This window comes from Microbacterium sp. MYb54 (assembly GCF_002979515.1).
Taxonomy (GTDB): domain Bacteria; phylum Actinomycetota; class Actinomycetes; order Actinomycetales; family Microbacteriaceae; genus Microbacterium.
On the sequence record NZ_PCPA01000013.1, the window covers coordinates 55259 to 106063 of the forward strand.

A 50805-nucleotide genomic window follows, 5' to 3' on the forward strand; every position below is an offset into this window, starting at 1 on the left:
GTCACCAGTGTCGCCTTCTGGTCGCTGTACCAGCAGCAGTTCACGGTGCTCACCGTCTACTCCGACAAGCGTCTGGACCGGAACCTGTTCGGCTGGGAGATGCCGGTGTCGTGGGTGCAGTCGATCAACCCGGTGTTCATCATCATCCTGTCCGGCGTCTTCGCCGCGATCTGGACCCGACTGGGAAAGCGTCAGCCCTCGACGCCGACGAAGTTCGCCCTCGGCGCGATCATCATGGGAGCCGCATTCCTGCTCTTCCTCCCGTTCGCCGGCGGAGGGGAGAACTCCACGCCGCTGCTCGCGATCGTCGGCATCCTGTTCGTGTTCACCGTCGCGGAACTTCTCATCTCCCCCGTCGGCCTCTCGGTGGCGACGAAGCTCGCCCCGGCCGCGTTCCACACGCAGATGGTCGCGCTGTTCTTCTTGTCGATCGCGCTCGGGACGGCGATCTCGGGCTGGCTCGTGCAGTTATACAACCCCGACGACGAGGTGCCGTACTTCTCGATCCTCGGCGGCATCGCCATCGTGGTCGGCCTCGGACTGCTGCTGAGCGTGAAGCCCGTGCTGAAGCTCATGCGCGGGGTGCGCTGAGCGCGCCCCGCCGGCAGATCATGCGGTGAGGATCAGGCCGTGAAGAGGTAGCCGCGCGCGTTGTCGTAGCCGGCGATCTTCAGGCCGCTGCCGAGCAGGCCTTCCATCTGCGCGCGCAGACGGGTGCGCCACCCGTGGGCCGCTGCCGGGTCGGAGACGCGCAGCGTCTCGATGTCTGCCGGGATCTCCAGCGTCTCGACGACCGCGTCGTCGGCCGGAGGCTTCGCGATGTCGGCGAGGGCCCATTCGACATCGAGCCGATCGCTCTCATCACCCGCGTCACCGCCGCCGAAGATGCCGTACCGGTTGATCGAATAGCCGGTCGCTCGCGCGCCCAGCACGGTGAAGAAGAAGTGCGCGTTGCGCGCGACGAGCGGATCGAACGTCCAGGTGATTCGACCGACATCGCGGGAGAACGCCCACTGACGCTGGTGCTCCTTGAGCTCGCGCCCCCAGCCACGCCCGCGGTACTCGGGCAGCAGCGCCGTGATGTGCGAGTGCATCGCACGCCGGGCGGGCTCGCCGAAGAAGGCGATGGATGCACCGACCATGCGCTCCTCGTCGCCCTCGCCGTCGAAGAAGCCGACGACGTAGTTGCCCGACTGCTGCAGGGCGCGCAGGGTTCCGGCATCCACCACGCGCTGCGGACCCCTGATGGAGTCGAGCAGGCCCTGCGCGTCGAGGATGAGTTCAACGGTGTCGAGATCACGGATGGTTCGCACGCACCCAGTCTGCCCCTCCTCGGCCGGTTCAGGGAATCGGAACCGCCCGATCACCGTGTCGGGAACGCCTCACCACCGCCGGCGGCGAGCGCCTCGGCCACGATACGAATGTGCTCCTCGGCCATCTCCTGCGGGATCGGCGGCAGGATCCCGTCCCAGAACGACAGCACCGCACCTCGCCCTTGCATCATGCCGGCGGGGCGTCCCATCGCCCACAGGTGCAGGTGCGCCGAGCCGTCGTTCCACCGCCCGAAGTGGCACCGCGCGACGCCGGGCACGCTCTTGACCGCCTGCGAGACCCGCTGCATCAGGGGCCCGAGAGCCGCGAGCACCTCGACCGGCGCGTTCTCGAGCAGCCAATGCTCACGCGGGGCGATCGCGCCGATGAACGGCAGCCCTCCGATCTCCCACCCCGCGCGCACCTGCCAGTGCTCGTCGCGCCAGATCGTGAACTCGCTCGGGGCGCAGGGCCCGCATTCGCCCGGATCCAGCTCGCCGCCACGAGGCTTCTCCGGCACCAGCATCGGCTCGAGCGGTCGCATCGTGACCGTCTCGAATGCCCACGGCAGTCCCTCGGCGACGGCGGAGGCGTCGAGCGCCTCGCCGATCGGGAGCCTGCGATGGAACGCGGAGTCGGCAGGGTGCTGGTCGATCGTGGCGTCGTCGCTCATCTCCCCATGCAATCACGGACCGCATGCTAGTCAGCACCGATCGACCCCACACCTCTCGATGGCCGATAGCCTGAGCCGGTGGGTGCGAGTGATGACAGAGCCAGGAAGCGCCTCTCCCGGACCCCGCCGAAGTGGGCGATCGTCGCGGTTCTCGCCTTCGCCGGCCTGTGCTCGTCGTTCATGTTCACGCTGGTCGTGCCGCTGCAGGCCGAACTGCCGCAGCTGCTGAACGCCTCCCGCGAAGACACCACCTGGGTCGTCACGATCACGCTGCTCGTCGCCGCGGTCGCCACCCCCATCTCGGGCCGCCTCGGCGACATGTACGGCAAGCGCCGCGTCGTGATCGCGCTGCTGGCGATCCTGATCCTCGGCTCCGTGATCGCCGCGGTCTCGGGCTCGATCATCGGCGTGATCATCGGCCGCGCACTGCAGGGCGCCGTCACAGGGGTCGTTCCCCTCGGCATCGCCATTATGCGTGACGTGCTGCCGCCCGAGCGGCTGGGCACAGCGGTCGCCCTCATGAGCGCCACCATGGGCGTCGGCGGGGCGATCGGGATGCCCGTTGCCGCTCTGCTCGCCCAGAACGCCGACTGGCACATGCTCTTCTGGCTCGCCGCCGTGCTCGGCGTGGTCGGCCTCGCCCTCGTGCTGGCTGTGATCCCCGAGGATGTCCTGCGCTCCCCCGGACGGCTCGATGTCCTCGGCGCCATCGGACTCGCGATCGGGCTCACCGGTCTCCTCCTCTTCGTCTCGCGGGGCGCGCAGTGGGGTTGGACCGCGCCGATCACGCTCACCTGCATCATCGGCGGACTCGTTGTGCTGCTGGTGTGGGGCTGGTACCAGCTGCGCACGAAGGATCCGCTGCTCGATCTGCGCGTCGCCGCACGCCCCGCCGTGCTCTTCACGAACATCGCCGCGATCGGCATGGGCTTCGCGCTGTTCGCCTCGAACGTGACGTTCCCGCAGATGCTCGAGGCTCCGTCGATCGGCGGGGGCTTCGGTCTCGACATGGTCGCCGCATCGCTCGTGATCATGCCTGCCGGCCTCGTGATGATGGTGATCTCACCGCTCTCCGGCTGGCTGGAGCGCACCGTGGGTCCGCGCCCACTGTTCACGGTCGGCGCCACCGCGATCGTGCTCGCCTACGTCTTCGTCCTACTGTGGTCGAGCGAGGTGTGGCACGTCCTCGTCGCGAACCTGCTGATCGGCGTGGGCATCGGCTTCACGTTCGCCGCGATGCCGATGATCATCATGCGCTCGGTGCCCGCGAACGAGACCGGCGCGTCGAACGGACTGAACGCGCTGTTCCGCTCGGTCGGCACATCCAGCGCCTCGGCCGTGATGGGCGGCGTCCTCGCCGCGATGAGCATCGACATCGACGGCGTGGCCGTGCCCACCAGGACCGCTTTCGAGGTGTGCTTCTGGCTCGCGATCGCCGCCGGTGTCATCGCGGTGGTGCTGTCGCTGTTCATCCCGAAGCAGCGCTCGACCGAGCAGCATCCGTCACTGCCCGGCTGAACGCGCAGTTCCGCACGGTGTCAGCGGGAGATCGTGCGCGGGTCCGGATCGTCGGCGCGCGGCGCGCGCAGCCGGTCCGGGATCGGCCACTCCACGATGAACTGCGCGGTCGCCGGACGGCTCATGTCGCCGAAGTCGTCGATCTTCACGACGATTCGACCGGGCACGCCTTCCTCGTCCGGCGTCACCTCGAGGATGCGCACCCGCAGCGGCCGGTCATCCTCACTCTGCCCCTCGAGCATCCACGGGTCGGCGAGCCAGGCGATGCCGTGCTCCTCGAGTGCGACCTCGGCGTCGAGCCATTCGGTGGGGGCGGAGGCCGGCCGCCCGAGCACGTCGACGGCGACCCAGTCGTCGCCCGCAGGATGGATCCAGCCGAGCAGCTCACCGTCATCGCGACGGTGTGGGGTCCAGTCAGGTCGTGGCATCCGATGATCCTACTCAGTCAGAACGTGAGCACCAGTCGGCTCCCCCCGGACCCGCCAGCGGCGTTCCACGCTGCCTCGACCTGAGACGCAGGAACGTCCGTCGATGCGCTCACGATCGTCCCCTCCGCGATCACCCTGACGATCTCGGGAAGCTCCGCGACGAAAGCCGAGCGGCCGACCGAGCCTTGGCCGCTGCCGACGATCGTGAGACCGGACGAGCGGAGCGCTGCCGAGGGGATCTGCGCCTCCTGACCCGCAGAGGAGCCGATGGTGATCCAGTCGAGCCTGGAACCCTTCCTCGTCCTGGCTGTCACCACCGCACGCATGGCGTCGACGGCCGGCTCACCCCATACGTAGTCGAGGACGACATCGACGTCGGCGGCGGCACGTCCGATCGCATCGATGTCGCCCAGCGGCACGATCTCGTCGGCGCCGAGGCCCGGCAGCCCTGCAAGCCGAGCAACGTTGCGACCGCTGGCGATGACCTGCGCGGCCCCCAGGTGCCTCGCGACCTGCACGGCCGCCGTTCCCGCCGCACCCGTCGCGCCGAGGATCAGCACGCGAGCGTCACGCGGGAACGAGATGCGATGGCGCAGTGCGACCCACGACGACATGACGGGGTTCGCTGCAGCGGCGATCGCGGCGGGGTCGGCGCCCTCCGGGATGATCACGCTGGCTCGCGGATCGACGGCCACGCGCTCGGCCATCGATCCACGGGTGTCGCTGGCCACTGCGAAGTAGCGCGTGGTGCCGTCGGGGAAACGGCCGACGCCGTCCACTCCCGGGATGAGCGGAAGGGAGCCTTCACTCGTGTAGTGCGAGCCGTCGGCCTGCGATCTGACCCGCGGGTGCACACCCGCGGCGAGAACATCGACGACGACCTCGCCGCTGCGTGGTTCCGGCTCCGGAAACGACTGCCATACGGGTGCGGCGCCGAACGAGTTGACGACAGCTGCGTACATGATGATCTCCTTTGGTTCGTATTACGAATGAATCTAGTTCGTAATACGAACATCGTCAACTATGCTCGGATCATGCTCCGCGACATCTCCGACGACGACGACCTCATAGATGCCCTCGGGCAGACGGCGTTCATGACGATGGGCGCACTCACCGGACTCGCCGCCGACGCCGGCCTGTCGCTGACGCAGCTGCGCGTCCTCGCGATCCTGCGAGATCGACGACTGCGTATGAGTGACCTCGCCGAGTACCTGGGGCTGGAGAAGTCCACGATGACCGGGCTGGTCGCACGAGCCGAGCGCAAAGACCTGCTCGCACGCGTACCGAACGAACAGGATGCGCGCGCTGTCGATGTCGTACTCACCGATCAGGGACGGGGCATCGCCGATGCGCTCAGCGTCGCCCTCCGCGACACGCTGACGCCGCTCACCGAGCAGCTGCCCCCGGGTGATCGCGGCGCTCTGACCGCGCTGCTGCGACGAATGCTCCCCTGAGTCCCGCCGGTCGGCCGATCGGCCGGACACTCGGCCGGCCATTCGTCAGTGCGTGTACTCCATGAGCTCGACGCCGAGCACGCGGAAGGCATCGTGCGCACGCAGACGGTGCGTGATCGAGAGGTCGTCGAAACAGACGATGAGCGAGTAGGCGACACCGGCGCGTGGCCCTGCCAGCACACCGGCCTCGGCACGCACACCGCGGTCGCGACCGGTCTTGTTCACGAAGAGCAGGCCGTGCGCGTCGTGATCGTGGGCGAACGGGTCAAGGCCGGTGGATGCCGCGACCAGGCTCAGGTCCTGATTCAGGCTCAACCACTCCGACACCTGCGCGCTGACGGCGGCATCGACCACCTGCGAGTTCACCAGGGCGGAGAAGAGTCCGGCGAGCTCGCGCGCGGAACCCACGGCGACCTGCGGGGCGTCGTCGGGCCCGCGGCGGTCGCGGAAGCGGTCGAGGAGGGCCGTGCGGCGCAGTCCGAGCGACTCGATGCGCTCACGCACCCGGTCGTGGCCGACCTTCTGCAGCAGGGCGTTCACCGCGATCGGGTCGCCCGCGGTCGCGGCCAGCACGGCGAGGTCTTCCAACGGAAGCGCCGGGGCGTGCAGGTGCCGCCAGAGCCCCGAGGTCTCCACGGCCTCGACGCTCTCGCGCTCGATGATCTCTAACGGATCGAGGGTGCCGTTCTGGAAGCCGGCGGCGACCTCGATCAGCAGCGGCACCACGCCGAGGCCGGCGACCGGCATCGTGACGTGGTCGTCGCCGGCCAGCACATGCACGTGGTTGTCGAGGTCGACGACGTGCACCGAGACCTGCGCACCGGAATCGACCAGAGCCTCCAGCGAACGCAGCGTGGCCGTGAATGAACGGCGCCCTGCGGCAGCACGTCGTGGAAGTCGGCGACTGGTCCGGTTCGAGCGACGACCCGTGTCGGGGGCCTCCTGGGCACCGCTGAGAGACTCGGGGGCCGAGGAGTTACGGAAGCCTTCACCAGGCTCGAGAGCGCCCACGCTGATCCTTAGGGGGGTGGATGTGCGGGATACCGAGGGGAGACGCTCCCCAGCGGCAGGGCTATCGTAACCCCACCGCCGGGGGATGCTTCACAGAGTCAGACGATTGGTCACCAGATGGTCACTCGCGACGCCGCAGGCAGCCAGAGCGCGTCGGTCTCGCTCACACCGAACGCCTCGTAGAAGGCGTCGATGTTGCGCACGATCTGGTTGCAGCGGAACTCGTTCGGCGAGTGCGGGTCGATCGTCAGCAGACGCAGCGTCTCGGCGTCGCGGCTCTTCTGCTGCCACACCTGCGCCCACGACAGCAGCAGCCGCTGCACACCCGTGTATCCGTCGATGACCGGCGCCTCGGCACCGTCGAGCGAGAGCTCATAGGCCTTCAGCGCGATGCCGAGACCGCCGAGGTCTCCGATGTTCTCACCGATCGTGAGGGCGCCGTTGACGTGATGCTCGGCGTCGAGCCCCTCCGGGACCAGCGCGTCGTACTGCGCGATGAGCGCCTTAGTGCGCTCCTCGAACGCCGAACGGTCGGCATCGGTCCACCAGTCCTGCAGCCGACCGTCGCCGTCGTAGCGGCTGCCCTGGTCGTCGAAGCCGTGGCCGATCTCGTGACCGATGACCGCGCCGATGCCGCCGTAGTTCGCGGCTGCATCGCGTGCGGCATCGAAGAACGGGTACTGCAGGATCGCTGCGGGGAACACGATCTCGTTCATCGACGGGTTGTAATAGGCGTTGACCATCTGCGGGGGCATGTGCCACTCGGTGCGGTCGATGGGCTTGCCGACCTTGTCGACGTTGCGGTCGTGCTCGAAGATCGACGCGCGACGTACGTTGCCGAACAGATCGGCCCGATCGATCTCGAGGCTCGAGTAGTCGCGCCACACCTCGGGGTGCCCGATCTTCGGCGTGAAGGAGTCGAGCTTCGCGAGAGCGCGCTCGCGGGTCTCGGCGGTCATCCACTCGAGTTCGGTGATGCTCTGCCGGTACGCCTCGATGAGGTTTGCGACCAGCTCGTCCATCGCGGCCTTCGCCGTCGGCGGGTAGTGCCGCTCGACGTAGACCTTGCCGATCGCCTCGCCCAGCGCGCCCTCGGTGAGCGAGACGCCGCGCTTCCAGCGCTCACGCATCGTGGGGACGCCGGTGAGCTCTGTGCCGTAGAACGAGAAGTTCTCCTGCACGAGGTCGTCGGTCAGGTACGGTGCCGCGGCATGCACGACCTTGGCCCGCAGCCACGCCTTCCAGTCGTCCAGACGCTCGGGAGTCAGCAGCGATCCGAGCCCCTCGAAGAAGCTGGGCTGCGAGACGACGACCTCGTCGAAGGCCGCGGGGTTCGACGGTGAGACGGCTTCGCGCCAGGGAGCCAGGTCGACGCCGGTGAGAGCCTGCAGCTCGTCCCAGGTCTTGAGGTTGTAGGTGGTGACGGCGTCGCGGCTGCGCACGTTGTCCCAGTGGTGGCCCGCGAGATCGGTCTCGAGCGCGATCGCACGGTCGGCCTCCGCCGCAGCATCCGCGACGCCGGCGAGGCCCAGCAGCCGCTCGAGGTGTGCGCGGTACGCAGCCCGGGTCTCGGCGAACGTGTCGAGGCGGAAGTAGCTCTCGTCCGGCAGCGACAGACCGGCCTGCACGAGCACCGGAACGTAGCGCTCCGGGTCGCCGGGATCTCCGTCGACGTAGAGGCCGATCACGGATGCGCGACCGTCGCGGTCGTAGGTGCCCACGGTGCGCAGGAACGCCGGTACGCCGTCGATCGCGTCGATCTCGGCAAGGGTGTCGGCCAGCGGGGCCACACCGGCGGCGTCGATGCGCTCGGTGTCCATGAAACTCGCGAACAGGTCGCCGATCTTGCCGGCGAGCGTGCCCTCTGCGGCATCCTGCGACTCTTCGATGATCGCGCGGACGTCTTTCTCGGCCTGCTCGGCGAGCAGGTGGAACGAGCCCCACCGCGCCTTGTCGCCCGGGATCTCGGTGCGGGCGAGCCAGGCGCCGTTCACGTGGCGATACAGGTCGTCCTGGGGGCGGATGTCGGAGCTGAACTCGTCAAGGGCGAGGCCAACGGGAAGAACGTCAGTCATGCGCCCAGCCTATGACCCGCCTCCCCCATCGTGTCCACAACCGCCGTCACACCGGGGCGGGAACCGGGGCGGGAACCACTCCGAACGGGAGCATCACATTCATGCGGAAACCCTCGTCCGTGCGCTCGGCGAACACCTCGCCACCATGGGCGCGCGCGAGACCGCGGGCGATGGACAGACCGAGACCTGCCCCTGATGCCACAGTGTCCCGCTCGACGGTCGCCGTGCGGGCGGTGTCCTCGCGCCAACCGACGTCGAACATGCGGTCGAGATCTTCCACGGCGACACCGGCGCCGTGATCGAGGATGCCCAGCACGAGCCGGTGCCGGTCGAGCTCCGTGGCCGAGACGACGATCTCGGTGCCGCGCGGGGCGTGCCTGATCGCGTTGGTCAGCAGATTCACGATGATCCGTCCGAGGTGGTGCGGGTCCGCCCAGAGGACATGTCCGGCGACCCCCCGCTCGACGATGCGCACCTCATGGCTCGCCGCCGCGGCCGCGACGTCGGCGACGGCGTCCGACACCACATCGAGCAGCTCCACCTGCTGCGTCCGCAGCTGGACGGCCCCCGAGGTCAGCTTGGACAGCTCGAACAGGTCGTCGACCATGCGACTCATCGTCTCGACCTGCACTCGCACCTGGCCGGCGAAGCGCTCCGGAGCATCGGCCGCCCCCTCCTCGATCGACTCGGCGAGCGCACGCACCGCGGTGAGCGGAGTCCGCAGATCATGCGAGATCCAGGCGAAGAACCGTCGTCGCGCCGAGTCGAGGCGCTCCAGCTCAGCGTTCGCGGCATCCACCTTCGCCGATACATCGGCCAGCTGCACCGAGAGGTCGTTCAGCTCGCGGGAGCCGACGTGCTCTGCGACGATCACGTCGCCGCGTCCGACCTGCCCGAGCGAGGCGGAGAAGCGCTCGAACGACGACCGCATGGCCCTGGCCACGGCCCAGGCCGTCGCCAGACCGAGGACGAGCGATACCCCGATCACGACGAGGAGTACGGTCAGGTCGTGCGTGGAGATGTACATCTCGACCGCGATCGCGACGACCGAGGCCGCCATCGTGATGATCCCCGCACTGGCGACGAGCATCAACTGCACCCGGATCGAGCGTCGTCGGAGCACGCGCAGCAGACCGAGCACGAGCGCGGCCACGCAGACGGCGGCGACCAGACAGGTCAGCACGATCAGCAGGATGTCGCCACCGCCGAGCATGATCATGAGCGGTCCCCCTCTGTGGAGAAGCGGTACCCGACACCCCACTCGGTGCGCAGGTGGATCGGATCGCGCGGGTCTTCCTCGATCTTCTCCCGCAGCCGTCGCACATGGACCGTGACCGTCGATGCCTCACCGAAGCTCCATCCCCAGGCTTCGCGGAGGATCTCCTCGCGCCCGAGCGGGCGCCCCTCGTTGCGCACGAGGAAGAAGAGCAGGTCGTACTCGCGACCGGTGAGGACGATCTCGTCGCCACGGACCCACACTCGACGGCGGAGCGGATCGATCGTGAAGACCCCCGCCCGAACCTCGCCCACCGCGGCCTGGACGACCTGCGAGCGGCGTACCAGTGCCCCCACACGCATCAGCAGCTCACGCAGTGAGAAGGGCTTCGCGAGGTAGTCGTCGACGCCGAACTCGAAGCCGTCGATGCGGTCCTCCACCTGGCCGAGGGCGGTGAGCATCATGATCGGAACGTCGGAATACGAGCGCAGGTCACGGCACAGCTCGTCGCCGCTGATGCCAGGCAGCATCCGGTCGACGATCACCACATCGGGGATGCTGTCCCGCAGCGCCGTCCGCGCCGACACCCCGTCGCCGAAGCTCGACACCGCGTACCCGTTGGCCCGAAGATAGGCCCCCACTGCTTCCCTGACGGTGGGGTCGTCTTCGACCACGACGACTTCGGTTGCCTCCTGCATGGGGTCGACACTAGTCGCGCGATCCGCGCCACGGCCGGGTTCCTTACGTTCCTGAAAGGTCTTCCCCACCGCCGCCCGTGTCTTCGTAGCGTTCTTCGAAGTGCGATCCGCCGCGGCATACGTCGCTCCGGGAAAACGGACGCACACACAGTGAACAGGAGAACCTCATGCGCAAGATCGCTCTCGCCGCCACCGCGGCCCTCACCCTCGCCCTCGCCCTGTCGGCGTGCAGCTCGCCCGCCGCGACCGAGGACACCAAGCCCTCCTCGTCGGCGTCGCAGAGCGCTGACGACAGCGCCACGACGACCATGACCGAGAAGACCGGTGAGTTCACGGGCCTGAACGAGAAGAAGGTCTCCGGCACCGTCACCGTGACCGACGACGAGATCGCCCTGTCCGAGTTCTCCTCCGACGAGGGCCCCGACCTGCACGTCTACCTCACGAACGGCACGGATGAGGCAGCGGTGACGGCGGGCATGCTCGTCGACGCCGTCTCATTCGACACCGCAACCCAGACCTTCACCCTCGACGGCGTCGACACGTCGAAGTACACCCACGTCGTGATCCACTGCGACAAGGCGAAGGCCGTGTTCGGAGCAGCAGAACTCTCATGACCGGATCGCGACCCGCAGGCACCCTGGCCCTCTCGCTGCTCGGCGGCGGGGCCAGGGTGGCGGTCGGAGTGCTCTGGCTGATCGAGGGCATTCTGAAGTACCGGGCCGGATTCGGGGCGGCCGACATCGAGCTGGTGGCGCAGAGCACGGAGGGGAACCCTCGGGTGCCGTGGTTCTTCGAGCCGCTCGGGTCGTTCATGGGGATGGCACCAGAGCTGTTCGGTGTGGTGATGCCCGCTCTCGAGGTCGCTCTCGGGCTGCTGCTGGTCGCGGGACTCCTGACCAGGATCACCGCCTTCCTGTCGATCGGGACGCTGATGCTCTATTGGAGCGCGGATCAGCTGATCTCCCAGTACCCGGCGATGGTCGTGCTCTCAGCCGTCGTACTCCTCCTCCCCGCCTCCGGGCGGTTCGGGGTGGATGGATGGCTGCGCGCGCGCCGGGCGCGGAAGACAGACGACTTCGGGCCTGTGGGAGGCCTGAAGCGGCCGACGGGCTGAGCCCGTCGGAGGGGACACGGTTTCCGTCGGGTGGGGGCCCGGCTGGAACCGCGTCAGCCGCGGCGTCGTGCGCGCAAGCGCCGGCGTCGCGGCTGTTCGACTGGGGTGGGCTGGGGCCGCGCGGCTCGACGCTCGGCCCAGGCAGCCACCTCGTCGTCGACGTCACGGGGAGACGTGACGACGGGTGGGCCGCCCTGAAGCTGGCGCCGCGCCTCGCGCACCCGCTTGTTGAAGTCTTCGAGGACATCGCGCACATCGGACTCGCGGCCGAGCAGGTCGAGCTGATCGTTCAGCTCACGGTCCTCGGTGCGCAGCAGGATGGCAGGCGGTCCGAGACCGGTCAGGTTCTCGGTCTCGATCTTGCGGCGGATCCACCAGTCCGGATCGTGATGGGTGCCGAGTCCCTCGATGGGCTTGCCGGCACCTGGCAGGTCGTCGAAATCGCCCCGGCGGATCGCCACCTGGATGGCGGTCTCGATGAAGGCGGCACGATCGACAGCAGCGGCGATCCCTGGCGGCGTACCCGACTCCTCACCGCCGTCGGTGTTCTCGCCGCTCTCGCCGCTCTCGCTGTTCTGCTTGCTCGCGAGATACCGCGCAGCCGCTTCGCGGGGATCCGTCATGATGCACCTCCTTGGCATCCGAGTTCCCCTCCACCCTACGACGGCGTCGAGACGGGCCGGCGAGGTCGGCGCCAGGTCATAGGCTCGGAGGATGAGCGCGCGCCCCTCACTCAACCGAGAGATCCTGCGCCTCGCCGTCCCCGCGCTCGGTGCACTGATCGCCGAACCCGCGTTCCTGATCGTGGATGCCGCGCTCGTCGGTCATCTCGGCACGACGCCGCTCGCCGGGCTCGGCATCGCGGGCGCGGTGCTGCAGACGATCGTCGGGCTGATGGTCTTCCTCGCCTACTCGACCACCCCGGCGGTCGCCCGCCGCTTCGGCGCAGGGCAACCGGGCGAAGCCGTCTCGGTCGGCGTCAACGGAATGTGGCTCGCACTCGGGCTCGGTGCCGTGCTCGCCGTGATCGGAGCCGTCTCCTCGCCGTGGCTGGTGTCGTTGTTCGGCGCGAGCGATGCCGTCGCCGCCCAGGCGAACGAGTACCTCGTCATCTCGATGTGGGGGCTACCGGCGATGCTCATCGTGTTCGCCGCGACCGGGCTGCTGCGCGGCATGCAGGACACGATGACGCCGCTGTGGATCGCAGGACTCGGCTTCGGCGCCAATGCCCTGCTCAACTGGCTGTTCATCTACGGACTCGGATGGGGCATCGCCGGCTCCGCCGCCGGTACCGTGACCGCGCAGTGGGGCATGGTCGCCGCTTACGCTCTGGTCGTACGTCGCCTCGCCAACCGCCACAGCGCCTCGCTACGTGCGCAGCGCGCCGGGATCCGCAGCACCGCAACCTCGGGCGGGTGGCTGTTCCTGCGCACCGTGAGTCTGCGCGTCGCGCTGCTCGCGACGGTGGGGATCGCGACGGGCATCGGCACCGAGGAGCTGGCCGGATGGCAGATCGTGTTCACGATCTTCTCCGCGGCCGCCTTCGCCCTCGACGCGCTCGCGATCGCGGCCCAGGCCCTCATCGGCAAGGAACTCGGGGCCGGCGACGAGCAGCAGGTGCACCGCGTGCTGGCGCGTACCGTCGCGTGGGGGGCCTGGTTCGGCGTGGTCGTCGGGGGTCTGATCGCCGCGTCGTCCGGCGTACTCGGAATCGTCTTCACCGGCGACCCCGAGATCGCGGCGCTCGTGCAGCCGGCACTGCTCGTGCTCGCGATCGCCCAGCCGATCGCCGGCGTCGTCTTCGTGCTCGACGGGGTGCTCATGGGCGCGAACGACGCCCGCTACCTCGCGATCGCCGGCGGCCTCAACCTGGTGCCGTTCCTGCCTGCCCTGTGGATCATCGCCGCGACGGGGGTCGACGGCACTGCAGGGCTCGTCTGGCTCGCGGTCGCCTTCTTCGGCGTCTATCTGCTCGCACGACTCGGCACCCTGGGGTGGCGTGTGCGGTCCGGGCGTTGGCTCGCTGCCACGGTCTGACACCGCTGCCCTTCCTCTACAGGCACCTCCTCCACAGGCACCGTCGAGAACGAGTTCTCCACATCCCCTGGATTCCGCGGAATACTACGTCGCTGCCCCCTGGCGCCCTCGACGATGATCGGGGGACACTGAAGGGATGTTGGGGATGACGGAACCACTGGTCTGGACCTTGATCGGCGTTGTCGCCGCAGGCATGTTCGGCACGATCACGCTGATCTCGACGATGTTTCTGCGCACGATGCAGAACGGTTTCGATGGGGTGCGCACCGAGATGCGGAACGAGTTCGCCAGCGTGCGCACCGAGATGCGGAACGAGTTCGCGAATGTACGGACCGAGATCGGGGCGGTGCACGAGCGAATCGATCACCTGGATCGCGACGTCAACGCGATCTACCGTCACCTGTTCGGCATCGACCGCGGGTGACCGGCGCCGACCGGGTCAGGCGCTCTCGAGCTCCGCGATCACGATCTTCTTCATGTGCATCAGGGCCTGGATCTGATCGGGTCGCTGCTGCAGCAGGTCGAGGCCGGCGGGGATCACCTGCCAGCTGACGCCGAACCGGTCCTTGCACCAGCCGCACGCCTCGGACTCCGGCACGGCCGACAGCGCCTGCCAGTAGTGGTCGATCTCCGCTTGGTCGGCGCACTCGATCACGAAGGAGATCGCCTCGTTGAAGGTGAAGGGCGGTCCGCCGTCGATGCAGCCGAACCGTGTGCCGTTCAGAGTGAACTCGCCGTTGATCACCTTCCCCGACATCCCCTCGAAGTGCTCGCTGAGGTTCTCGTCCGGATAGAAGGTGACGCTGTCGATCGACGAGTTCGGGAACACCGAGACGTAGTAGTCCATCGCCTCCTGCGCGCTGTCGACGAACCAGAGATACGGACGGATGGGTGTGACGCCTGCCATGTCGGCCTCCTCGATCGGCACTCACGCTACGCTCGCGTTCACCGTCTGTCGAGAGGGTCTCGGCGCGGACTCAGGCCGCGTATCTCCGGCACCACTCGTACATGATCACGGCAGCCGCGGCGCTGGCGTTGATCGAGCGCGTCGAGCCGTATTGCGTGATCTCGATGTGGGCGGAAGCGGCGGCGAGCGCTTCGGCGGAGAGCCCCGGCCCCTCCTGGCCGAACAGCAGCACGCAGCGCTGCGGCAGGTCGGCCTTGTCGACGGGCACTGCGCCGTCGACGTTGTCGACCGCGATGATCGGAAGCTCTTCGGCCGCGGCCCATGCGGCGAACGTCTCGACGTCTTCGTGGTGCACGACGTGCTGGTAGCGGTCGGTGACCATGGCCCCGCGCTTGTTCCAGCGCCGGCGACCGATGATGTGCACGGTGTCGGCGAGGAAAGCGTTGGCGCTGCGCACGATCGACCCGATGTTCATGTCGTGCTGCCAATTCTCGATCGCCACGTGGAACGGATGCCGCTGCGTGTCGAGGTCGGCGACGATCGCCTCCATCCGCCAGTAGCGGTAGCGGTCGATCACGTTGCGGGTGTCGCCCGCCGCGAGGAGCTCCGGGTCGTACTGCTCCCCGGCCGGCCATTCCTCCTCGCCACCGGGCCAGGGACCGACCCCGTACCCGGGCTGGGCGATCGAACCCGTGTTCACCGGCTCCGCCGGAGCGTCGGGGTTCGTGCTCTGCGGCGCGGCGTCATCCATCCCGCCAAGCTATCGCCGCGACGCACCCGCTCCCGCCGCGACCCCTGCGGCTGCACTCGGGAATCGACCTGCCGAGATATTTAGGTAGACCGAAAAATACGCTACGGTTTCGGTGTGCCTAAAAATTCCTCGCTCCCGATGACGACTGCCGCCGCTCCGCCCGCCCGCGCCCCGCGCAGCCTGTGGCTGCTCGGTCCCGCCCTCGTCGCGGGCGTCGCCTACCTCGACCCCGGCAACGTCGCCAGCAACATGACGGCCGGGGCCCAGTACGGATACCTGCTGGTGTGGGTCGTGCTCGCCGGCAACGTGATGGCGTGGCTGATCCAGTACCTCTCCGCGAAGCTGGGCGTCGTCACGGGGCAGAGCCTCCCCGAGGTGCTGGGCGCACGGCTGAAGCGGCCCTGGGCCCGCCGCGCCTACTGGCTGCAGGCAGAGCTCGTCGCGATGGCCACCGACCTGGCCGAGGTCATCGGCGGCGCGGTAGCCCTGAACCTGCTGTTCGACGTGCCGCTGCTGCTGGGCGGCGTGATCACCGGCGCCGTCTCGATGATCCTGCTCACGGTGCAGAGCCGCCGCGGCGCACGCCCGTTCGAGTTCGTGATCATCGGGCTGATGGCGATCATCACGATCGGATTCGTCGCGGGCGTGTTCGACGTGCCGCCGGACCCGGCAGGGGTCCTCGGCGGAATGGTTCCTCGTTTCGAAGACACCGGCTCCGTCCTGCTGGCAGCATCCATCCTCGGCGCGACGATCATGCCGCATGCGATCTACGCGCACTCCTCTCTCGCCCGCGACCGCTTCGGCGCCACGACCGCTCACGCCGGCGACGAGGCCGTGCGCACCGAGACCTCGCGTATCCGTCGTCTGCTCACGGCCACCCGTTGGGACGTCTCGATCGCCATGGTGATCGCCGGGTCCGTGAACCTGTGCATCCTGCTTCTCGCCGCCGCGAACCTCGCCGGCGTCGAGGGCACCGACTCCCTGGAGGGCGCGCACGCCGCACTCGCCGCCGGGCTCGGACCGGTCGTGGCGACCTTCTTCGCCGTGGGTCTACTCGCCTCGGGCCTGGCTTCGACCTCGGTGGGCGCCTACGCGGGCGCGGAGATCATGCACGGCCTGCTGCACGTGCGCATCCCGCTGCTCGTGCGCCGACTGGTCACGCTGATCCCCGCACTCGTGATCCTGGGCATCGGCTTCGACCCGACGCTCGCCCTGGTCCTCAGTCAGGTGGTGCTCTCGTTCGGCATCCCGTTCGCGCTGATTCCCCTGGTCGTGCTCACCGCGCAGCGGCGCACGCTCGGCACCTGGGTCAACCGACGGTGGACGACAGCGGCGGGAATCCTCGCCTCCGTGCTGTTGATCGCGCTCAACGGCGCCCTGCTCTGGCTGGTGCTGACGGGAGCCTGAGCCCGGATAGGCTCGATGCATGTCTGCTGAGAACGCCCGCCGCAACATCCGCATCCTCACCTGGATCGGCTTCGCGACGGGCGTGATCGGCGGCCTGCTGATCGCGTTCCCGAACGTCATCGGCCTCGCGAGCCCCTGGGTGCAGCTCGCACTCGGCGTCGCCACCCTCGTCCTGGCGTTCCGAGCACGCAAGATCGGGATGACCGAGATCGAAGGGTTCGACGGCCGGCTCTCGCTGGCCGCCGCCCTCCTCGGGTTCCTCGTCCTGTTCTTCGCGGGTCAGGCCGCGTTCATCATCCTGACCACCCTGGGCTGACCCCGGCCTACGCGGTGACGAATCCCGTCACCAGGTAGAGCACGAACGACAACCCGGCGGCGATGCCCGCATAGGGCAGGATCGCGAGCATCAGGTTGATCGGCTTGATGCCGATCGAACGCGACGCGAGGATGATGCCGTCGCCGTACAGGCAGGTGGTGCTGCCGAGCGCGGCGCCGGAGAACACCGCGGCACCCGCGAGGATCGGATCGGCTCCGAGAGCGAGCGCCAGCGGGAGGACGACCGGGGTGATCACCGCGGCGAGGTCCCAGAACGAGCCGGTCGCGTACGCGTAGATGCCGCACACGGCGAACACGATCGCCGGGAGCAGTGCCGGGGTGAGCACGGGCTCGGTGACCTGGATCACGAACTCCGCGAGCTGGAGGGCGATGTTCATCTCCTGCACCATGAACGCCAGCACCGTGAGGATCATCACGAACAGCATGCTCTCGATACCCTCGAGCGCGGCGTCGAGCACCCCGCGGATGCTGAGCCGACGCTGCACGAGCACGATCACGATCGTCACGGCGAGCGACGCAGCGGTACCGGCCACGACGTTGGCGTTCGTGGCGATCGTGACGCCGACGAGCACGGCCATGGCGATCAGGAAGCCCCACGGCTGCGGTTTGCGGTCTGTCTCGGTCGAGGTCGCGAGGGCTGTGGCGACCCGCTGGGCGGTCGAACCGTCGGGGTCGTCGGCCTTCAGCTCGGCCAGGAGCGCCACACCCTCGGCCCGTCGCTCGTCGTCGGTCGTGCCGAGGGGGAACACGTCGCCGTCACGCTCCGTGCGGATCGCGTCACGCTTGATCACACCCAACTTCGGCAGCCAGCCGATGCTCATCAGGAGTGCGACCGCCAGCGCCGCCCACCCGAAGAAGATGAACGGGATCGCCTGCAGGTAGGCGCCGAAGCCGGTGCCGCCGACTGTGACGCCCTGCGCCTCGAACAGCCCGGAGAAGAAGAGAGCCCAGGTCGAGACGGGAATCAGCACGGCGATCGGCGCGGCCGTCATCTTCATGATCGCGCCGAGCTGCGTACGCGGCACGCGGTAGCGGTCGGTGACCTGCTTCATCGACGTGCCGGTGGTGAGCACGTTCAGGTAGTCGTCGACGAACAGCACGACCGACAGCAGGAAGGTCAGCACCATCGACTTGCGACGGGAGGTCACGAACCGTTCGGCCCAGTTCGCGAAGTCGGTGACGATACCCGACTTCTCGAACAACATCATCAGGATGCCGAACAGCGCGACGATCAGCAGGAGCCACTGCGCGGTCTCGTTGGACAGCGCCTTGCCGGTGTACTCGACCCAGACGTCGAAGCCGCCCCAGCCACCGAGGAGCAGTGCCCCGGCGACGGTGCCGCAGAACAGGGCGAAGAGGGTTCGCCTGGTGGCGACCGCGACGATCAGGATCACCACGATGGGGAGGAGCGCGAGAGCGCCGAATTCAGGCATGGAAGTCACCTCAGTGTGAAGGGAGCGAGTGTGGAGGAGGGGTGCGGGCGAGCCGGGGGTCAGGGCTCGGACCCGCCGACGACCGTCGCCTGTACGGGCAGGTCGGGGAGGTCGTCAGGAGAGACGTGCAGCGGGTTCTCCGCCCACACGGCGTAGTCGGCCCGGAACCCCGGAGCGATGCGACCGAGGTCGGCATCACCCTGGGCTCGGGCGGCGCCCACGGTGTAGCCGTGCAGCGCCTGGTAGGGGGTGAGCACCTGGTCGGGCTCGAACACGGGGGCGCCGGGATCGCCCGGGCGGCGGCGCAACATCGACCACGCGAGGCCGATGCGGGCGTCGTTCTGCGCGATGGGCCAGTCGGATCCGAGGGCGAGGGTCGCTCCGGCCTCCCAGTAGTCGCGCACACGCCAGGCACGGGCGGCGCGCACGGGCCCGAGTCGGTGCGACCAGTCGTCCGAGCCGTCGGCCTTGCGCCACTGCATGTGCAGGGGCTGCATCGAGGCGGTTATCCCGGCCGCGGCGATGCGCGCGACATCACGGTCGGTGGTCGTCTCGAGGTGCTCGATGCGGTGCGGCGCCCCTGAGGCGCTGCGCACTCCGGCCGCGAGATACGCGTCGACGACTTCCCCGACGGCCCGGTCACCGATCGCGTGCGTCGCGACCTGGAACCCGGCTTCGGCGTATCGCCGCACGGTGCGGCCGTACGCCGCGGCATCTTTCCAGAACGGCTCCAGGCCCTCACCGGCTGAGTCGGGCTCGTGCAGCCATGCGGTTCCGGTCTCGACCACGCCGTCGGCATAGAGCTTGACCACTCCACCGCGCCACCGGTCGCCGCGCCGGTCGCGCATCGCGAGGTTCGCGGCCGTACGCTCCTCGTCGAACCCGGGCTCGTGGTCGATGGCCGAGACGATGCGGATCGGGAGCCCTGGCCCCTGCTCCAGAGCGGCGAGCAGTTCGAGCGTGGCGAAGCCGCCGTCCATGATCGTGCCGCCGGTGAGGCCGGAGCCACGCAGTCCGCGCAGCAGCTCATGCCCGACGGCGAGGGTCTGATCGCGCGTCAACGCCGGGGCGCTCAGCCGTACGGGCTCGTAGGCGCCGAGCTCGCGCAGCTCCCCGGTCGGGCGGCCATCGGCATCGATGACCACGCACGACGAGTCTTCGAACTCGCGCGCGCCGGTGATGCCCGCGCGCGCAAGGCCGGCGCGGCTGGCGAGGGCGGTGTGGCCGTCGAACACGATCAGCAGCGCCGGGAGCCCGCGCACCGCATCGTCGATCGCGGCCGCCGTCATCGGCAGGTCGTGGAACACGTCGTAGTCGAGGTTCCAGCCGCGCACCCACGGATCGGCGTCTTCGGCGAGCGCGCGATCGGCTTCGGCACGAAGCGCTGCGAGAAGCGCTGTTCCCGTGGTGAGCCCGCCCAGGTCGATCCCGGCCGTCAGCTCGATCCCCTGGATCGGGTGCAGGTGCGCATCGATGAGCCCTGGCGTCACAGCGGCACCGCTGAGATCGTGCACGACCGTGCGGGGTCCGCGCAGCTCGCGGACCAGTGCGTCGTCGCCCACGGCGAGGAAGCGGCCGTCGCGCACTGCGAAGGCGGTGGCGTGCGGGCGGCGCGGGTCCATCGTCACCACGTGCGCGCCGGTGACAATGGTGTCGGCGTCGAAACCGGTCATGGGCTGTACCTTCGTCGGTATTGACTCATTCGGTATTGAAAGAGTTTCAATAAAATACCAGACGCCTGAGCAGAATCGAGCACGATGACGAAATCTCCGCGCAGCGTCGGCCGACCGTCGACGCAGGTGCTCACCGAAGAGCGCATCCTGAAGGCCGCCTTCACGCTCAGCGCGCAGCGCACCCCGCGCCAGTTCACGATGACCGCACTCGCGGAATCGCTGGGCGTTCGCACCTCGGCGCTCTATCACCACTTCGCGAACCGCGACGCGGTGATCCGGGCGATGCGCGGGCAGGTCAGCCGCGCGCTCGTCTCCCCCGTGCTGCACGAGATGTCCGTCGAGGACGCACTCCTCACGTGGGCGCACAGCTACCGCGACGCCGCGATCGCCGCGCCGGAGGCAATGGTCATGCTCGCGACCTCGCCGATCGACGCCGACGAGGGCTCGTTCGCCGACTACGAGCAGATTGCCCGCCTGCTCAGCGACGACGGCTGGCCGACCGACACGATCGTCGACGCCATCGTGGCTCTGGAGTCGTTCATCATCGGCTCCGCCCTCGACGCCCTCGCCCCCGCGGACAACATGGCCCCCGGAGAGCTCGCGCCGCAGTTCCCGACCTTCGCCGAGGCCGAGACCGCCCGTGCGCGCCTCAGCACGGACCCTGCCCGCCGCACGTTCGAGATCGGGGTACGGGCGCTCATCCACGGACTCACCTCGTGGGCGCGCGAGCGCACCACGTAGGCTGGACCGGTGGCATCCCCTGCAGCTGACGACTACCTGAAGACCGTCTACGCGCACACCGAGTGGCAGGACGCACCGATCACTCCCTCGGTGCTCGCCGCGAAGCTCGGCATCGCCCCGTCGTCTGTCACCGAGATGGTGAAGAAGCTCGCCGCCGCCGGCCTCGTCTCGCACGTGCCCTACGGTGCGGTGCGACTGACGGATGCCGGCACCGTCCGCGCTCTCGCCATGGTGCGCCGGCACCGCTTGGTCGAGACCTGGTTGGTGCAGGAGTTCGACTACGGCTGGGACGAGGTGCACGACGAGGCCGAAGTGCTCGAGCACACCATCAGCGACCGGCTGCTGGAGGGCATAGACGCACGCCTCGGACGCCCGCGCTTCGACCCGCACGGCGACGCGATCCCCGATGCCGAAGGTCACATCGAGCGCGTGCCGTTCGTACTGCTCGCCGATGCACCTGTCGGGCACGTCGGTCGGGTGCTACGGGTGAGCGACCAGGACCCGGAGGTGCTCCGCGCCGTCGAAGCCGCAGGGATCGCCGTGGGCGTCGAGGTCGAAGTGACCGCAGGCGGCTTCTCGATCGGCGGCACCGAGGCCGAGGTCGCGCACGCCGCCGACGCGATCTGGCTCACCGCCTGACCCGATATGAAGCGGCCGCCCCTGTCTCTTTTTCGGGTGCCGATCTCCTAGGGTTGAATCCAAACCGGGGGGTTGGTTCATGTCACAGGATTTCAGCATCACGCAGTTGGTGCTGTCGACGCAGCGCACGGAGCTCGAGGTCTCGGCACGTGAACTCGAGCTGAAGATGAGCACTGCCCACGCCGCTGACACCGGCGTGCAGGCACCGGTCGGCCGCACGTCACTGAGGGAGATGCTGGAGGGCGCCATCGGGGAAACTCATGCGCTGGTGCAGATCGCTCAGGACGACGTGCAGAAGATCGCCGGCCGACTGCTGACGCTGGAGACGCAGACCGCGGACCTCGACCTGCGCCTCGGCGCCGGTTGGGAAGATCTTCCGCTGTGACCACCTCGCCCAAGGGCTATCCGTTCGAGCGCATCGAGTACGACGAGGGGCAGATGAACAGCCTCCACGGGCACCTCGAAGATGCGGCCGACGAGGTCTCGTCGATGCAGCTCGTGCTGCGCAACGTGACCGACAACCTCGAAGGACGAGGGCAGGCGCTCGAACTGGCGAAGGTCATGGCGGGCGATGTCGCTGCCGCATTCGAGTCTCCGGCCGCCCGCATCCGTCGCATCAAGGGCATCCTCCTCGCCTACGGTCAGGGCGCTGAGGAGCACGGGGGCCGCGCGAATCAGCTGATGGAGTCGGTCACCGAGGCTCAGACCGCTGTCGCCACGGCCGACGCCAGCCTCGCGGATGCTCAGGGCGAACTGAGCACCTGGGAGCGTAGCGATGACTACGATGCGTGGAGCTCCGGCCAAGACGTGACCACGCCACCCCGGACCCTGCATGCTCGCGACGAGCGCTTTCGCGAAGCCGTGCAGACCGCGCAGACCGGCAACGCCGTCGCGGCATCCGACCTCGAAGACGCATGGGCGGCGTGGGAGCGTGCGTTCGAGTCATGGGACGACGCCTATGCCCGCGCCGTCGCGGCTCTCGCGAGCGTCGACGAGAACTACGTGTCCGCAGCGGACGCCGCCACCCTCGCCTCTCTGTCCGACGCCGACTCACCCGCCGAGGTAGCGGCGATCTGGAACTCCCTCACCGATGCGCAGAAGGAGCACTACCTCGAGGCGTATCCCGGGTTCATCGGGAACCTCGAGGGCGTGCCGTATGAGTACCGGATCGCGGCGAACGTGAAGACCATGTTCGATGCGCATGCCATTGACTGGGGGGGGAGCCGCGGGATACGGAGCTCGACGTTCTTCTTGAGGAGTTTCGCCGCGGTGGCGTGCCCGTCTCTCTCAATCTGTTCGACAAGAACCAGGCGACAGCCGCGATGCTGTATGTGGACGGGTTCAAGTATGCCGAGGGTTCCTTCACCGACCCGCTCTCCGGGGTGACGAACGTCAATGTTCTGCTCGGCGGAATGATGTCGGAGGTGAACCAGCTCAGCGATTGGGGAGAGACGTCCCTCGACCTCAACAAGCGCATCACTAACGATGGCGGGTTGGGTGCCACGATCGTATAGTTCGGCTACGACACCCCGAACCTGGCGACAGTCAGCAGCATGGATCAGGCTGTCACGGGCGCGGAGACACTGACGCCATTCCTTCGAGGACTCGATCAGGCGGCTCCGCACGATGCCGTCACCACGGTAGTCGGCCATTCCTACGGCAGCACCACCGCGTTTCTCGCGGTCGGCAGCGCCAACGACAATCTGGGCGTGGACAACCTGATCGCCATCGGCTCGGCGGGACTCACTGATCGCGCTCTCGGTGATGACCCCGACGCGCGCGTCGACTACGCCGGCACGAACATCTACGCATCGACATCGCCAGAGGACTTCTGGGCACGGAAAGGACGTTGGGCTCCGGAGAACCCGTTCGCCTGGGGAGCACACGCCATCGATCCGGGCAGCCTCGACGGCGCGGTATCGTTCGACACCAACGGCGGCTTTGCGCCGAATCTCGACGGCACCGCACCCACGGCGCAGCACCACGACGGTGAGCCACTGCTGCAGACCCCCGGGCACGGAACGCACGACGAAGGGGACTTCCCCATCGGGTCGACCGGCCATCCTGGCGGGTACCTTCAAGAAGGGTCCGAATCGTTCGCGAACATCGTGAACATCATCGGGACGGGTAGCCCGCTGACGACACCGGACGGATACGGAAGCGATGATTGGTGGCTGTGGTGATCCGACGTAGGCACACCCGCAGGCGAGCGCTGGGAGTTCTCGCACTGACTTTGACAGGAGTGATGATCATGACCGGTTGTGACAACGCGGACCCCGTCCCGGCAGGAGAAGCACTCTATGCAGACGCCGAGCAGACGTACATGGACTACCGGGAATTCGTGAACGGTGTGCAATCGGTGCTGTCCACCGACCCCTGGATCGTGGGCCAGGTCGGCGATTACGGCATGCAACCCGATCAATGCGACAACGGCAACGGGTACCAGTTCAATCTGGGGCGGCGACTCACGATGGAACTTGCGGATCGCGAACAGAACGCGGATGCCATCGAGCAATACCTCACCGACGCCGGCATGACGCCCAGCCGCCGTACCCTCGGTGAAGGATCCGACTCACTCGTCCAGATCGCCGTCGCCGATGAACGCGGCTTCGAACTGCTCCTGATCGAGTTCGGCAAGAACGGCAACGCCCTCATCTCCGCCGCCACCGCTTGCCGCCCCGGAAACGCCCACGATCTCTCTGACATGCTCTTCGGCGACATCTACTTCCTCGGCGACTACCTCCCCACCGACGTCGAGTCCCCGACCGATCCGCTGTTCTTCGGCATCACTCCCGGCGATCCGCAGTTCGTCCGCGACACCCCTGCACCGACCGAGACACCCGCGCCCTAGTTGTGACGTCCACGCAACTCGTTGAGCCTGCGAGATCGGTGATCACGTGAGAACGACCACGAGAAGCAGACGACGTGCGAGTGCAGTGCTCGCAGTGATGGGAGTGATCATCATGACCGGCTGCACAGTGAGCGGACCCGCCCCCCAGGGACAGGCACTGTTCAACGAGGCCGAGGAGAACTATCTCCGCTATCGCGGGTTCGTGAACGAGCTGCAGACGACACTGGCCGACGAGGACTGGAAGATCGGCCAGCTCGGCGTCTACGGCATGCAGCCGGTCGAATGCGACGGTGACGACCAGTACCGGTTCGATCTGAACCGCAGCATCGAACTAGACGGCGCCCAACGCGAGGCCTATGCCGACTCGGTCGAAGAGTTTCTCACGGACAACGATATGACGCCCCAGCGGCGCGTGCTCGGTGAGGATGGCCAAGAGGGACAACTCATCCAACTCACGGTGCGCGACGAAGGCGACTTCTCGCTTCTGCTCGTCGAGATCCGACAGGACGGGCGGGTCAGGATCGCCGCAGAAACCGCGTGCTGGCCCGGCGATCGCGATGAGCTCAGCGAACTGCTCTTCCACGGCGAGCGACTCGGCGAGGGGTACCTCCCCACCGATGTCGAGTCCCCGACCGATCCGCTGTTCTTCGGGATCACCCCCGGCGACCCGCAGTTCGTCCGCGACACCCCTGCACCGACCGAGACACCCGCTCCCTAGCTCCCTCCGCAACACGGTCAGGTGCGCGTCGCCTGCGGCCTCTAGGCTGTGCACATGGCACAACGTGACGACATCGAATGCTGGCTCACCGACATGGACGGCGTGCTCGTCCATGAGAACGACGCCATCCCCGGAGCATCCGAGCTGCTCGCCGGATGGGAGAGCGCGGGCATCCCGTACCTGGTGCTCACCAACAACTCGATCTTCACCGCGCGCGACCTCTCCGCTCGCCTGCGCATCAGCGGACTGCACGTTCCTGAGGAGCGCATCTGGACCTCGGCTCTCGCGACAGCCGACTTCCTGAAGCAGCAGCTTCCCGGCGGTTCGGCGTTCGTGATCGGCGAGGCCGGCATCCTCACCGCCCTGCACGATGCCGGCTTCATCATGACCGAGACGAACCCCGACTTCGTGGTCGTCGGCGAGACGCGCAACTACTCGTTCGAGGCGATCACGAAGGCGATCCGCCTCATCATCGGCGGCGCGCGCTTCATCGTCACGAACCCGGATGCCACGGGCCCGAGCACCGACGGACCGCTGCCGGCCACCGGCGCGATCGCCGCCCTCATCACGAAGGCCACCGGCAAGGAGCCCTACGTCGTCGGCAAGCCGAACCCGATGATGTTCCGTTCGGCGCTGAACAAGATCGGCGCGCACTCGAAGCGCACCGGCATGATCGGCGACCGCATGGACACCGACGTCGTCGCCGGCATCGAGGCGGGCCTGCACACCGTGCTGGTGCTCACCGGCATCAGCGACCAGGCCGAGATCGAGAAGTACCCGTTCCGCCCCGACGAGATCGTGCAGTCCGTTGCCGACCTGCTGCCGCGGATCACCGAGACGATCACGACGGTGAAGACCAAGAAGTAGCACATGGGCGCACTGGACGACGGCGAACGACTCAGGGCGGCGGATGCTGCGGCCTGGCGCGCCTGGCTCGAGGAGAACCACGAGCGGGCTGCCGGCGTCTGGCTGCTGAGCGTTCGGGGCTCCTCCGACGGCGTCGGCTACGAGGATGCCGTCCGTCAGGCGCTCTGCTTCGGCTGGATCGACGGACCTGTGCGCGTGTTCGGCGACGGGACGGACGACCGCGCGAACGGCCAGTGGTTCTCCCCTCGCCGCCCCGGCAGCGGCTGGGCGGCGACGAACAAGGCGCGCATCGCGGAACTGGAAGCCGCCGGACACCTCGCTCCCGCCGGCATCCGCGTGCTCGAGGTCGCGAAGGCGAACGGCTCCTGGACCGTGCTCGACGGCCCCGAGGCCGGGGTCGAGCCCGACGAGTTCGCGGCGGCGCTCGACGCCGTCCCCGCCGCGCGGGAGAACTGGGACGCCTTCCCGAAGTCGGTCAAGAAGTTCGGCCTCACACACATCGCGATGGCCAAGCGCCCGGAGACCCGGTCGGCCCGCATCGCGAAGATCGTGGCGGATGCCGCGGAGGGGAAACGCCCATGAACCAGAGCGACCTGCTGTTCCTCGTCGTCTTCCTGATCCTGCTCAGCACGCTGACCGTGTTCATCGTGCAGTTCGTGCGCTCACGTCGTGGGCGCGGCGGCTCGGACGACGGGCGCGCCGGCTGGTGGGAAGGTCCCTGGGAGGACGACGACCGCAAGCGCTGACGTCAGGACGCCAGCGTCGCTCCCGGGATCGCGGCGAGCAGCTCACGCGTGTACGGATGCTGCGGAGCGTCGAAGATGCGCTCGGGCGTGCCGCTCTCGACCACGACGCCGCGCTGCATGACGTGCACCTCGTCGGAGATCATCCGCACGACGGCGAGGTCGTGGCTGATGAACAGGTAGCTCAGGCCGAGGCGGCGCTGCAGGTCGGCGAGCAGGTCGAGGATCTGCGCCTGCACCAGCACGTCGAGCGCCGACACCGCTTCGTCGAGCACCACGAGCTCGGGCTCGAGCGCCAGGGCGCGGGCGATCGCCACGCGCTGACGCTGCCCGCCGGAGAGCTCGTGCGGCAGCCGCTCGGCCATCGCCGCGGGCAGCGCGACCTGCTCCAGCAGCTCGAGCACGCGGGCGTGACGCGAGGCGGTCGTGCCGATGCGGTGTACACGCAGCGGCTCGGCGATCGACTGCTCGACCGTGTAGCGCGGGTCGAGCGAGGCGTAGGGGTTCTGGAACACCGGCTGCACGCGACGGCGGAGGGCGAACAGCTCCTTGCGGCGGAGCGTGGTCAGGTCGAGCCCATCGAACAGGATCGACCCGGAGGTGGCGTCTTCGAGCCCGAGCACCATGTTCGCGGTCGTCGACTTGCCCGAACCCGACTCGCCGACGATCGACACGGTGGTGCCGCGGCGGATCTCGAAGCTCACCCCGTCGACCGCCGTGAACGTCTGCGGCTCCCCTGCCTTGGGCGCACGGAGGGCGAACTCCTTGCGAAGGTCCCTGATCTCGACGAAGGGCGTTCCGGCGGCGGCTTCGCGCTGCGGCAGGGCATCCCGACGCGAGGCGAGGCTCGGCGCCGCGGCAAGCAACTGCTTGGTGTACTCGTGCTGCGGGTCGCCGAGCACCTGGGCCGATGTGCCCTCCTCCACCACCCGGCCGCGGAACATCACGACGATCCGGTCGGCGCGCTCGGCGGCGAGGGCCAGGTCGTGCGTGATCAGGAAGACCGCGGTGCCGAGGTCGTCGGTGAGCGTGTCGAGCTGGTCGAGGATGCGCCGCTGCACGGTCACATCGAGGGCAGAGGTGGGCTCGTCGGCGATCAGCAGGCGCGGCTTGCAGGCGAGGCCCATCGCGATGAGCACGCGCTGGCGCATGCCGCCGGAGAACTCGTGCGGGTACTGGCTCGATCGCTGCGCGGCATCCGCGATGCCCACCATCTCGAGCAGCTCGACGACCCGCGCCTTGGTGGCGTCGCCATGCGTGTGGCCGTGCACCTCCAGCGCCTCGCCGATCTGCTCGCCCACACGCATCATCGGGTTGAGGTTCGACATCGGGTCCTGCGGAACGAGGCCGATGCCCGCACCGCGCAGCGAGATCATCGCGTTCTCTGGCAGGTCGGTCAGCTCACGCCCATCGAAGCGGATGCTGCCGGCGGTGATGACGCCGTTCTCCGGAAGCAGGCGGTTGACCGCGGCCGCGGTGGTCGACTTGCCCGACCCCGACTCCCCCACGATCGCGACGGTCTCACCGGCGGCGATGTCGATGTTGACGTCGCTGATCGCGGTGACCAGCTCGGAACCGGTCCGGAAGGCGACGGCGAGGCCGCTGATGCTCAGCACGGGCTCGGTGGTGCTCATGATGTTCTCGTTCCTTCGTTGTCGTCGGGATCGTTGTCGTCGGGATCGTTGTCGTCGGGATCGTTGTCACGGAGTCTGTGGACGCTGTCGTCCAGGAGTGCGGGGAGTGCCCTGCGCCACAGCGCTTCGGTCGATGCAGGCTCGGGGGCGAAGAGGCGGTTCGTCAGCAGCACTGCGGCTGTGCCGGAGGTGGTGGGGGTGCCCGGCGCGATGCCGAGGGCGCAGCCCGTGTAACCGGGGTGCCACAGCATCCGGGTCTGTCGACCGGCGACGGCGACCGTGTCACTGCGCCAGCCCAGCGCCTGGCCTGCGTCGGGCCCGTCGCGGAACAGCTCCGCCACGGCATCCGGATGCCACAGCTCGGGATGCTGTTCGGGGGCCGCGAGCGCGGCACCGAGGGTGAGCAGATCGTCGGCGGTACTGAAGAGCCCGGCGTGGCCTGCGACGCCGCCGAGCGCGTGGAAGCAGTTGCCGTCGTTGGCGGCGCCGGTGATCTCGTCTTCCCGCCAGGCGAAGTGACGGGTGGTGGTGAGGATCGGATAGGGCTCGCCGGTGGCGACCATCCGGCGCTCGGCGATGTCGCCGATGGCGGAGGACGCGACGGGTGCGCCGACCGGGCCGTAGCCGGTTCGGTCGAGGCCGAGGGGAGCGGTCACGAGTTCGCGCACCGCCTCGTCAAGGGGGAGCCCGGTGACGGCCCCGATGATGCGGCCGAGGAGCAGGAAACCCAGGTCGGAGTAGTGCCGTCCCTCGTCGAGGCCGTACCGCAGCGGGAGGGCATCCGCGGCAGCAACCGCATCCGCGCGCGTGCGGTCGAGGTAGAGCGGCTGCCACTCCCAGAGGCCTGCGCGGTGCTGCAGCAGGTGCCGCACGGTCGTTCCCGGAGCGCAGGCGGTGCCGGAGACGAAGCGGTCGACCGGGTCGTCGAAGCGCAGGTCGCCGCGGCTGACCAGTCGCAGGATCGCAGTCGTCGTCGCCGCGACCTTCGACACCGAGGCGATGTCGAACGCGGTCTCGACGCTCATCGGCGTTCCGGCGAGATCAGCCAGGCCACCGGCGGCGATGTCGCGCCCGGCATCGGTGACGACACCCGCGACGGCTCCTCGCGGAGCGGACGCACCCGCGAGGACGGCCGCGACGGCTTCGGCGGCACTCATGCGGACACCGCCGCGCGACGGGAGAGGTCGACGAGGACCTCGGGCTGTGCGTCGGCCGCGAGCCCGCTGATCCCCAACCCGTCGCCTGCGCCGAGGTCCAACGTGTCTCCGGAGAGCACGACACCACCGGTCACCGGTGAACTGCGCAGCCAGAACGCCGCATCCAGGTCGTGCACGGCATCGGGGGCGACGGCCGCCGCAAGGTGGGCTGCGGCGCTCACCCCGACGTGCGACTCCATCATGCAGCCGATCACGACCCCCAGGCCCGCTGCTCGTGCGGTCTCCGCTGCGGCGAGGGCCTCCGTGAGACCGCCGGTCTTGGCGAGCTTGATGTTCACGAGGGCTGCGGCGCCGCGGTCGGCGATCATCCGCACGTCGTGGGCCGTACGCACCGACTCGTCGGCCATGATCGGGGTGTCGACGGCAGAGGTGACCTCGGCGAGCGCGTCGAGGTCGTGAGCGGCGACAGGCTGCTCGACGAGTTCGAGTGCGAGTCCGGCGTCTTCAGCAGCCCGGATCACACGGATCGCGGTCTCGGCACCCCAGGCCTGGTTGGCATCGATCCGCAGCGTGATGTCGGGGCCGACCGCGGCACGAACTGCCTGGAGCCCCGCGACCGTGTCGTGCGCGACGGAGACCTTGATCTTGAGGCATCCGAAGCCCGCGGTGACGTGTTCGGCGGCAAGGGACGCGAGCACGGCAGGCTCCCCCGCCGACAGGGTCATGTCGGTGCGGAGACGCGAGGGCGCGGTCAGGGCCGAGATCATCTGGGCGAGTGCGACTCCCCGCTGCTGCGCTGCGAGGTCGGCGACGGCGCACTCGACCGCGCTGCGAGCGGCGGCATTTCCCCACACGGAGCGCGCGATGTCGGCGGGGATACCGGGGTCACAGGCGTGGCGCCCGAGCACGGCCTCGGCAAGCGGGCCCGCCACCGCAGCAGCCACGCTCTGCGGGCTCTCCCCCGTGACACGCCAGCTCGTGGCAGCCTCACCGTAGCCACGGCGCCCGTCGGTGTCGGTGACCTCGACGAGAACCACATCGAGGTGGTCGGTGCGGCGCACGGCCGTGACGAACGGTCGCACGAGGGGCGACGGCACCCGGAGCACGCGGATGCGCTCCACGGCAGTCATCTCCGCTCCCCGCAGGTCTCGACCCGACTCATGACCACTCCTTGCGCATGCGCTGCTCGGGCTCGCCGAATTCCGGCTGCGTGCGGGTGGCCCCGTCGAGGTGCCAGCCCTTCGCCTCGTAGAACCCGATCGACGGCGCATTCGCCGCGAACACCCAGAGCGTCGCAGCCTCGGCCCCGGCATCCTGCAGTTCTGCGGTCGCCTGCGCCAGCAGCGCCCCGCCGATCCCTCCGCCGTGGGCGCGAGGCGAGACGTACAGGGAGTGCACGGCGCCGTCGATCCGGCCATCGTCGCCAGGGGTCGCTGCATAGCGCGTGATCCCGACGATCCCGCCGTCGCGCTCCGCGACGAGCACGATGCCCAGCGGATCCGCGAGCACCCGCCGCCACAGCGCCTCGGCGCGCTCGTCGGTCATCGCGTGGATCGCCTCATCGGGGAGGACGCCCCGGTAGCTCTCCCGCCAGCAGGCGAGGAACACCTCGAGCACCCCGGACAGGTCGTCCGGGGTGGCGGGGCGCACCTGGAGGCTCACGATGCCGCGGCCTCCGTGAGCACGAGGGAGTCGATGGAGGCGACGGGCTCGGGCATCTGCAGTGGACCGACACCCGGGGTGATGGTGCCGAGGATACGCGGCTCGCGGGCCCCCGTACCGCCGGGGACGATCGCGGGAACGCCGTGCATCGTCGACCAGCCGATGAGGGCGAGGAGGATCGCCTCCTTGCTGTCGGCCGCGGCGCCCAGCTCGTCGGCCAGTACGACCTCGGTCGCGGGCAGTGCGGCGCGCAGACCGTCGAGGATCAGCGGGTTGCGGCATCCTCCGCCCGACACGGCGAGGAACCCGATGCCGGCGGCCTCCACGTCGCGCGCCACAGTGCGGACCGTGAGCTCGGTGAGGGTGCGCACGACATCGGCGACCGCGATCTCGCGACCCTGCGCGGCCAGGTGCTCGTGCACGTAGCCGAGGTGGAAGTGCTCCTTGCCGGTGCTCTTGGGCGGGGTGAGGGCGTAGTACGCGTCCTCGAGCAGGGCTGCCAGCAGCGCCTCGTCGACCTGTCCGGTGCGGGCGATCGCGGCGTCGTCGTCGTAGCCGAGCGGGTTGAGGCCGTGCTCCACGATGACGGCGTCGACCAGCGCGTTCGCGGGTCCGATGTCGTAGGCGAGCAGGCCGCCCTGCCGCACCACCGTCATGTTCGAGATGCCGCCGAGGTTCAGGGCCGCGGAGACCCCGGCGCGCGAACGCAGCAGCAGCTCGTCGAGGAACGACACCAGCGGGGCGCCATGGCCGCCGACCGTGATGTCGCGGATGCGGATGTCGGACACCACGGGGGCGCCGACCTTCTCGGCGATCCAGGCGGGCTGCCCGATCTGCAGGGTGCCCAGCGCGTGCGCGCCGTCGACCCAGTGGTACACGGTCTGTCCGTGCGAGCAGACCGCGTCGACGCCGCCGACCTCTGCCGCGATGTCGGCCGCGACCTCGGCGAATGCCTGTCCGATCAGGGTGTCGAGCTCCGCCACCTCGGCGAGCGTCGTCTGCGCGGGCGGCAGGGCAGCGATCAGCCGCGCCCGCAGCTCGGGGGCGTAGGGCACGCTCGTCGCCGCGAGCACCGTGCCGTGCAGATCCACGCCGTGCGCGGTGAACCCGCCGCTGGTCGTGAAGTCGACGACGGCGGCATCGATCCCGTCGTGCGAGGTGCCGGAGATCAGTCCGAGGACGCGCATCAGTTCTCCTCCAGTGCGGTGCGCAGCCGACCATCGGCGGCTCCCAGTCGTGCGGTGGCCGCGGCGAGGTCCTCGCCACGGCGGATCATGATCGACGCGAGCTTCACGTCGTAGGCGGCCGTCTCCAGGGCGGCCACCGCCACGTCGCGGTCGACATCCGCGATGGTCTGCACCATCCGGATCGCCCGCTCGCGCAGCTTGTGATTGGTGGCCTTCACATCCACCATCAGGTTGCCGTAGGCCTTGCCGTTTCGCACCATCGAGATGGTCGAGAACATGTTCAGCACGAGCTTCTGCGCGGTGCCCGACTTGAGCCTGGTCGAACCGGAGAGCACCTCGGGACCGACCTCGACCTCGATGCCGTGCTCCGCGGCCGCACTCAGCGCGGTCCCGACGTTGCACGAGAGGCCGATGCTGAGAGCTCCGAGCTCGCGCGCCCGGCGCACCGCCGCGATCACGTAGGGCGTGCGCCCACTGGAGGCGATGCCGATCACGGTGTCGAGTGGTCCGATGCCGGCCGCATCGATGGCTGCAGCGCCCGCCTCCGCGTCGTCCTCAGCCCCCTCGACCGGGTTCACGATCGCACCGGGACCACCGGCCATGATCGCGAAGACCAGCTCCGGCGGGGTGCTGAACGTGGGCGGGCACTCCGAAGCGTCGAGCACGCCGATGCGGCCCGGCGTTCCTGCGCCGACGTAGACCAGGCGTCCGCCCTGCGCCATGCGCGCAGCCGTGGCCTCGATCGCGGGGACGATCTGCCCGAGTGCGCGCTGCACGGCGGCCGGCACCGTGGCATCCGCCTCGTTCATGGTCTGTGCGAGTTCGGCGACGCTCATCAGGTCGAGCTCCGCATACCGAGGATCGCTGGCCTCCGTGGCGAGTCTGCCGAGGTCCTCCATGGTCATCGCTTTCCTCTGTTCCGGGGGTCGAGACTGTCGCGCAGGCCGTCGCCGAGCAAGTTCAGCCCGACCACGAGCAGCACCACGATCACGCCGGGCGCGATCATGGTCCACGGGGCGATCGTGACGAGGGTGCGCGCCTCGAAGATCATCGAACCGAGCGAGGGCGCGGGCGGTGGGGTGCCGAGTCCGAGGAAGCTCAGCGACGCCTCGGTGAGCACGGCCCACGACAGTGACAGCGTGACCTGCACGATGATGATCGACGTGATGTTCGGCAGCACGTGGCGGAACATCGTCGCCATACGGCTCTGACCGGTGCTCTTGGCCGCCTTGACGTATTCGACCTCACGCAGCGACAGCACGGGGCCGCGCGTGACGCGGATGAAGATCGGCACGTAGACGATCGCGATGGCCACGGCGATGGTGAACCAGTTGCGCTCGAACACCGACGCGAGCGAGAGGGCGAGCAGCAGCGGGGGGAAGGCGAACAGCACGTTCGTGACCGCCGTGATCGCACCGTCGGAGAAGCCGCGGTAGAAGCCGGCGATGAGTCCGCACACGGTGCCCACCACGGTGGCGAAGGCGACGGCGACGACGGAGATGAGCGCGGAGTTCGCGACACCCGCGGCGACCCGCGAGAACACGTCGCGTCCGAACTGATCGGTGCCGAACCAGTGCACGGCCGACGGCGGCTGCAGACGGGACGGCGGGTCCTGCGCGAGCGGATCGAACGGCAGCAGCCCGAAGGCCGAGACGAGGCTGAGCACCGCGAGCAGCACGACGATGATGAGGCCGGTGAGCCCGCTGCGGCTGCGCAGCAGGAGACGCACGCGCTCCATGGTGCGCCCGCCGCCGGGGGCGAGGGCCGGGGTCTGAGAGATGTCGGTCATGCGGCACGCACCCGAGGATCGATGACCCGGTACAGCAGGTCGGTGAGCAGGTTGACGATGACGAAGGCGAGCGCGATCACGAGCACGGTGCTCTGCACGAGTGCGTACTCCTTCTGCTGGATACCGAGCAGCACCTGACGCCCGATGCCCGGGAGCGAGAAGATCTGCTCGACCACCACGGCGCCGCCGAGGAGATAGCCGAACTGCAGTCCGGTCATGGTCACGATCGGGACGAGCGCGTTGCGCAGCACGTGGCGGATCTGCAGGCGACGCGGCGGAACGCCCTTGGCCCTCGCGGTGCGGATGAAGTCGTTGGAGCGGATCTCGAGCACCGCAGTGCGAGTCGTGCGCATGATGGGCGCGGCGATGCCGAAGCCGAGCACGATCGAGGGCAGCAGCATCTGCTGGAGGTTCAGCAGCGGATCCTCGAACAGCGTGGCGTAGGCCTGACCGTTCGGGTTGAAGCCGAACGACGAGGCGAGGATCGCGAGGAGCGCGGTGCCGAGGAGGAAGGCGGGGATCGAGAGCCCCGCGAGGCCGACCACCTGGCCGAAGCCGTCGCGGACCGAGTCGGGCTTCGACGCCGAGAGCATGCCGAGCGGGATGCCGATGGCGAGAGCGATCACGATCGAGAAGATCGCGAGCTCGAACGTCACAGGCAGGGCTGCGGCGGTGAGGTCGAGGACGCTCGTCTGTGCGCGCGAGGAGAACCCAAGGTTGCCCGTGAAGATGTTGCCCAGCCACGAGAAGAACTGCACGAAGAGCGGCTGGTCGAGGCCGTAGTACGACTCGAGGGCGGCACGCTGCGACGGCGTGAGGGCTGCCGCTTCGGTGCCGAGGCCTGAGCTGATCTGGTCGCCGGGGATGGCGCGCAGCATCAGGAAGACGAAGATGGCGACGCCGAGGAGCGTGCCGAGGGCTGCGAGGATGCGTCGCAGCACACTGTTGCGGAGGAGCTGTCTGAACATGCGCGTGAGTGGGTGCCTGTCGTCGGGGAAGGAGGGGGCGCGGCCGGGCCGCGCCCCCTCGATCCGCTACTTGATGGAGGTGGTCCGCAGGTACTGCAGCGAGCCGTTGACCATCGGCACGAAGCCGTCGACGGTCGACGCGGTCGCCGTGTAGGTGTAGCTCGTGAACAGCCAGATCCACGCGGCGTTGTCCTCGAGGTTGTCGGAGACCTGCGCGTAGATGTCCTTGCGCTTGTCGGGGTCGGCCGTCTGGCGGCCCTCGGCGAACAGCGCGTCGAGCTCGGGCGAGGAGTAGCCGGCGACCTTGTTCAGGTTTCCGGTGCTGGTGAAGTAGCGACCGTACATGCCGTCGGGGTCGGGACGACCGCCGTTGAGCGCGACGGCGGCGTCGAAGTCGGCCGCGATCCAGCGGTCCACGTACGCGCCGGACTCGAGCACCTCGAGGTCGAGCGTGATCTTCGCGTCGGCCAGTTGGGCCTTGAGGTTCTGCGCTTCGTTCACCGACGTGGCGTACTCGCCCTGGGAGACGATCGTCTTGATGGTGACGCCGTCTTCCTTGCCCGCCTTCTTCAGGTACTCGGCGGCCTTGTCGAGGTCGCGCTCGGGGCACGGACGCGATTCGGGGTCGGACTTGTACGCGGGAGAGGTGATGGGTCCGGTGACCTCGCCCTCGCCGAGGGCTGCGGTGTCGAGCACCTCCTGGCGGTCGATCGCGCACTGGACGGCGAGGCGCACGTTGACATCGGCGAGGTCGCCACGCGTGGCGTTCAGCTGCAGCGCGTGGTAGCTCAGCTGCGGGGTGGTCGCGACCTCGACGTTCGCGCCCTCCGCGGTCTGGGCGACCAGCGGGTCGTCGAACACGGCCAGCTGCACGTTGCCGGACTGCATCGCCGAGACGATCGAGGACTCGTCGGGGATCACCCGGAACTCGACCGTGTCGAGCAGCGCGGTGTCGCCCCAGTAGTCGACGTTCTTCGCGAGCGTGATCGACTGGCTGGCCTTGCGGTCGTCGAGGATGAAGGGACCGGTGCCGTTCGGGGTGGTGTTCAGTCCCTCTTCGGTGTCGTCCGAGGAGAGCATCGCCATGTTGATCACGGCGAGGTTGGCGGGAAGCGCGGCGTCGGGAGCGCTCAACGTGAGCGTGACGGTCTTCTCGTCGGTCGCCTCGACCGCGGTGACGGAGGCGAGCGAGGTGCGCGCGACGGCAGCGGTGGCCTCGGCCGCGATGGCATCGAGCGAGTACTTCACGTCTTCGGAGCCGAACGTGCTGCCGTCGGCGAACGTGACGCCCTCACGGAGGTTGAACGTGACGGTGAGGCCGTCTTCCGAGACGTCCCAGGACTCGGCGAGGCCGGGGACCACGTTGAGGTCCTCGTCGAACTCGGTCAGCGTGCCGTACAGGTTCTGGAGGACGTTGACGGCCTGGAACTGCGTGGCCTTCCACGGGAAGAGGGTGTCGGGGTCGCTCGTGACGCCGACGACGAGGTCGCCGCCCGCAGCGCCTTCCGAGGGCTTGGGGGCGGATGCGGGTGCGGAACAACCGGTGATGACGAGGGCGACGGCGAGGCCCGTCGCGGTGAGAGCGCCGAGTGACGCCCAGCGTGCTGTGCTCATTGCTGGATCCTCCTGAGTGTGACGCGTCGCCGTGGCGTCGGGTCAGGCGCTGTTGCCTGCCGCCCCGTGAACGTCGTCGGTCTTGGTTGGTACTAAAAGTACACGAACGTCACTACTTATGTAACAGAAGTTCCTCTACTGTTATGAACAGTGATCGGAGACCCCATGCCCCATGAAGCCGCCCGCGACGAAGCCGGCGCGCACCCCGTGCTCGTCCGCATGCGCGCGATCCGCCCCGAGCTGCGTCCGAGCGAGCAGCGCATCGCCGACCTGTTCCTTGCAGACCCGGCGGGAACGGCAGGACTCTCGATCGCGGAACTCGCCCAGCGCTGCGACACCTCGACCACCTCGGTCGTGCGCTTCTGCAAGCGGCTCGGCTACGAGCATGTGCGTGAACTCCGCAACCATGTGCTGCGCGACGTCGAGCGCGAGACGTTCGATACCGCAGCCCTTCCCGCGGTCTCCGGCGACATCGACCGCAACGACACGCTGGCCGACATCGTCGCGAAGGTCTCGCTCGCCGAGACGCTCTCCCTCGCCGACACCGCGAAGGTGCTCGACACCGAATCACTGCGGGCTTCGGTCGATGCGATCACCTCCTCCACCAGGGTCGACATCTTCGGCGTCGGCGCGAGCTCCATCGTCGGACTCGACCTGCAGCGCAAGCTGACCCGCATCGGGCGCACGGCGCTGGAGTGGTCAGACCCCCACTCCGCGTGGACATCGGCTGCGACACTCGGCCCCGGCAACGTCGCGATAGCGGTGTCGCACACCGGTGCGACCACCGACACGATCGAGTTCCTGCTGCTCGCCCGCAGGGCCGGAGCGACCACCATCGCGATCACGAACCACGCCGGCGCCCCGCTGGCCGACCAGGCCGACATCGTGCTCACGACGGCCGCCCGCGAGACCGGCTTCCGCTCCGGAGCTCTCGGCAGCCGGATCGCCCAGCTCATGGTGGTCGACTGCATCTTCATCGGCGTCGCCCAGTCGAACTACGACCGCTCGATGGAAGCGCTGCGCGACACCTTCGCCGCGGTGCACCGCGTGCGGGCGTGACGAAAGACGCACGGCGCGCGCGGGCGGGACTCTTCACCGCGTTCGCGGGCCTCGGCGTCACAGCGGCGTTCGTCCCCGCGATCCTGCCTTCGGCGGAACGGGCGATCGGATCCGATCTCAGCACGGCCGTGCCCGCCCTGTTCGCAGGGCTCCTCGTCGGCGTGCTGGTCTCCGGCCCGCTGCTGATGCGCCGCCCGCCTCAGACCGCGCTGATGATCGGCAGCGCACTCCAGGCAGCCGCCATCGTCACGGTGGCGCTGGCCGGCACCCCTGCCGTGTTCATCATCGCCGCCGCCGTCGCCGGTCTCGGGTTCGGGCTGGTCGAGGCCTCAGGCGCCGTTGCCGCGAAATCTCTGGCCACGAGTAGCGCGACGGGGCTGCTCAGCGCCCTGCTCGGCACGGTCGCCGTGTGCGCGGCGGTCACCCCGCTGCTGGTCGCCGCGGGTTCCGGGGTGCGACCGGTTCTCGGCCTCCTGGCCGCCGTGCCGCTTCTCACGATCGCGATGCTCGCCGGCCATCGCCCTGCTGTCACCCGCGCCGAGACTCCCGCGCGCCGCGACGCCCGCGGACTCCTCGTCCTCCTGCCGTTCGCCCTGGCGTTGCCGCTCTACGTCGGTGTCGAGACCGTGCTCTCCGGGTGGTCGGCCGTGATCCCGGAGCGGACCCTCGCGGTCGATCCGGGTCTCGCCGCATTGGGGACCTCGGCGTTCTGGACACTCATGGCGATCGGGCGATTCGGCGCGGCGGGACTGCGCCGTCTCTCCGTGTCGCCGATCGTGATCCTCGTCTCCGCCACGAGCGCCGCCGCCGTCCTGATGCTCGTCGCGGGGCTGCTGGTGGAGCCTGCACCCGCGGGGGCACTAGTCGCGCTGGCGGCTGTGGTCGTGCTGCTCGCCCCGAGCTATGGCCTCATCCTCGGGCTCGCCCTCGACCGACTCGATCCGGCACGCAGCGCCGCCGTGACAGGTGCGCTCGTCGCGTGCGGTGCGGTCGGCGGCACCTTCGTGCCCACGCTGATCCTGCTGATCAGCCGCGACCCCGCGTCGAGTACGACATTCTTCGTCTCGGCAGGGCTGTGCGCAGTCGTGCCGGTGCTGATGCTGGTCGCGTCGCGGACGCCCGCGCAGACACCCGCGGCGAGCTGACACTTCCTCCACACCTCGCGACACCAGCGACCTCTTCACAGATGCTGGAATACCGGCGCACACACCGGCGCAGGCGGCGTAACGTCGTCGACACACCCATCCGAGCAAGGAGAGAGCACACGTGTCCACGGAAGTTCTCGCGATCATCATCAGCGCGGTCGGTGTCGTGGTGACGCTCGGCACGAGCATGTTCGTCGGCGCCGCGTGGATGGTCCGACGCATCGACGCCGTCGACGAGAAGCTCAGCTCCCGCATCGACGCGGTCGCCGCAGACGTCACCGACCTGAAGATCTCCGTCGCCCGACTCGAAGGCCCACCGCGACGCCTGCTCACCGCGGGAAGGCGATGAGACGGTGACCACCGAGACCCTCACGATCGTCATCAGCGCGATCGGCATCGTACTCACCCTCGGCACCAGCCTTTTCGCCGCTGGCGCGTGGATGGTCCGCCGAATCGACGATCGCATCGACGCCGTCGACGAGAAGCTCAGCACCCGTATCGACGCCGTCGACGAGAAGCTCAGCTCCCGCATCGACGCCGTCGCCGCCGACGTCACCGACCTGAAGAACTCGGTCGCCCGACTCGAAGGACCACCACGGCACCTGCTCACCGCGAGCCGCTGAGCAGGCTTCCGGTCGACCTACCGCAGCACGAGAGCAGCTGCGCCGATGAGAGGTCCCTCGTCGCCGAGCCCCGAACGCACGACGCGCGTGCGACGGGAGTATTCGTGCACCGCACTCGCGGTGAGCGCCTGCTGCACGAGGTCGATGTAGTCCGGAGACACCCGCGAGAAGCCGCCGCCGATCGCGACGACATCGAGGTCGACGAGGGTCGCGGCATCCGCCAGCGCGTCCCCGACTGCACGAGCCGAGCGCTCGATCGCCGCCCGCGCGACGGTGTCACCTGCTGCCGCATCCCGTGCGAGGTCCTCACCGGTGGCTCCGGTCCAGCCCTGCTGCTGCGCCCAGGCGGCGCTCGCCGGCCCCGACGCGATCTCCTCGAGCGTCAGACCACCTTCGCGGCGCACCTGGCCGAGGTGGCCGGCGTTGCCGGTCGCGCCGGGGATGTAGGCACCGCTCGCGACGAAACCACCACCGACTCCGGTCGAGACGACGATCGACAGCGAGGCGCCGGCACCCTGAGTGGCCCCACGCCACGACTCGGCGAGTGCAAGCGCACCCCCGTCGTGGCCGAGCACGGTGGGCACGTCGCTCCCGAGGACCGTGGATGCTGCGGCGCGAACGGCCTCTTCGAGACCGAAACCCCGCGCCAGCGGCATGTTCACCGGCATGATCGCACCGGCTGTGCGGTCGATCGGCCCGGCGCTGCCTACTCCCGCTCCGACGAACTCGGCGTCAGCGGGCAGAGCCGCAAGCGCATGCTCGACGATCGCGACGACCGAGGCGTTCAGCGACTCGAGCGTGGCTTCGCGACCGGTCGCCTGCCGACTCCGGCTGCCCTCCACGAGCAGGCCGTCCTCCGCGACGAGCGCGGCCTCCATCTTCGTGCCGCCGACATCGACGGCGAGCGCGTACCGGGTCACTGGGGGTCGAGTCCGAGGTCGTCGAGGTCGAAGGCGGCGCGCCATTCGAGACCCTCGGCTTCGATCGCGGCCTGTGCCCCGGTCTTGCGATCGACGATCACGGCGACGGCGACGATCTCGGCGCCTTCCTTGCGCAGGGCCTCGACGGCCTTGAGCGCCGACTGTCCGGTGGTCGAGGTGTCTTCGAGCACGACGACGCGCTTGCCCTTGACGTCCGCCCCTTCGATCTGTCGGCCGCGACCGTGGTCTTTCGGCTCCTTGCGCACGACGAACGCGTCGAGCGGAGCGCCAGCGGCGACCGAGGCGTGCAGCACCGAGTTCGCGATCGGGTCTGCACCGAGCGTGAGTCCGCCGACCGCCACGACATCGAGGTCGCCGATCAGGTCGAGCATGATGCGGCCGATCGCGGGAGCGGCACGGTGGTCCAGCGTGAGCTTGCGCATGTCGACGTAGTACGTCGCCTGCTTGCCACTGGAGAGGGTGAAGTCGCCGTGGAACACCGCCTCATCCTTGATGAGGTCGAGGAGTGTCTGGCGGTCTGCGTCGAGTGCGGTCACGGCATCCAGTGTAGGAGGCAAGGCCTAGGCTTGACGCATGCGCTTGGCCACCTGGAACGTCAACTCCATCCGCACCCGCGTCACCCGCACCGTCGAATTCGCCGTGCGCGAAGACATCGACGTGCTGGCGATGCAGGAGATCAAGTGCAAGCCGGAGCAGTTCCCCTACGGCCCGTTCGAAGAAGCCGGGTACCACGTCGAGGTGCACGGGCTGAATCAGTGGAACGGCGTCGCGATCGCGAGCCGTCTGCCGATCACCGATGTGCGCACGTCGTTCGACGGCATGCCGGGCTTCGCCAAGGGACACGAGGGGCCGGATGCGCCGCTCGAGGCCCGCGCGCTCGGTGTGATGGTCGACGGGGTTCGGGTGTGGAGCCTGTACGTGCCCAACGGCCGCTCCCTGGAAGACCCGCACTACGCGTACAAGCTGCACTGGCTGGAGCAGCTGAAGAAGTCGACGGCCGCCGAGCTGTCGGCTAACCCCGATCTGCCGCTCGCCCTGGTGGGTGACTTCAACATCATCCCGTTCGACGTCGACAACGGAGACCCCGACATCGTGATCGGCCGGTCGACCCACGTCTCGCCGCAGGAGCGCGACGCGTTCTTCGCGTTCCCAGACGCCGGGGTCACCGACGTGGTGCGTCCGCTCATCCCCGAGGGCTTCACCTACTGGGACTACCAGCGCCTGAAGTTCCCTCGCAACGAAGGCGTGCGCATCGACTTCGTCCTGGGCTCGCGCACGTTGGCCGAGGCTGTGAAGGGTGCCTCCATCCACCGCGACGAGCGCAAGGGCGAGCAGCCCAGCGATCACGTCCCGGTAGTCGTCGATCTCGATTTCGGCGGCGCCGATGACGACGACGACATGCCGATGATCTTCTCCTGAATGCCGATCTCGTGAGTGTGCGGCTGATCGCCACTGATCTCGACGGCACTCTGCTCGACTCGTCGTCTGCCGTCACACCGCGCACGCGAGCAGCTCTCGACGCAGCCCGCGCGCGCGGCATCCACGTCATACCGGTCACGGCCCGCCAGCCGATCGGGCTGCGAGCGATCGCGGCCGACGCCGGGTTCGATGGCTGGGCACTGTGCAGCAACGGTGCCTACGCGGTGCGCCTCGACGACGGGCGGATGCTGTTCGCCGAAGAGCTTCCCGCTGACACGATCCGCTCGCTCGCCGAGGCTCTGCGCGCGAGCATCCCCGGCCTGCTGTTCGCGAGCGTGCGCGAGGGCGGGGAGACGTTCGTGGCTCAGGACGGGTACGCCGCGATCGCCGCTCTCGCCGACCACAAACGCGACCCCGCGACCATGGGCGGCGTGCCTCTGGAGCAGGTGCTCGCGGCGCCGAGCCTGAAGTTCGTGATCCGGCATCCCGAGCTCGCGCCCGCCGCGCTGTTCGACACGGTGCGCTCGCTCGGTCTCACCGGCTTCGAGGCCACCCTGTCCGGCGCACCCTTCGTCGAGGTCATGGCCGAGGGCGTCACCAAGGCCACCGGGCTCGCTCGACTCTGCGAGCACCTCGGCATCGACCGCACCGAGGTCGTGGCATTCGGCGATGCGCTCAACGACGTCGAGATGCTGCGATGGGCGGGACACGGCGTCGCCATGGCCCACGCGGAGCCGGTCGTTCAGGATGCGGCCGACGAGACGGCCGCCTCGAACGACGAAGACGGTGTGGCCCGGGTGATCGAGCGGCTGCTCGCCTGAGCCTCAGCACGTGGGGTGAGCCCCTTCTCTCACGATCAGGGCACCCAGCCCCAGTCAGTGAAGCCTCAGCTCTCCACGCGGCGCCGACGCACGAGCAGCCCACCCATCATGGCCAGGATGACGCCGAGCGCCAACAGGGCAACCGGAGCGTCCGCGCCTGTTGTCGCCAGCTGCCCGCCCGGGGTTGCTGCCCCGCCACCCGGCGATGCCACACCGCCACCGGTCTGCCCACCCGTGCCCGCTGCCGCTGTCACGGTAAGCGGCGTGCTGGCGAGAACCGTCGTGCCTGACAGTGCCACCAGGGTGTGCGCGCCCGCAGGCGCGGTCGCCGGGATGCGCAGCGCGCCCTGGAGCACGCCATCAGCGTCGGCCGTCAGCGTGCCGAGCGCGATCGGGTCGGAGTGCAGCTCGAAGGCGATGGTCGCTCCCGGCGCGAATCCGGTGCCCGAGATCGCGATGTCGTTGCCGGCCCGGATCGAGTCGACGCCGAGGCTCAGGGCCGGCTTCACCTCAGGTGCTGTGTCGACCGTGAGTGCGAAGTCGATGCCGGAGATCGCCTCCCCCTCGGGTACTGACACCGGAGTCGCCTCGGCTGCCGTAGCAACACCGTCGAAGAACTGCGGCTTCGCGGTCGTCGTACCATCGCTGAACGTGGCGCTGGCCTTCAGAATGTATGTCCCATGGGGGACCGCCAGCGAGTATGCGCCGGTGACGGGGTCGGCGCGGGTGTCGTTGACCATCGTGCCGTTGCTCCACGCCTCCACGCGGACGTCGTCCGCAGCATCGGAGTCGATCGTCACGGCGCCGGTGATTCGGGCCGGCTTGCCGAGCGCCGCATCGATGCCGACGACCTCCTCACCCGGTGCGACCGTCAGGAGCGTCGCGTTCTCCCACAGGAAAGCATCCTTCCAGTACTCCTCCATGATCCCCCGCTCGTTCGCATGGAAGAGCACCCGGTAGGTTCCCGCCACGACAGGAATGCGGAACGTGCCGTCGGAGTTCGTGTCGACGAAGAACACGTCGAGTCCCGTGCCGGCGGCATAGAAAGCCACCGACGCGCTCAGCGGCTCATCGCCGGCGCTTCGCGTCACGGTGCCGCTGATGTAGCCGACCTCAGCGAGCGAGGCGTCGATGTCCGTAATGGTCTGCGGCTCTGTGACGGTGATGAGCGTCGCTGCGCCCCACCCGTATGCGTCCTTCCAGTACTCCGCCGCCAGCTCAGCATCTGACGACGCGAACCGCACGCGGTACGAGCCAGTGGGGAGGCCGCCGAGGGTGTATTCGCCTGATGCTCCTGCGGTCGTCGCCGCCACGATCTCGTTGTTGCCGTCGAGAGCCTGCACGTCGGCGCCCGCGATCGCAGTGCCGTCGTCTTCACGGGTCACGATGCCCTCGATGGCGCCGCCCTGCACGAGTGAGGCATCGATCGCGGAGACTGCCTCCCCGTCGCCGACGACGACCGGGGCCGCCTGCGAGTAGTCGGAGGCGTCCCTCCAGTACTCGCGCTTGAGGTCGGTTCCCTCCGGGAAGAAGCTCACGATGTACGAGCCCGCGGCGAGATTCGGCAACGTGTAGGCCCCCGTCGAATCCGTGGTGACCGAGGCCCATGTCGGGCCATCCGCGGAGACGGTCACCCCAACGACCGGAGTCCCGTCGTCCTCCCGGACGACCGTGCCGGAGATCGAGCCGGCTGCGGCAGCCGGCTCGACAGCTGCGGCCGCCGTCACCCCGCCGAGAGCGAGGGCTAGTGCCACCGCTCCCCCGAGCACCGTACGAATGAATGCGCGTCGTCGCGCCATGTCCCCACCCTCCGAAGGAGGCCGACGCAGCGAAGTGTGTCGCGGTCGACCTCGAGCCAGTGCCGATCGCACGGCAACGTCACATCGAATCTAGAGTGTCAGGCCATAGGAAGAAAATAGTCGACACGCGGGAGTTATCCTCCCGTGATCACTCGAACGTCCCGACCTGCGGCTCGCGATCCGTCCGCCCATACCGGAGCAGGGTCACGCCCGCCTCATCGGTGACCGGGGGCTCCAGCAGCCGCAGCACCGACGGAAGGGCGTTGTCGTCGAACACCTTCTTGCCCGCGCCGAGCAGCAGCGGATACACCCAGAGGTTCAGCTCATCGAAGAGCCCCTCGGCGAGCAGTGTGTGGACGAAGTCGATGCTGCCGATCACGTGCACCTCGCGGTGTGCCGCCCGCATCGCGGCGATCTCCGCCGCCAGGTCGGCGCCCACGCGGGTACTGCCGTCCCAGTCGAGCGCGAGATCGGCATCCCGCGTCGCCACGTACTTCGGAACCCGGTTGAAGAGCGTGCCGATGTCGCCCGACTCTCCCTCGGTGTGATGCGGCCAGTACGACGCGAAGATGTCGTAGGTGCGCCGCCCGAGCAGCAGCGCATCGAGCCCGCGCATGCCCTTCTCGATCTCGGGGCCGACGCCGGATGACGGGTATCCGGCCTGCCAGCCGCTGAAGCGGAACCCGCCGGAGGTGTCTTCGTCGGTGCCGCCCGGGCCTTGGGCGACGCCGTCGAGCGAGGTGAAGAGGTCGATCAGGATGCGACCGGATGCGTGGTCGTTCATGTCATGCTCCCTACTTTCAGCCGTGCGATGTGGAAGGTGGTGGCGAACGAGTCCAACCACGACTCCTCGCCTCTGACGACCGCGACGATGTCCTGCGCCAGCGCCTCCGCCGGTGTGATGTCGCCACCGATCAGCCGACGGATGCCGGGACCGGCGACGATCACGGCATCCGGTTCACCGTCGGGGAGACGCCCGCCGACGGGTGGAGCCGGAGGCGCGATCTGCGCGACGAGGAGTTCACCGTCGCGCACCGATGCGCGCAGGGCCACGTCACCGACGTGCAGCTCGTACTCGGCGTCCGCCGCTGCATCCGCCACGAACGCCGTGCGCAGGGCCATCGTGAGGGAGTCGGGCGTGACGACGTCGCCCTCCTCCGGGTCTCCCATCGCCTGAAAGCCCCAACGCCCGAGTGCGAGCATGATCGGCTCGAAGGAGCGGCCGTAGGGAGTGAGCTCGTAGACGAGGCCGCAGTTCAGCAGCGGCACCCGCCTGACGACCCCACCCTCCTGGAGGTCTTTCAGCCGCGTGGACAGGATGTTGGTCGGAATGCGCGGCAGGCCCTGCTTGAGGTCGGTGTACCGACGCGGCCCGACGAGCAGATCGCGGACGATGAGCAGAGCCCACCGTTCCCCGATCAGCTCGACGGCCGTCGTCACACCGCAGTACTGGCCATAGCTGCGCGCCGCCATGTCAGGCCGACGTGGCGGTATCTGCCACGTGGTCCGGGCCGTTCTCGACGGCCTCGGGGGTCATGTAGAGGAAGCCGAGCGAGTTGCCGTCCGGGTCGTCGAGGTCGCGCGAGTACATGAAGCCGTAGTCCTGTGCGGGCTTCGGCTCTGCACCGCCGGCGGCCAGACCCTTGGCGAGGATCGCATCGACCTCTTCGCGCGAGTCCTGGCTGAAGGCGACGGACACCTGAGCGACCTCGTTCGGGTCGGCGATCGGCTTGTCGGTGAACGTGGCGAAGAACTCGCGCTTGAGCACCATGAAGTAGATGTCCTCACTCCACACGACGCACGCGGCGTTCTCATCGGTGAACTGCGGGCTGATCTCGCAGCCGAGCGCCGTGTAGAACGCTTTGGCGCGCTCGAGGTCGCTGGTGGGCAGGTTGACGAACACCTTGGTCATGATGACTCCTCCGGATTTGCGAGCCCATCGGTCGGTGAGCCCTTTCGAGACAAGCTTGCAAAAAACAAGCACACTTGTCAATAGCAAGTGGGTTCCCGATCCCCCGCACGGGGGATGCGATGTCGACGGCGCCCGCCCTACGGTGGAGGGATGCCCGCAGCCCCGTTCATCCGCACATCGACCGAGCGCGAACGGCGCAGCGACATCGTGCTCGCGGCCGTCATGTTCGTGGGGGCCGTGCTGAGCGCCGGGCTCTCCTCGATCGCTGAGGTGTGGGGGAAGGAACAGGCGCCGCTGTGGACCGCACTCGTGTACGCGGTCGTCGTGACCGCGCCCCTGGCGGTCCGTCGTCGCTGGCCCGGCACGGTCGCGATCATCGTGGTCGCCGCATACTTCACGGCGGTGACGATCCGCATCCCGGAGATCTACGTCGGAAACATCGCGATGTTCATCGCCATCTACACGGCAGGCGCCTGGATGAACAACCGCCGCCGGGCGATGATCGTGCGCGTCGGGATCATCGTGAGCATGTTCGTGTGGCTGCTGATCACGATGTACCGCGACGCGATCCGCGAGGCCGACAAGGCGGATGTCATCGCCGGGGCCATGTCGCCGTACGTGGCCTTCATGCTCATCCAGCTGCTGCTGAACGTGCTCTACTTCGGCGGAGCGTACTACTTCGGCGAGCGCTCATGGGCCGCAGCGGCGCAGCTCGCGGTGCTCGAACAGCGCACCGCCGAGCTCGAGCGCGAGCGCGAGGTCACCGCCGCCCAGGCGGTCGCCCTCGACCGCGTGCGCATCGCCCGTGAGCTGCACGACGTCGTCGCCCATCACGTCTCGGTCATGGGCGTGCAGGCGGGCGCCGCACGTCTCGTGCTCGAGCGAGACCCCGCGGAGTCGGCGCGCATCCTCACCGGGATCGAGGGTTCCGCGCGCGACGCGATCCACGAGCTGCGCCAACTGCTGGAGACCCTGCGCACACCCGGCGGAGAGACGACGGATGCCGCATCCACCCTCGAGCTCGACGACATCGCCGAGCTCGTGGAGGCGTCGACCGAGGCCGGACTGCCGACCGACTACGCGGTGATCGGGGTGCCGGTGCCGGTGCCTTCCCTCGTCGCCGTGAACCTGTACCGCATCGCGCAGGAGTCGCTGACGAATGCCCGCCGCCACGCGGGCCCCGACGCCACCGCCGACGTCCGCGTGCGCTACGACGACGACGGGGTCGAGGTCGAGATCGTGAACACCGGACGCCCGGTCGCCCACCTCCGTCCGGGGCTCGGCCAACTGGGGATGCGGGAGCGCGCCGCCGCATCCGGAGGCACCCTCGAGGTGACCTCACGACCATTCGGCGGTCTGCGCGTGCGTGCGCGGGTGCCGCTGGCCGCGGCGACCGGATCGAGCGTGGCCCGATGAGCGACCAGATCCGCGTGCTGCTCGTCGACGACCATGCGCTGCTGCGTGCCGGCTTCCGCACGATCCTCGACACCCAACCCGACATCACCGTGGTCGGCGAGGCGTCATCGGGTGCGGAAGCTGTGGCACAGGCTTCCGCGCTCCGCCCCGACGTCATCACGATGGACGTGCAGATGCCGGACATGGACGGCATTGAAGCGACCAGGCGCATCGTCGCAGACCCGGCCGTCGGCGCGGCCATCGCGATCGTCACGACCTTCGACCGCGATGACTACCTGTACGAGGCGCTGGATGCCGGCGCCAGCGGATTCCTGCTCAAGAACGCCGGCGCCGAGGACCTGATCGCGGCCGTCCGCGCCCTGGCCGCGGGCGACGGGATGCTCGCCCCAGAGGTGACTCGTCGCGTGCTGGCACGGTTCGCCTCGACGACCGCTCCGCACCCTGCACCCGAGGTGGCGGCCACGAGCCGCGTGCTCCCGAAGGCCGCGCTCGCCGAGCCGCTCACCGACCGCGAGGCCGAGGTGCTGACGCTGCTCGCCGACGCCAGGAGCAACTCCGAGATCGCGCGGGCGCTGTTCATCGGCGAGGCCACGGTGAAGACGCACGTGTCGCGCATCCTGCAGAAGCTCGGCGCACGCGATCGCGTGCAGGCGGTCGTGCTCGCACACCGCATGGGGCTCGCCTAGCCCGCTCGTCGCTCACTTCGCCTCTCTGCCCTCTCGTCTCTGCCCTCTCCTCTCTGCCCTCTCGTCGAAGGATTTCGTGCATTCCCCGTAATGAATGCACGGATTTCCGATCTCTTCCGACGTAAGAGACCATCGACGCCGAGGGATGAGAATGACTGCGCCAGCACCATATGAGACGAGATCCGCGCCTGACCACCCGCGCGGCGATGCCGAGGGCTCTTCACGCCAGGCCATCTTCCGCGCCGGCGGCCAGGACTGCTCGCGGGTGCTGACACCCTGCGCGGGACAACTCCCTTGAGCGCATCGAAGCGGGGAAAGAAATGAACACCATCTTCATCACCGGCACCTCGACCGGACTCGGCCGTGCGTCCGTCAAGCTGTTCTCCGAACGAGGCTGGCGGGTGATCGCCACGATGAGGAGCCCGGAGCAGGAACAGGAACTCGGTGCACTGCCCGGCGTGATCCTCAAGCGGCTCGACGTCGACGACCCCGCATCGATCGTGCACGTCGTGGCCGAGACGCTCGCCGATCACCCTGTCGACGTCCTCTTCAACAACGCGGGATACGGCCTTGCCGGACCGTTCGAGGCGACCAGCGACGAACAGATCGTGAAGAACGTCACGACGAACCTCCTCGGCCCCCTTCGCGTGACCAAGGAGTTCATCCCGGCCTTCCGAGAGCAGGGCTCGGGAGTGATCCTCACGACCACGTCCATCGGCGGGCTCGTGACGATGCCCTTCAACTCGGTCTATCACGCAGCGAAGTTCGGCGTGGAGGGCTGGAGCGAGAGCCTGTCCTATGAGCTGAAACCGTTCGGCATCCGCGTCAAGACCCTCGCTCCCGGTGGGATCCGCACCGACTTCAGCGGGCGCAGCCTCGACCAGGCCGGGCACGAGGAGTATGCGGAGTCCGTCGCCAAGGCCGGCCGACGCTTCCGTGACCCTTCCCGCGACTCGACCCGATCATCGGCCGAGGAGATCGCCGAGATCGCGTACGTGGCCGTCACGGACGGAACCGATCAGATCACCTACGTGGCGGGGATCGATGCGCAGGAGCACCTGCGGCTGCGCGAGGGGCTGGGACAGTCGGGTTTCGTAGCCGAGTCGACGAGACTCTTCTTCGGCGACTGACCGTCCACCGGGCAGCTCACCCCGCGCTAACCTCGGAGCCATGCCCGAAGCCGCGCCCCTGTCCCGCCCGATCCTGGCCGGGGTGGTGACGGCACTCGTCGGATTCACGAGCTCGTTCGCGGTCGTGCTGACCGGGCTCGACGCGGTCGGGGCGAACACGGCGCAGGCGGCCAGCGGCCTGCTCGCGGTGAGCCTCACGATGGGCCTCGCCTGCGTGGTGCTCGCCTGGCGGTACCGGATGCCGATCACCGTGGCGTGGTCCACCCCCGGTGCCGCTCTCCTCGTGGCGACCGGCACCGTGGAGGGCGGCTGGTCGGCGGCGGTCGGCGCGTTCCTGGTCACGGCCGCACTGATCCTGCTCACCGCCCTGTGGCCTGCCCTCGGCGCCCTGATCGCCCGCATCCCTCCCTCGATAGCGCAGGCGATGCTCGCCGGCGTCCTGCTGCCGCTGTGCCTGGCCCCGATCACCGGCATCGTCGCGAACCCGTGGGGCGTGGTGCCGGTCGTACTCACCTGGCTGGTGTTCGCCCGCTTCGCTCCGCGCTGGGCGGTGCCGTTCGCGTTCATCGCCGCAGCAGTCGTGGTGGCCGTCTCGCTGATCGGCACCGGCGCGCCGTTCGACCCCGCCGTCCTGCTCCCGCGCCTCGAGTTCACGACGCCGACGTTCACTGTCGGCGCGCTGGTGGGTCTCGCCCTGCCGCTGTTCATCGTGACCATGGCCTCGCAGAACGTACCGGGCATCGCGATCATGCGCAGCTTCGGCTATGAGGTGCCCTGGCGTCCGGCGATGCTCGTCACCGGCGTCGGCACCGCGCTCGGCGCAACGGCCGGCGGGCACGCGATCAACCTCGCCGCGATCAGCGCCGCACTCGCAGCATCCCCCGATGCCGCCCCCGACCCGAAGCGCCGCTGGGTGGCCGGAGTCTCGACCGGGGTGTCGTACCTCGTACTGGGCGCCTTCTCGGCCGCGTTCGTCGCCCTCGTGGTGCTCGCGCCTGCCGCCGTCATTCCGGCCGTCGCCGGTCTCGCCCTGTTCGCGGCGTTCGGCTCGTCGGTGCAGCAGGCGATCGACGACCCGGGCGAACGCATCCCCGCGGTCGTGACCTTCCTGGTGGCCGCATCCGGGATCGCCGTGCTCGGTGTCAGCGCCGCGTTCTGGGCGCTCGTCGCCGGGCTCGTGGTGCGCACCGTGCTGCACGCCGGACGCGCGGATGCCGTGCACTCGACAGCATCCGGTGCACT

Annotated in this window: 56 protein-coding genes and 1 pseudogene (1 of these 57 running past the window's edge); 29 read left to right on the plus strand and 28 right to left on the minus strand. The window is 68.8% G+C overall.

The features are described from left to right. Window positions 1–591: the final stretch of a peptide MFS transporter gene (locus CQ040_RS14290; RefSeq protein ID WP_105527425.1), read on the plus strand. 879 nt of this gene lie to the left of the window's left edge; the window shows 591 of its 1470 coding nt (coding positions 880–1470); its start codon lies off the left edge, out of view; it ends in the stop codon at window positions 589–591. A 32-nt stretch (window positions 592–623) separates the two neighbouring features. On the opposite strand, the gene CQ040_RS14295 is transcribed toward CQ040_RS14290, so the two are convergent. Both CQ040_RS14295 and CQ040_RS14300 read right to left on the minus strand, forming a co-directional pair. Further along, window positions 624–1313 carry a GNAT family N-acetyltransferase gene (locus CQ040_RS14295; protein ID WP_105527424.1) on the minus strand — a complete coding sequence of 230 codons (690 nt, stop codon included), beginning with the start codon at window positions 1311–1313 and terminating at the stop codon, window positions 624–626. Between the two features lie 50 nt (window positions 1314–1363). Further along, entirely contained in the window at window positions 1364–1984 is a 621-nt protein-coding gene (locus CQ040_RS14300) for a hypothetical protein (RefSeq protein ID WP_105527423.1), read from the minus strand. Window positions 1985–2062: 78 nt separating this feature from the next. On the opposite strand from CQ040_RS14300, the gene CQ040_RS14305 reads away from it, so the two are divergent. Further along, window positions 2063–3502, plus strand: coding sequence for an MFS transporter (locus tag CQ040_RS14305; protein WP_105527422.1), 1440 nt, complete (start codon window positions 2063–2065; stop codon window positions 3500–3502). A gap of 20 nt (window positions 3503–3522) precedes the next feature. Here CQ040_RS14305 and CQ040_RS14310 read toward each other — a convergent pair whose 3' ends face one another. Further along, window positions 3523–3930 (minus strand): hypothetical protein, encoded by a 408-nt coding sequence (locus tag CQ040_RS14310; RefSeq protein ID WP_105527421.1) that lies wholly within the window; start codon window positions 3928–3930, stop codon window positions 3523–3525. A 17-nt stretch (window positions 3931–3947) separates the two neighbouring features. Further along, entirely contained in the window at window positions 3948–4892 is a 945-nt protein-coding gene (locus tag CQ040_RS14315) for a zinc-binding alcohol dehydrogenase family protein (RefSeq protein WP_105527420.1), read from the minus strand. Window positions 4893–4964: 72 nt separating this feature from the next. Between CQ040_RS14315 and CQ040_RS14320 the strand changes: the two genes are divergently transcribed. Beyond that, window positions 4965–5384: a MarR family winged helix-turn-helix transcriptional regulator gene (locus tag CQ040_RS14320; RefSeq protein ID WP_105527419.1), complete on the plus strand. Its 420-nt coding sequence runs from the start codon at window positions 4965–4967 to the stop codon at window positions 5382–5384. Between the two features lie 45 nt (window positions 5385–5429). On the opposite strand, the gene CQ040_RS14325 is transcribed toward CQ040_RS14320, so the two are convergent. From CQ040_RS14325 to CQ040_RS14340, 4 genes are all read right to left on the minus strand, one after another. Next, window positions 5430–6395, minus strand: a complete 966-nt coding sequence (locus CQ040_RS14325; protein WP_105527418.1) for a serine hydrolase — start codon at window positions 6393–6395, stop codon at window positions 5430–5432. Between the two features lie 110 nt (window positions 6396–6505). Further along, the gene (locus tag CQ040_RS14330; RefSeq protein ID WP_105527417.1) at window positions 6506–8470 is read right to left on the minus strand and encodes a M13 family metallopeptidase; all 1965 of its coding nucleotides are present in this window, start codon (window positions 8468–8470) and stop codon (window positions 6506–6508) included. Between the two features lie 46 nt (window positions 8471–8516). Continuing rightward, window positions 8517–9689, minus strand: a complete 1173-nt coding sequence (locus CQ040_RS14335; protein WP_181156940.1) for a sensor histidine kinase KdpD — start codon at window positions 9687–9689, stop codon at window positions 8517–8519. Next, the gene (locus tag CQ040_RS14340) at window positions 9686–10384 is read right to left on the minus strand and encodes a response regulator transcription factor (RefSeq protein WP_105527415.1); all 699 of its coding nucleotides are present in this window, start codon (window positions 10382–10384) and stop codon (window positions 9686–9688) included. Before CQ040_RS14340 ends, CQ040_RS14335 begins: the two co-directional genes overlap by 4 nt. A gap of 167 nt (window positions 10385–10551) precedes the next feature. On the opposite strand from CQ040_RS14340, the gene CQ040_RS14345 reads away from it, so the two are divergent. Continuing rightward, a complete protein-coding gene (locus tag CQ040_RS14345) occupies window positions 10552–10998 on the plus strand; it encodes a DM13 domain-containing protein (RefSeq protein WP_105527414.1) in 447 nt (148 codons plus the stop codon). After that, on the plus strand, window positions 10995–11498 hold the full coding sequence (locus tag CQ040_RS14350) for a DoxX family membrane protein (protein WP_105527413.1): 504 nt from the start codon (window positions 10995–10997) through the stop codon (window positions 11496–11498). The genes CQ040_RS14345 and CQ040_RS14350 overlap by 4 nt, the downstream gene beginning before the upstream one ends. A 53-nt stretch (window positions 11499–11551) precedes the next feature. Here the strand turns inward: CQ040_RS14350 and CQ040_RS14355 are convergent, their stop codons facing one another. Further along, entirely contained in the window at window positions 11552–12121 is a 570-nt protein-coding gene (locus CQ040_RS14355) for a DUF1992 domain-containing protein (protein ID WP_105527412.1), read from the minus strand. Window positions 12122–12212: 91 nt separating this feature from the next. Between CQ040_RS14355 and CQ040_RS14360 the strand changes: the two genes are divergently transcribed. Continuing rightward, on the plus strand, window positions 12213–13535 hold the full coding sequence (locus tag CQ040_RS14360; RefSeq protein ID WP_105527411.1) for an MATE family efflux transporter: 1323 nt from the start codon (window positions 12213–12215) through the stop codon (window positions 13533–13535). 145 nt (window positions 13536–13680) lie between these two features. Then, window positions 13681–13959 carry a hypothetical protein gene (locus tag CQ040_RS14365; protein ID WP_105527410.1) on the plus strand — a complete coding sequence of 93 codons (279 nt, stop codon included), beginning with the start codon at window positions 13681–13683 and terminating at the stop codon, window positions 13957–13959. A 15-nt stretch (window positions 13960–13974) separates the two neighbouring features. Here CQ040_RS14365 and CQ040_RS14370 read toward each other — a convergent pair whose 3' ends face one another. Together CQ040_RS14370 and CQ040_RS14375 are read right to left on the minus strand one after the other, a co-directional pair. Continuing rightward, entirely contained in the window at window positions 13975–14442 is a 468-nt protein-coding gene (locus CQ040_RS14370; protein WP_105527409.1) for a VOC family protein, read from the minus strand. A gap of 70 nt (window positions 14443–14512) precedes the next feature. Further along, a complete protein-coding gene (locus tag CQ040_RS14375; protein ID WP_258131422.1) occupies window positions 14513–15193 on the minus strand; it encodes a TrmH family RNA methyltransferase in 681 nt (226 codons plus the stop codon). A gap of 138 nt (window positions 15194–15331) precedes the next feature. Between CQ040_RS14375 and CQ040_RS14380 the strand changes: the two genes are divergently transcribed. Further along, on the plus strand, window positions 15332–16600 hold the full coding sequence (locus CQ040_RS14380; RefSeq protein ID WP_105527408.1) for an Nramp family divalent metal transporter: 1269 nt from the start codon (window positions 15332–15334) through the stop codon (window positions 16598–16600). A 19-nt stretch (window positions 16601–16619) separates the two neighbouring features. Beyond that, window positions 16620–16916: a hypothetical protein gene (locus CQ040_RS14385; RefSeq protein WP_105527407.1), complete on the plus strand. Its 297-nt coding sequence runs from the start codon at window positions 16620–16622 to the stop codon at window positions 16914–16916. Window positions 16917–16923: 7 nt separating this feature from the next. Here CQ040_RS14385 and CQ040_RS14390 read toward each other — a convergent pair whose 3' ends face one another. Further along, window positions 16924–18369 (minus strand): Na+/H+ antiporter NhaC family protein, encoded by a 1446-nt coding sequence (locus tag CQ040_RS14390; RefSeq protein ID WP_105527406.1) that lies wholly within the window; start codon window positions 18367–18369, stop codon window positions 16924–16926. Window positions 18370–18428: 59 nt separating this feature from the next. Further along, entirely contained in the window at window positions 18429–20042 is a 1614-nt protein-coding gene (locus CQ040_RS14395; protein WP_105527405.1) for an amidohydrolase, read from the minus strand. Window positions 20043–20126: 84 nt separating this feature from the next. Here CQ040_RS14395 and CQ040_RS14400 point away from each other — a divergent pair, with 84 nt between their 5' ends. The 10 genes and pseudogenes from CQ040_RS14400 (at window position 20127) to CQ040_RS20725 (ending at window position 26604) form a co-directional block, all read left to right on the plus strand. Next, complete coding sequence (locus CQ040_RS14400) at window positions 20127–20783, plus strand: TetR/AcrR family transcriptional regulator (RefSeq protein WP_028500863.1); 657 nt, start codon at window positions 20127–20129, stop codon at window positions 20781–20783. A 9-nt stretch (window positions 20784–20792) separates the two neighbouring features. Further along, the gene (locus CQ040_RS14405; RefSeq protein ID WP_105527404.1) at window positions 20793–21422 is read left to right on the plus strand and encodes a metal-dependent transcriptional regulator; all 630 of its coding nucleotides are present in this window, start codon (window positions 20793–20795) and stop codon (window positions 21420–21422) included. Between the two features lie 79 nt (window positions 21423–21501). Then, complete coding sequence (locus CQ040_RS14410; RefSeq protein WP_105527403.1) at window positions 21502–21807, plus strand: hypothetical protein; 306 nt, start codon at window positions 21502–21504, stop codon at window positions 21805–21807. Then, on the plus strand, window positions 21804–22808 hold the full coding sequence (locus tag CQ040_RS14415) for a hypothetical protein (RefSeq protein ID WP_105527402.1): 1005 nt from the start codon (window positions 21804–21806) through the stop codon (window positions 22806–22808). The genes CQ040_RS14410 and CQ040_RS14415 overlap by 4 nt, the downstream gene beginning before the upstream one ends. A 143-nt stretch (window positions 22809–22951) precedes the next feature. Next, window positions 22952–23605 (plus strand): annotated as a pseudogene (locus CQ040_RS14420) (alpha/beta hydrolase); the annotation flags it as partial. A gap of 68 nt (window positions 23606–23673) precedes the next feature. Then, the gene (locus tag CQ040_RS14425) at window positions 23674–24273 is read left to right on the plus strand and encodes a hypothetical protein (RefSeq protein ID WP_146113905.1); all 600 of its coding nucleotides are present in this window, start codon (window positions 23674–23676) and stop codon (window positions 24271–24273) included. A 112-nt stretch (window positions 24274–24385) separates the two neighbouring features. Continuing rightward, window positions 24386–24991, plus strand: coding sequence for a hypothetical protein (locus tag CQ040_RS14430; RefSeq protein WP_146113904.1), 606 nt, complete (start codon window positions 24386–24388; stop codon window positions 24989–24991). 54 nt (window positions 24992–25045) lie between these two features. Further along, complete coding sequence (locus CQ040_RS14435; protein WP_021198233.1) at window positions 25046–25858, plus strand: HAD-IIA family hydrolase; 813 nt, start codon at window positions 25046–25048, stop codon at window positions 25856–25858. 3 nt (window positions 25859–25861) lie between these two features. Further along, window positions 25862–26440 carry a YdeI family protein gene (locus tag CQ040_RS14440; RefSeq protein ID WP_028500867.1) on the plus strand — a complete coding sequence of 193 codons (579 nt, stop codon included), beginning with the start codon at window positions 25862–25864 and terminating at the stop codon, window positions 26438–26440. Next, a complete protein-coding gene (locus CQ040_RS20725; protein ID WP_181156939.1) occupies window positions 26437–26604 on the plus strand; it encodes a hypothetical protein in 168 nt (55 codons plus the stop codon). The genes CQ040_RS14440 and CQ040_RS20725 overlap by 4 nt, the downstream gene beginning before the upstream one ends. Window positions 26605–26606: 2 nt before the next feature. Here the strand turns inward: CQ040_RS20725 and CQ040_RS14445 are convergent, their stop codons facing one another. The 9 genes from CQ040_RS14445 to CQ040_RS14480 all read right to left on the minus strand — a co-directional run bounded on the left by CQ040_RS14445 (window position 26607) and on the right by CQ040_RS14480 (window position 36612). After that, on the minus strand, window positions 26607–28235 hold the full coding sequence (locus tag CQ040_RS14445) for an ABC transporter ATP-binding protein (protein WP_105527398.1): 1629 nt from the start codon (window positions 28233–28235) through the stop codon (window positions 26607–26609). Beyond that, complete coding sequence (locus CQ040_RS14450; RefSeq protein ID WP_105527397.1) at window positions 28232–29392, minus strand: serine hydrolase; 1161 nt, start codon at window positions 29390–29392, stop codon at window positions 28232–28234. The genes CQ040_RS14445 and CQ040_RS14450 overlap by 4 nt, the downstream gene beginning before the upstream one ends. After that, window positions 29389–30522 carry a mandelate racemase/muconate lactonizing enzyme family protein gene (locus CQ040_RS14455; RefSeq protein ID WP_181156937.1) on the minus strand — a complete coding sequence of 378 codons (1134 nt, stop codon included), beginning with the start codon at window positions 30520–30522 and terminating at the stop codon, window positions 29389–29391. The genes CQ040_RS14450 and CQ040_RS14455 overlap by 4 nt, the downstream gene beginning before the upstream one ends. Window positions 30523–30550: 28 nt before the next feature. Continuing rightward, entirely contained in the window at window positions 30551–31054 is a 504-nt protein-coding gene (locus tag CQ040_RS20730) for a GNAT family N-acetyltransferase (RefSeq protein WP_181156936.1), read from the minus strand. Continuing rightward, on the minus strand, window positions 31051–32241 hold the full coding sequence (locus CQ040_RS14460) for an anhydro-N-acetylmuramic acid kinase (protein ID WP_181156934.1): 1191 nt from the start codon (window positions 32239–32241) through the stop codon (window positions 31051–31053). The genes CQ040_RS20730 and CQ040_RS14460 overlap by 4 nt, the downstream gene beginning before the upstream one ends. Beyond that, window positions 32241–33146: an N-acetylmuramic acid 6-phosphate etherase gene (murQ, locus tag CQ040_RS14465; protein ID WP_105527395.1), complete on the minus strand. Its 906-nt coding sequence runs from the start codon at window positions 33144–33146 to the stop codon at window positions 32241–32243. The genes CQ040_RS14460 and murQ overlap by 1 nt, the downstream gene beginning before the upstream one ends. Continuing rightward, on the minus strand, window positions 33143–34030 hold the full coding sequence (locus tag CQ040_RS14470; RefSeq protein ID WP_021198224.1) for an ABC transporter permease: 888 nt from the start codon (window positions 34028–34030) through the stop codon (window positions 33143–33145). The genes murQ and CQ040_RS14470 overlap by 4 nt, the downstream gene beginning before the upstream one ends. Continuing rightward, a complete protein-coding gene (locus CQ040_RS14475) occupies window positions 34027–34998 on the minus strand; it encodes an ABC transporter permease (RefSeq protein WP_105527394.1) in 972 nt (323 codons plus the stop codon). The genes CQ040_RS14470 and CQ040_RS14475 overlap by 4 nt, the downstream gene beginning before the upstream one ends. A 66-nt stretch (window positions 34999–35064) precedes the next feature. Then, window positions 35065–36612, minus strand: a complete 1548-nt coding sequence (locus CQ040_RS14480) for an ABC transporter substrate-binding protein (protein WP_105527393.1) — start codon at window positions 36610–36612, stop codon at window positions 35065–35067. Window positions 36613–36777: 165 nt separating this feature from the next. On the opposite strand from CQ040_RS14480, the gene CQ040_RS14485 reads away from it, so the two are divergent. The 4 genes from CQ040_RS14485 to CQ040_RS14500 all read left to right on the plus strand — a co-directional run bounded on the left by CQ040_RS14485 (window position 36778) and on the right by CQ040_RS14500 (window position 39439). Beyond that, complete coding sequence (locus CQ040_RS14485; RefSeq protein ID WP_105527466.1) at window positions 36778–37671, plus strand: MurR/RpiR family transcriptional regulator; 894 nt, start codon at window positions 36778–36780, stop codon at window positions 37669–37671. Beyond that, window positions 37668–38816, plus strand: a complete 1149-nt coding sequence (locus tag CQ040_RS14490; protein ID WP_105527392.1) for a sugar MFS transporter — start codon at window positions 37668–37670, stop codon at window positions 38814–38816. Before CQ040_RS14485 ends, CQ040_RS14490 begins: the two co-directional genes overlap by 4 nt. 121 nt (window positions 38817–38937) lie before the next feature. Continuing rightward, complete coding sequence (locus CQ040_RS14495) at window positions 38938–39165, plus strand: hypothetical protein (RefSeq protein WP_105527391.1); 228 nt, start codon at window positions 38938–38940, stop codon at window positions 39163–39165. A 4-nt stretch (window positions 39166–39169) separates the two neighbouring features. Beyond that, on the plus strand, window positions 39170–39439 hold the full coding sequence (locus tag CQ040_RS14500; RefSeq protein WP_105527390.1) for a hypothetical protein: 270 nt from the start codon (window positions 39170–39172) through the stop codon (window positions 39437–39439). 17 nt (window positions 39440–39456) lie between these two features. Here the strand turns inward: CQ040_RS14500 and CQ040_RS14505 are convergent, their stop codons facing one another. Together CQ040_RS14505 and pyrE are read right to left on the minus strand one after the other, a co-directional pair. Continuing rightward, window positions 39457–40359, minus strand: coding sequence for an ROK family protein (locus CQ040_RS14505; RefSeq protein ID WP_105527389.1), 903 nt, complete (start codon window positions 40357–40359; stop codon window positions 39457–39459). After that, the gene (gene pyrE, locus CQ040_RS14510) at window positions 40356–40916 is read right to left on the minus strand and encodes an orotate phosphoribosyltransferase (RefSeq protein WP_028500879.1); all 561 of its coding nucleotides are present in this window, start codon (window positions 40914–40916) and stop codon (window positions 40356–40358) included. Before pyrE ends, CQ040_RS14505 begins: the two co-directional genes overlap by 4 nt. A 37-nt stretch (window positions 40917–40953) precedes the next feature. Here pyrE and CQ040_RS14515 point away from each other — a divergent pair, with 37 nt between their 5' ends. Both CQ040_RS14515 and CQ040_RS14520 read left to right on the plus strand, forming a co-directional pair. Continuing rightward, window positions 40954–41799: an exodeoxyribonuclease III gene (locus CQ040_RS14515; RefSeq protein WP_105527388.1), complete on the plus strand. Its 846-nt coding sequence runs from the start codon at window positions 40954–40956 to the stop codon at window positions 41797–41799. An 11-nt stretch (window positions 41800–41810) separates the two neighbouring features. Further along, the gene (locus CQ040_RS14520) at window positions 41811–42620 is read left to right on the plus strand and encodes an HAD family hydrolase (protein ID WP_105527387.1); all 810 of its coding nucleotides are present in this window, start codon (window positions 41811–41813) and stop codon (window positions 42618–42620) included. Window positions 42621–42685: 65 nt separating this feature from the next. On the opposite strand, the gene CQ040_RS14525 is transcribed toward CQ040_RS14520, so the two are convergent. The 4 genes from CQ040_RS14525 to CQ040_RS14540 form a co-directional block, all read right to left on the minus strand. After that, window positions 42686–44419: a collagen binding domain-containing protein gene (locus CQ040_RS14525; protein ID WP_105527386.1), complete on the minus strand. Its 1734-nt coding sequence runs from the start codon at window positions 44417–44419 to the stop codon at window positions 42686–42688. Window positions 44420–44567: 148 nt separating this feature from the next. Beyond that, a complete protein-coding gene (locus CQ040_RS14530; protein WP_105527385.1) occupies window positions 44568–45203 on the minus strand; it encodes a dihydrofolate reductase family protein in 636 nt (211 codons plus the stop codon). Continuing rightward, complete coding sequence (locus CQ040_RS14535; RefSeq protein WP_105527384.1) at window positions 45200–45892, minus strand: helix-turn-helix domain-containing protein; 693 nt, start codon at window positions 45890–45892, stop codon at window positions 45200–45202. The genes CQ040_RS14530 and CQ040_RS14535 overlap by 4 nt, the downstream gene beginning before the upstream one ends. 1 nt (window position 45893) lies before the next feature. After that, window positions 45894–46331: a VOC family protein gene (locus CQ040_RS14540; protein ID WP_181156932.1), complete on the minus strand. Its 438-nt coding sequence runs from the start codon at window positions 46329–46331 to the stop codon at window positions 45894–45896. Window positions 46332–46481: 150 nt separating this feature from the next. Between CQ040_RS14540 and CQ040_RS14545 the strand changes: the two genes are divergently transcribed. From CQ040_RS14545 to CQ040_RS14560, 4 genes are all read left to right on the plus strand, one after another. Beyond that, a complete protein-coding gene (locus CQ040_RS14545; RefSeq protein WP_105527383.1) occupies window positions 46482–47747 on the plus strand; it encodes a sensor histidine kinase in 1266 nt (421 codons plus the stop codon). Continuing rightward, window positions 47744–48433 (plus strand): response regulator transcription factor, encoded by a 690-nt coding sequence (locus CQ040_RS14550; RefSeq protein WP_105527382.1) that lies wholly within the window; start codon window positions 47744–47746, stop codon window positions 48431–48433. The genes CQ040_RS14545 and CQ040_RS14550 overlap by 4 nt, the downstream gene beginning before the upstream one ends. Before the next feature lie 320 nt (window positions 48434–48753). Continuing rightward, on the plus strand, window positions 48754–49563 hold the full coding sequence (locus CQ040_RS14555) for an SDR family oxidoreductase (protein ID WP_105527381.1): 810 nt from the start codon (window positions 48754–48756) through the stop codon (window positions 49561–49563). Window positions 49564–49603: 40 nt separating this feature from the next. After that, the coding region (locus CQ040_RS14560) for a benzoate/H(+) symporter BenE family transporter (protein WP_105720492.1) at window positions 49604–50805 on the plus strand (1202 nt) is incomplete at its 3' end.

Coding starts and splice junctions, on each gene's coding strand:
- CQ040_RS14300 (WP_105527423.1), bottom strand. CDS start 1,984: ATGAGCGACGACGCCACGATCGACCAGCACCCTGCCGACTCCGCGTTC.
- CQ040_RS14310 (WP_105527421.1), bottom strand. CDS start 3,930: ATGCCACGACCTGACTGGACCCCACACCGTCGCGATGACGGTGAGCTG.
- CQ040_RS14315 (WP_105527420.1), bottom strand. CDS start 4,892: ATGTACGCAGCTGTCGTCAACTCGTTCGGCGCCGCACCCGTATGGCAG.
- CQ040_RS14320 (WP_105527419.1), top strand. CDS start 4,965: ATGCTCCGCGACATCTCCGACGACGACGACCTCATAGATGCCCTCGGG.
- CQ040_RS14330 (WP_105527417.1), bottom strand. CDS start 8,470: ATGACTGACGTTCTTCCCGTTGGCCTCGCCCTTGACGAGTTCAGCTCC.
- CQ040_RS14335 (WP_181156940.1), bottom strand. CDS start 9,689: ATGATCATGCTCGGCGGTGGCGACATCCTGCTGATCGTGCTGACCTGT.
- CQ040_RS14340 (WP_105527415.1), bottom strand. CDS start 10,384: ATGCAGGAGGCAACCGAAGTCGTCGTGGTCGAAGACGACCCCACCGTC.
- CQ040_RS14345 (WP_105527414.1), top strand. CDS start 10,552: ATGCGCAAGATCGCTCTCGCCGCCACCGCGGCCCTCACCCTCGCCCTC.
- CQ040_RS14350 (WP_105527413.1), top strand. CDS start 10,995: ATGACCGGATCGCGACCCGCAGGCACCCTGGCCCTCTCGCTGCTCGGC.
- CQ040_RS14355 (WP_105527412.1), bottom strand. CDS start 12,121: ATGACGGATCCCCGCGAAGCGGCTGCGCGGTATCTCGCGAGCAAGCAG.
- CQ040_RS14360 (WP_105527411.1), top strand. CDS start 12,213: ATGAGCGCGCGCCCCTCACTCAACCGAGAGATCCTGCGCCTCGCCGTC.
- CQ040_RS14365 (WP_105527410.1), top strand. CDS start 13,681: ATGACGGAACCACTGGTCTGGACCTTGATCGGCGTTGTCGCCGCAGGC.
- CQ040_RS14370 (WP_105527409.1), bottom strand. CDS start 14,442: ATGGCAGGCGTCACACCCATCCGTCCGTATCTCTGGTTCGTCGACAGC.
- CQ040_RS14375 (WP_258131422.1), bottom strand. CDS start 15,193: ATGGATGACGCCGCGCCGCAGAGCACGAACCCCGACGCTCCGGCGGAG.
- CQ040_RS14380 (WP_105527408.1), top strand. CDS start 15,332: ATGACGACTGCCGCCGCTCCGCCCGCCCGCGCCCCGCGCAGCCTGTGG.
- CQ040_RS14385 (WP_105527407.1), top strand. CDS start 16,620: ATGTCTGCTGAGAACGCCCGCCGCAACATCCGCATCCTCACCTGGATC.
- CQ040_RS14390 (WP_105527406.1), bottom strand. CDS start 18,369: ATGCCTGAATTCGGCGCTCTCGCGCTCCTCCCCATCGTGGTGATCCTG.
- CQ040_RS14395 (WP_105527405.1), bottom strand. CDS start 20,042: ATGACCGGTTTCGACGCCGACACCATTGTCACCGGCGCGCACGTGGTG.
- CQ040_RS14400 (WP_028500863.1), top strand. CDS start 20,127: ATGACGAAATCTCCGCGCAGCGTCGGCCGACCGTCGACGCAGGTGCTC.
- CQ040_RS14410 (WP_105527403.1), top strand. CDS start 21,502: ATGTCACAGGATTTCAGCATCACGCAGTTGGTGCTGTCGACGCAGCGC.
- CQ040_RS14425 (WP_146113905.1), top strand. CDS start 23,674: ATGACCGGTTGTGACAACGCGGACCCCGTCCCGGCAGGAGAAGCACTC.
- CQ040_RS14430 (WP_146113904.1), top strand. CDS start 24,386: ATGACCGGCTGCACAGTGAGCGGACCCGCCCCCCAGGGACAGGCACTG.
- CQ040_RS14435 (WP_021198233.1), top strand. CDS start 25,046: ATGGCACAACGTGACGACATCGAATGCTGGCTCACCGACATGGACGGC.
- CQ040_RS14440 (WP_028500867.1), top strand. CDS start 25,862: ATGGGCGCACTGGACGACGGCGAACGACTCAGGGCGGCGGATGCTGCG.
- CQ040_RS20725 (WP_181156939.1), top strand. CDS start 26,437: ATGAACCAGAGCGACCTGCTGTTCCTCGTCGTCTTCCTGATCCTGCTC.
- CQ040_RS14445 (WP_105527398.1), bottom strand. CDS start 28,235: ATGAGCACCACCGAGCCCGTGCTGAGCATCAGCGGCCTCGCCGTCGCC.
- CQ040_RS14450 (WP_105527397.1), bottom strand. CDS start 29,392: ATGAGTGCCGCCGAAGCCGTCGCGGCCGTCCTCGCGGGTGCGTCCGCT.
- CQ040_RS14455 (WP_181156937.1), bottom strand. CDS start 30,522: ATGACTGCCGTGGAGCGCATCCGCGTGCTCCGGGTGCCGTCGCCCCTC.
- CQ040_RS14460 (WP_181156934.1), bottom strand. CDS start 32,241: ATGCGCGTCCTCGGACTGATCTCCGGCACCTCGCACGACGGGATCGAT.
- murQ (WP_105527395.1), bottom strand. CDS start 33,146: ATGACCATGGAGGACCTCGGCAGACTCGCCACGGAGGCCAGCGATCCT.
- CQ040_RS14470 (WP_021198224.1), bottom strand. CDS start 34,030: ATGACCGACATCTCTCAGACCCCGGCCCTCGCCCCCGGCGGCGGGCGC.
- CQ040_RS14475 (WP_105527394.1), bottom strand. CDS start 34,998: ATGTTCAGACAGCTCCTCCGCAACAGTGTGCTGCGACGCATCCTCGCA.
- CQ040_RS14480 (WP_105527393.1), bottom strand. CDS start 36,612: ATGAGCACAGCACGCTGGGCGTCACTCGGCGCTCTCACCGCGACGGGC.
- CQ040_RS14485 (WP_105527466.1), top strand. CDS start 36,778: ATGCCCCATGAAGCCGCCCGCGACGAAGCCGGCGCGCACCCCGTGCTC.
- CQ040_RS14515 (WP_105527388.1), top strand. CDS start 40,954: ATGCGCTTGGCCACCTGGAACGTCAACTCCATCCGCACCCGCGTCACC.
- CQ040_RS14525 (WP_105527386.1), bottom strand. CDS start 44,419: ATGGCGCGACGACGCGCATTCATTCGTACGGTGCTCGGGGGAGCGGTG.
- CQ040_RS14530 (WP_105527385.1), bottom strand. CDS start 45,203: ATGAACGACCACGCATCCGGTCGCATCCTGATCGACCTCTTCACCTCG.
- CQ040_RS14535 (WP_105527384.1), bottom strand. CDS start 45,892: ATGGCGGCGCGCAGCTATGGCCAGTACTGCGGTGTGACGACGGCCGTC.
- CQ040_RS14540 (WP_181156932.1), bottom strand. CDS start 46,331: ATGACCAAGGTGTTCGTCAACCTGCCCACCAGCGACCTCGAGCGCGCC.
- CQ040_RS14545 (WP_105527383.1), top strand. CDS start 46,482: ATGCCCGCAGCCCCGTTCATCCGCACATCGACCGAGCGCGAACGGCGC.
- CQ040_RS14550 (WP_105527382.1), top strand. CDS start 47,744: ATGAGCGACCAGATCCGCGTGCTGCTCGTCGACGACCATGCGCTGCTG.
- CQ040_RS14555 (WP_105527381.1), top strand. CDS start 48,754: ATGAACACCATCTTCATCACCGGCACCTCGACCGGACTCGGCCGTGCG.